This is a genomic window from Dyadobacter pollutisoli, assembly GCF_026625565.1.
Lineage (GTDB): Bacteria > Bacteroidota > Bacteroidia > Cytophagales > Spirosomataceae > Dyadobacter > Dyadobacter pollutisoli.
In genome coordinates this window covers 6,919,357-6,977,027 of the sequence record NZ_CP112998.1, presented here as the reverse complement: position 1 = coordinate 6,977,027, position 57,671 = coordinate 6,919,357, and the positions used below count along the sequence as shown (strand labels likewise).

Genomic DNA, 57,671 nt, shown 5'->3' with positions numbered 1-57,671 from the left:
CGGCGCTGCTAAAAAGGATTCATTTTCTCATTTGTTCTACTTTCCAGAGGGTCAGAAAGTTAAAAAAAGCGATCAGGCTCAGCAGGTAAACCACATTGCGTGAGTCGACCAAACCCTTGCCCAGCGCAACGTATTGCTGGTCCAGCGCGACCCAGGACAGTATTTGCGCCACTATTCCTGTTCCAAACAATGCAGAAACCGAGCTAAAACCGACATACCAAATGAATGCTGTAAACACGCCAATGATGAAGGCCACGATCTGATTCTCGTTCAATGATGACGACCAGATACCCATTGAAACCACCACCCCACTGAAAAGCAAAAGTCCAATGTACGACCCCACCACCGCAGCTGAATCGATACTTCCTTCCGGGTTCCCTAGTTTGTAAACGCTGTAGTAATAGATCGTCGTGGGGAGCAAAGTGATCAGTACCAGCGCCCAGTTGGCGAAGAACTTACCAAGGACTAAATCACTGTTTCGAAGTGGTTTTGTAAGAAGCAATTCAAGCGTTCCCGTCCGTGCTTCCTCAGCGATGGAACGCATGGTAATGGCAGGAATCAGGAAAATCAGAACATAGGGTGCCAGGCTAAAAAACGAGCCCAGATCAGCATAGCCGTAGTCAAGTATATTGGATTCAGGAAATACCCAGACGATCAGTCCAATGGCAGTCAAAAATACGGCCATTACAATATAGGCGATCAGAGAGTTGAAGAAGCTGCCTATTTCTTTCCGGAATATTGTGAACACTGTTTCAGTGGGTTTAAATTTGCTCAGACCTCAGACGGATCATTCAAAAACAGGCTTATCCTTGCGGATAATCGCTGCTACGATCAGGGAAATCACAAAGCCCATGATGATGTACCCGAAAACCCCCATCACAAAAACGATTCCGGGAGACATCACTTTCTGGGAAAGTTCCATCGCCTGGTCTATCTGCGAATCGTCCAACCCTCTCTTTTCCATGTCTTCCCGCACCTTGTCCATTCCCTGGGTAAGCAATGTATTATCAATGAACTGCATATAGAACATCGCAAATGCGGAACTCAGCAAGCCCATCACGGCCGACGCCAATGTGCCCAGGCCAAGCCCTTCACCATACGACATGAAACCCTTGTTCTGTTCCCTGAAATCCTTCATCGCCAACACAATGGCGACTATCATGAAAATGAAGGAAAGTGAGGATAACATTTTGTTCTGAGACATTCCTGCAATGTTAATGATCGTAGAATAAATCATGATCACCACCGAAGCCAGTACTCCGTATTTCAGCGCAACGCGGGCAGTAGATGTTTTTTCTTCCATTCCAAAATGATGTTAAGAGATTGTTGAGAACGTTCCTATGTCACTAATATCATTATTTATTTTGATACAAACCATAATCCTGCTTTCGGAATATGAGCGAAATGACCAGTATCGGGATAATGGCCATCACCGTTTTTTTGCTGACCTCATCCATAATAATTTCAGACCGCTCCATGCTGCCGACCCCATTGTACATTTTAGCAAATTCCGCTTCTCCGATGTTCTTCACCAGTTCAGCCTTGCCTGCCAGCATCAATGTCTTCATTTCACCCAGATAGTTTGTAAACACGGAGGGATCAATGTAAGTCACGAAAAAGTAAATGAGCCAGCCCGCTATCAATGCCCCGATCGTATTGACTACATAACCGATGGTCAATGCTTCCCAAAGATGCAGAAAGCCATTTCCGACCTTCTTGCGATAGTACCAGCATGCGCCGGCTATCAAAATGATATGGATACCAAAGTCCAGGATTTTGTTGTTGCCCAGTGGCACAATGTCCATCAGGTACAGCCCCAGGAAAAATACAAAAACCAGCAAACCTGTCGCCAGGCCAAAAAGCAGGGAAATTTTTAAAATGGGTTTATTAAAATATGCAATAATTGATTTCATGAATACCACTCTTGTTTTCCATTGTTGATCACCCCTCTTACTTTGCCTTTCAGCCTCTTGCCCAAAAATGGCGTATTTTTCGATTTCGAGTAGCTTTTGTTAAAACCCCATTCCGTTTCCGCTTCGAAGAAAGTCAGATTAGCAATGCCTCCCTCTTCAACGCCGATCTCCGCCAGCCGGAGGATATGTCTTGGTGCATTGGTCAGTTTTTCAACAATATCCTCAATGCTCAGCCCACTGTGTTCGAGGGCTGTTGAAAACGTGGTCTCCAAACTTGTCATCCCAAAATCTGCATGATCAAATTCGAGATTCTTGCTCTCCTCGTCATGTGGATTGTGATCCGACACGATGGCGTCGATCGTACCGTCGGCTAATCCCTCTTTCAATGCATTCAGGTCAGATTCTGAACGGAAAGGTGGGTTCACTTTCAAATTGGTATCAAAATCAATCAGATCCTTGTCCAGGAACGCCAGCTGATGTGCCGCAATATCGCAGGTCACCGGCAGGCCTTTTGTCTTCGCCTCGCGGATCAAGCCCACCGCCTGCTTCGTCGATATCAACGAAACGTGTAATGCAGGTGTGGCAGATTTGTACATGCTTTTTTCCAAAGCATATTCAAGCAATTTCAGATCGCGGGTCAGCATCATTTCCTCAGCCAGCGACGGAATGCCTTTCATGCCGATCAATGTGCTTGTGACACCTTCGTGCATTTGCCCGTACAAAGTCAGTTGCCTGTCTTCCGGCCGGTTCATCAGCAATGCATTCAACGGCTGCAGGTACAGTATGGTTTTCAGGAATAAGTCCGCATTTTGCACCGGATGCTCACCATCCGTAAAAGCGATGGCGCCCGCCTCGTGCAGATCGATCATTTCAGTAAAATCCACACCTTCCGCTTTGCGGGTCACCGCCGCGGCCACGTGTAATTTTACCAACCCACCTGCGCCCGACTGGCGAATGTAATTAAGGGTATCTTTACTATGAACCACCGGTTCGGTATTAGGCAACAGTACTATTTCTGTAAACCCGCCACGCGAAGCAGCAATCCTGACTGAATTAAGGTCTTCTTTGTGTTCAAATCCCGGGTCACGCGAGGCTACCCGCATATCGATCCACCCGACGGATACGCTCAAACCGCTTCCTTCCCTAGCCTCGGCCCCATCGGCTTCGAGGCCGTCTCCAATTTTCTTAATTTTTCCGCCTTCAATCAGGATATCCTTCACCTGACCGTTGAACGGGGATTTTTTATCAACAATGCGAACAGAGCGAATTAACAATTTCATATCTTCTTTAAACTAATAGCCGGAATACATCTGGTACTGCCGGTTTCAAAAAAAAAGCTCCAACCGGAGCTTCAACCTAATATCAGGCACCTATAAATTTCTGGTAGTCTTCGGCGGATAACAAGCCATCCACGTCACCAGGATTTGCCAAACTTATTTTTACCATCCAGCCACGGCCGTAAGGATCTGTATTAACGAGTTCGGGCTCAGCGTCCAGTTCTTCATTCACTTCAACCACTGTACCAGCCACTGGAATAAAGAGATCAGAAACCGTCTTCACCGCTTCTACTGAACCAAAAACTTCCCCTTTGTCAAGCGCATCTCCGACAGTGTTGATGTCAACATACACAATATCACCTAATTCGTTCTGAGCATGATCTGTAATTCCAATAATTGCCGTATCTCCTTCAATACGAATCCATTCGTGATCTTCTGTATACTTAAGTTCTGACGGGAAATCCATGATTAAAAAGGTAAGTTGTAAATATCTTTGAACCGCAAATTACAAGATGTAGCGTGTAATTTCCAAATCGAAATATTATTCTGCCAAATTGAATTTCAACTGCACCCCTCCCGAAGTACTTGCCCGGTAAAAGGAATTGGAAACCAGCGGATCATTGAATGTACGATCAAAGTAAAACTGGACGCTTAACCGGTTGTTAACCATATAATTAATGGTTGGCCGCAGCTGGAAGTTGATATTTCCTGCAATAGGAATGTTTTCACCGTCAAATTTACGTTGGATCGATCTCGTATCGCGGAATGTAAGTGCGAGCTGCATCGTCATATCATTCTTCAGTTTCTTCTTTACGCCATTGATCTTGAAGGGCAGCGGTACATTGTTTTTGGTAAACCCAATATTTACCGTCACATCCTGATTGAACAGTTCCGCAACCTGAGAATTGGACAGGTTAAGCGCAATCGTACGGTCACGGTTATACTCTACCCGTGCGGTGACCCTGCTTTGCGTCCTGAACTCCACGCCCACCAGCGGCTGGAACTTCTCAGATAATGTAATGGTACTCATTGCAAACACCGGGATATACTGGCCCAGATCATTTAGTCTTGACGACAGCGGGTAGCCGGTTACAGCCAGGTTCACATATAACGCCTCATAATCCAGCGACGACGTGAAGTTACCCACGCTATAATTGGACATGTATTTATGTTTCAATGTAAATGAGCTGAACAGCTTTTTGAAAGCAGGTAGCTGCGACAAACCATTGTAGCTCAGATCCCAGTTCGGCATCGGGAATTTCAAAAATGGATTGGTACGCACCGTTTTCGGATCTTTTCCGGTATATGCAGCAAAGAATGACGAGATCAGAACGTCCTGCGAAGTTTCATTATACTCTCCTCCACTATTGTTCTCATTGTTCAGCCGTTCCATCAGAATGGCACGATATGCTCTGAATTTGTCGAACACCGGCGAAGAATTATCCTTCCTGATCTTTGCAAAAGCAGTCCTGAAAGACATGAACGACATACTGAACTGACCATTTCTGAGCGGGCTTTGAGATACAAAATCACCATCGGTATTCGGACGGTAAAACTCCTGATAAGCATCCTGCCGGGTTAGCCTGGCCTCAATGATCAGCCTGAAATCCTTGAATGGTTCCAAAGTTGTATTGGCAGAGAAATTCTTGGCAATGGTTTGCTGGAAAGGCATATTCTGCTGCTCGCTCTTGGTGATCCACCCCTTTTCTGCCGCCTTGATCTGGAAATTCCTGTCCTGCTGACCGAGTACGAATGGCAAGCCCGGTGCATTGGTATTGTCTATTCCAAAATATTTCGGGGCGCGGAGATAGCCCGGTAATGCAGTAGTTTCCAGTACCGAATAGCTGACATTAATTCCCCTTACCGTCATCAGGGCGCGTGTTACCGTTTTCAAAATGTCGGTAGTGCGCATATCAATGTCCTCGATATCACCTGGGCTTCTTGCAAAATTCTTCCTGGCAACTGACGGCGTATTTGCAAATTTCAGGTAACGCAGTTTGTTATAAAGCAATACAAAATCCACCTTTCCGGTTATGCCCCGCTCGCGGCTGTTCCTGATAATGTCCCCGAAAGGCAAGCCTGTCGTGTCTTTCAATCCCAATGCATTGGCCTGGTACTGGTAGGTAACGGAATGCTTGTAATCGGCCGTCATCCAGTCTGTCAGCGGTATTTTGTCCAAAGGAAGCCTATATGTGAGATCTATTCTTTGGTCAAAATTCTTGATCCTTCCCAGTTTTTTGAAATTGTTCCATAATGAATCCTTTTTCTCTGCGCTATTGATATCGCCCATCGGCTCGTCAATGATCGAGTTGGCAACGCCTTTGTAGGTCAGCGTCATGTTCCGCGTCAGGTTCCAGCCAAAGTCATAGTAGCGGTTAAACCAGAAATACTTTTCATACAATGGCTGAATTCCATCGGTAGTCAGGTCAGCATTGCGCAGCTGCGTTTTCAGGAAGCGACGATCCACATCGGTACTCACCTGCACCATATTGGGAAGCAGTGTCAGGTTAATGTCTTTGATCAGCTCCGCCCAGCGACTGGTCGCTTTCCAGTTTTTAAATGGCTCCATCGGTTTGGGCTGGCTACTGTACGCATACGTAATTCCCCCGCGGTACATCCGCTGGTTGTACTCCTGCGTGAGAATGTTCCGCCGCTTATCATCACTAAAAGCATAGGTAAAGGAGAAATTCTCGAAGTCAAAAAAGTGGTTTTTCGCCCCGGGTTTCGTCTTGATCTTTCGGACATTGGAGAAATTGATCCCTCGTTTGACAGCATTTTCCTCCACCATTCGCCGGTAACCGTCCCGCTCCTCGTCCGAAAGGAGATTGTCCAATGAGGTATTCAAAGGCGTATCAGGGTCCAGCGGGTCAAAATGTGGCTTGACGTTTCGCCGGTCGTAGCTCACAAACAATGGTATGCTAAAACCCCAGCTGGCAGGAAGCAGCTTGTCCAGAGCAATGTTGGAAGAAACACCATACTCAGTCGTGAAGTTACGCGAACGCTCTCCGATCCGCTGCTGAACACTTCCGAAACCGAATGTTTCCAACCTGCCGGAAGCAGTTAATGTTGCAAAATCCGCCAATTTCGCATTCAATTGAGCGATAGCAGCGATTCCGCCCGTTTCGTCAAAGCCTTCCACATGCATTTCATCCACCCAGATACAGAACGTTTTGGAACGTTCATCCACTGATTTCGGGTTACGCATCCCGATCATCATCACTCTTACCGAACTCAAATCCGGGTTTCCGACAACAGTCAGTTTATATCGCCCGTCGGCCGTCGTAACTGTGTATGGTACGCTCAGGTTTTTGTCCAGTTGCCTGTTTCGCTGCGCCTTGGCGTTGATCAGGTCCGCCAGGGCAATGTTAATCTCGTTGCCTTCGGGCCATACACTTTCCGCCACACTAACATCAGGCCGGGTCGCTTGCAATTTCGAAAGATCGATCTCGTAATAGTTTTGCGTAAGGTCAGTACCAATCCGCATGAATGCACCCACCATTCCGTCTTCATTTTGCTCGTTCTGCATGTGCACATACATCCGAAGTCTTTTGCGGAACAAAAGGTCAAGGTTTACATTTTTGAACACAGCACGGGAATCGCCATCACGCAGATCGGTCACGCAAAGGCTCATCGACTGCTCATTGAGCAACAATGGAGGTCGTTGCGTATTGTCCTGGTCACGTTTCCAACCCGGGGGAATCTGATAAATGTACTTGTTAGCCCCGGCGCTGGCAGAACTGTTTTCTTCCATACTGACAGTTCCAACCGTGAATTTAGCGTCATACGGCTCAGGCACTTCCTGTAATCCCGGCGCATCCAGATTGGAAGTATACTTGCGGTATTGCTGACCAACCATTTGAAGCTGTGCAAAGCGCAATACGACAGGCTGCTGAAAATCAGTCAGGTACATTCGCATAAACCGAATGGATTTAAAACCATTCATACTGCCCACTATTCCTGAAAATTCTTTGATAGGCACACGGAACAAGTACCAGTTCTGGCCGTCTGTCATGGTTTTATCCACAATGTATCCGTTACCAATTGCAAGCTGGTCCGGTTTCAGATCAATTTCGTATTCGTAATAAGACTCATTGTCGTTGATCGTGTTATCCACATTCATGTCCTCAGCGTCGGGGACATTGGTGGATGCGGGCGTTACATTCGCAGATCTTCCCAAACTTTCGGGAGAGTTGTTTTCCATCCCGATGTAGCTTTTGTAACGCTGCAATACTTTCAGATTAGCACTATCCAGCTCCGCTCCCAGAAAAAACTTAAAATCATCACCAGAAGGGTCCGCGATTATTCTTTCCCTCGCGTCAGCAGTCAGGTTTGCTGGCAACCGATCTATATATTGTTTAAAAAACGTTCTTTCCTCCGCATTACTCAGACCGTCCAAACCGACATCCTGCTTTTCACGCGCCCCCGACTCATTGCTGAATGCATTGATCAGATATTGCGATTTGGTGGCATACCCCCAGGCGGTAGAGTCAACGTTAACCCCAACTTGCTTGGGAACGATCGGCAATCCGTTTTCAAAGTTATAACGCTCATCAGGAATAACATCTTCCGAAATATCGCCCAGGTTAAATACTAGTTTTCCGCCGGTCGTATTGTTTTCGCCTTTGAACCCGTCACGGACTTTTCCGTTATCTCCTTTGATAAAAGGGTCCAGCATCCAGAACTCTATACTTTCGATATTCGCATTGTCAAAGTCATTATCCGAAGTAATCGCTCGGCTGATCGCGCCGAAATTCTGGCGCGGAGTTTTCAGCAGACCATCCGGACTCAGGTCAACATTGTAATTGTACATTCCCTTTTCGCTGGGGAAGTAGGCGATATCCAGCACATTTTGCGGATAGGTAACCAATCCTGCAATGGGACGATTTGGGAAAATGTCAGTTGGCAGGTATAATCTTTCGTAAAAATTGGCCCTGTCCGCTTCATCAAGGTTGCTCGGCGGCTGGTACCCTCCTCCAAGGCCTTGTGCTCCCGCAAAAATATTGTCAACTGTATAGGCCGAAATACGCGCACGCTTGTAACCGTAATTAAGCGTCTTCCCATCCAACCCCTCGCGGAATTTCGGAGGAACAGCGGCCAGTCTCCATTTCTGTGGCTGACGCGACAGGTCATAAATTGTACGCGTAGCTTCAAAATCGTCCACCAATGAACGGTTATTCACATCTTTGGAAACGCCGGGAAGCAATTTGGCAAATTCGCCTTTGAACTGAATACTGGACATTTCCTTGGTTTGCAGGAAAGGCAACGCATCGAGCCATTTGGTCAGGAAAGGGACATCCTTGCGGAAATTGATATCAAAACCAAGTATCGTGTTATTCACCGGCTCATTACCAATGGATACACGTGTTAGGAAACCTGCCGGTCTCTCACGGTATTTAATAGCCGTAAATCCAAGGCTCAAATCGCGGTTTACAAGGTAATCAAGTCTTGTTCCCAACAATGACCTGATTTGGTTCTGGAACATATCCGGTCTTTCATATTCGATGACGATCTCTCGCCCTGAGTTCAGTACGCTGCTGTTCAGCAACCTTATCCGGCCAATCTGTGCTTCGACAATATAATCAGAGCCTGGCGAAAGTGGTACACCGCCGGAAGTGACGGTTACCGAAGTTTCCAGCACACCAAATGGCAGCTGCACCTCCGCTCCACCGCTCGACTGGTACGAACCTTTGATAAAGAACTTGTTGCGTTCCGTAATCTGCTGCGCATCGATCATCGTAGTCCGGTACAGCTCACTGAACACATATTTGTTACGGAACTGGTCCTCGCCAGCTCCAAATTTTTTGGATAGGTTGGTACCAAATGGTTCGAGCACCGGGAAAATGATCCGGCCGGATTTGCTATCCATCGTAATGCCGTCAACAAAGTCGAAATTACCGTCGGGTTGCAGATCATTCACCGGATTAAGACGGTCCAGCCCGGCGAGACGGATGAGCGGCACATTGGCGATGCTACTTTCCTGTAAATTGGGGTTATCTATCCCAGTTTGGTCATCCTTATAAATAATTCTTAACTGAAAACCCTGTTTTTCAATTTGGCTGGTTCCCAGGGAGTAAATATTTTTCATCATCAGGTCCCACATCGGAAGCTTCGTATTGTTCCGGATCGTCGATGATTTCAGCAATTTCAATGCGATTACTTCATTGTCCTTTCGGGCCTGGTAATCTTCGGTAAGCTCCCCTACCTTAAATGCTCTTCCGTTCAATGTATATTCGTAAGAAACGGCTAGTACCTCGTCGTTTCTCAATGCATTGGTCAAAGAAATGTAGCCCAGCTGCGGATGAAACGTGTAGTCACGATCCACTATAAGTCGTTTCGCTCCGCGCAATAACTCATAATCCAGCGTCTTTTCGAGTCCCAGGGCGGTAATAGCGCTGTTGGTGTTATCAACCTGCCTGAAAGCGTTGTTATCCGACAGTGTTTTGTATAAACCATTAGCCGCATTGTCAGCCGGAGAAGTGGACCGGATCGGCTGCAAGCTCGGGTTTGCCGATTTGTAAGGCGCAGGTTCACCCAAATCCGCGAAACCGACTACATTCCTTAAAGATTCCGTAGTTGTGGTGCGGTTGGTAACATATACTTCAATCCTCGTTACAGTCACACCCGAAGTAATAGTCGGTGTGTTTTGCAACGCGCTCTCGTAGATGTTCCTGAAATATTGAGATAGAAAAAAGTTACGGTTTTCGTCGTAGGTATCCGCGCGAAGTTCAAAGTCACGGTTCTGGGCACCACCGCGTAACACGATCCGTTCCTTACTCGATTTTTGTTGTGAAGCTACCAATGTCGCCTTCAATCTTCCGAACTGAAGATCAGTTTTTAAACCAAACAAATTCTGAACTCCCGGGATAAGCTGGCTGTTGATCGCCCAGTTGATATTTCCAGCTTCTATTTTGCGAATAAAGCTCTCTTCCGGGTTCTTATAATTCAGCTTGATCGCATTCTCAAAGTTGAAGTTGGCCTTCGTATCGAAATTCGTCTGAAAACCCAGCTGATCGCCCAGTCGCGCATCAAAGTTGATGGCGATCTGCTCATTGAATATGAATTGGGTATTGCGCCGCTGGCGGATAGGGATAGACGGATTGTCCAGAAATTGGTGCATCAGCCCCAAATCCAGCGAAACGAAACCGGTAGGCTTGAAGTTGACAAAATCGTCACCCAGCAATTTCGAAATTCCAGGAGGCAGATCCAGCTTCGGTAAAAGCCCGCGTGCGCCCATCGCACTCTTGCCATCCTGCCTTCCCGCGTACTCACGCAAGAGGCTTTTGAAAGCTCGGTCTTCCTGGATCTTGTCATAAGTTTCCAGGTCCATTCGTTCCGGTGCACGGAAATTAAGATTGCCTGCCGGTGTCTGGATATTTTCAGAAACGGCTATTTTCCCGGCGCTGTCCAGCAATATGGAAGTCGAAATGTTAGACGGGTCGCGAAGATAAAATGGTGATTTGGGGCGAGGTTCCGCGATCCGGTTGGAATAGTAGTCTTTCCACCGCATGATCAGCTGGCTGCCCGTTCTGTCAAGGTTCTTTCTGGTGGTATCCTCGATGATCGTGTCGGCCAGAAGCGCCCATTCCTCAGTCTGGGCTGTATACAGAGTATTCTTATCAACAGAAACATTGGCTAATAGTACCGCTCCTGCTGAAATGCTAACTGCCTTAAACAGAAATGAGTAAATCGTTGATGACAAAGTAATATACTTATTTAGAGAAGGTTGTAACTACACTCAAATCCATCAACACGATTTTACTATCGTAAATTTTTTTGCCAAATATCATTACAGTTCCGATTATCGAAGCGCAAGTTTTATCAGGTTTTCAACAGTGATCGTCTGTCCTTCACGCTTGATAATGGCGTCCAGACTTTTTTCCGCTGTTGCTTTGGGTATTCCCAATGTAACAAGAGCAGCCAACGCTTCACTTCTAATGTTGCCGGAAGACGTACCAACCGATTTTGTACCCGTTGACACTAAATCCTCTTTGCGGATTTTATCTTTTAATTCCAGGATAACTCGTTGAGCAGTTTTGGATCCTATCCCTTTAATGGACTGGATCAGGCGCAGATCTTCATCTATAATTCCTTGCCGGATCTCGGACGAAGAAAGCGAAGAAAGCATTACCAATGCTGTTGAAGGCCCGATTCCAGATATCCCAATGAGATCCAGGAAAAGCCTTTTTTCATCGTTTCCCCAAAAACCGTACAGTATGTGGGCATCCTCCCGTATATTCAGGAACGTTACTAACTTGCAGCGTTCCCCCAGCTCCGGAAGTGAAGTATAGGTTTGTAAAGATATGCGAACTTCGTAGCCAATTCCGGATACATCGATAATGGCATAAGCCGGATCTTTGTAGACTACAGTTCCGTTAACGTAGGCAATCATAAAAATAGTATGTGTGTTTCAGACTCTTGTTCACTAGGTAGAAATGATCAGTTTTTGTCCCGGCTTGATCGCATTGCCCCTTATTTTGTTTCTCTTTTTCAACTGGTCTATTTCAAGCCCGTAACGTTGAGAAATAATCCACAAAGTATCCCCCTTCTGAACCGTATGATAGCGCTTTTTGGTATGCCTGTCGTTTCTCTTAACAGGTTTTTCCGGCTCTTGATACGACGTTGACGCAATTCTTACGGTTGGCTGTTTAACTTTTACTTCTTTGTAAATAACCAGTCGCTGGCCTTTTCTAATGTTGCTTCTGCGGATATGGTTCCATCTTTTCAGTTCCGAAACCGTAACGCGGTACCTTTTCGCAATTGATATCAGGTTTTCTCCGCTGCGAACTGTATGGGACGATCTTTTTGTCCTGCTACGTTCAATGGTTTCCTCAGTATCCTGATCTTCCAGCTCATCGCTCTGCTCCTGACCGGTACTCACCAGCGCATACGGGAAAGCACTAACATTACCGAGCGAGTCCGTAGTAGTACTGTCCACACGGGCAACCATCACACCGGTAGGCAGGTATCTCCTCGTACAGGAATCCATAATGGAGTTTCTGTTGCTCACCAGATAGGTAAACTGCATACTTGGCACTTTCAGTACAAAATCTCTTGTAATATCAGGAAGTGACGTTTTGGTGATCTGGGGGTTCAGCTGTTTAAGCTCTTCGAAATCAATATTGCTTTGTTTGCAAAATGTAAAAAGATCAATGTAGCCGTTGATATGAATGGTGTCATTGGGGATCTGGAACTCTGTGTTCTCAGGAAATATACCGTGGTCATTTCCGTAGTTCATCATGTAGTTCATCGCCACGTACTGAGGCACATACGAACGCGTTTCGCGTGGAAGTACATTGTAAATGGTCCAGAATGTAGTTCCGTGTGAGCGACGCATGGCGCGTTTTACATTGCCTGGTCCTGTATTATAGGAAGCGAGTGCAAGTTCCCAGTCGCCAAAAATCCTGTAAAGTTGTTTCAGATACAGACAGGCAGCTTCAGTAGCCTTCACCGGTTCGAAGCGTTCGTCGATATATTTATCCTGATAAAGACCAAATTCACGGCCGGTTGCAGGCATAAATTGCCACAGGCCACCAGCTCTGGCATGCGAGATCACCGTTGGGTTTAGGCCCGATTCAATCATGGAAAGATATTTGAGCTCAACGGGCAGTCCGTGTTTCTGCAGTGTCTTTTCGAAAAGGGGAAAATATAAGGGCATTTTCTCCATCATCGTTTTGGTGAACTTTGCCTTTTTGTAGATAAAATATTCTACAAATTCATGAGAGGACTTATGATAGGTAAGCGGAATTGATCTTTCCAGTTTTGCGAACCGTGCTCTCAGCAGTTCCTGAGGAATAGCGGGTGTCGCCCCAATTTCTTCTACTTCCGGTAAGTAGGGTAATAAACTTTCTTCTGCCTGAGCAATAGTCTCCAGTGTATCTGGCTCGGCTGCTAACTTCTCCTGTGGAATGACGGCCTCAGCCGGCGAGTTCCAGAATCCAACACACATGGCTCCGAGCCACAATACTTTTTTCGAAATCCTCATCAATAAATGTTTTTTGAAGGTTAATCAATTCCCGGTTTTCAATGGCTAGTACCTGTTGATGAAATTAATACAGATAAAATATCCCTTTTTAGAATTTTCAACGTTCTGAAAATCTGCCTGATGAATTAGAATAATCTCTAACACATTTTACTTTTTGCTCATAAAACCCTGTCAGAACAACCCACGAAACAACTCGTCATTCTGGCATGATTATTTACTTTTAAATCCTCGGGTTTAAATACAACCACTTGTAACCGGCAAGATAAAAAAACAGATTGACTTTCTGCGTCTTACTAGTGATTTGTATTGTATTCAACAGCAACCTTTTTGTTCAGTTCGGTAAGGTAGCTGGCGAAGGCCAGCATTTTTTCCTCACCAAAATAAGGAGCCATTATTTGAATTCCAACTGGCATTCCATGGTCGTCTTTTCCATTGGGAATAGCGATTGCAGGATTTCCAACAACGTTTGCCTGCACTGTGAAAATATCAGCAAGATACATTTGTAAAGGATCTTCTGTCTTTTCACCAATCGTAAAGGCTGTGGTAGGTGTAACCGGGGAAATCAGAAAATCGAACTGCTCAAAGAACCGGTTCGTTTCCTCCCGCACCAATCTTCTAACGCGTTGCGCCTTGGTATAGTATGCGTCATAATAATTTGCGCTCAATACGAAAGTCCCCAACAGGATCCTTCTCCTCACCTCCTCACCGAAAGCTTCGGTACGGGTTTTTTTATACATGCTTTCCAGATCCACGGATTCAGGGCTTCGGTAACCGTAACGCACACCGTCGAACCGTGATAAATTGGAACTTGCTTCTGCAGTTGTAAGAATGTAATACGTAGGCAGCAACGAATCCAGCAAAGGCATTTCAACCGGCGTTACCTCGTGCCCCTCAGCACGTAAACGGTTCAGCACGTCCAGTGTCTGCTGACGAATCTCCGAAGAAATCGCCTCATTATCAATCGTTTCCCGAATATACCCTATTTTCGCCTTACCATTCCATTCCATTTTGGACGAATAGGCAGGCACTTCTTTACTTGAAACCGTGCTGTCGAAATTATCTTGTCCCGACATAATTTCAAGGATCAGGGCAGCATCTTCAACAGATTTTGTAATCGGCCCGATGCAGTCAAATGACGATGCATAAGCGATAAGACCATAGCGGGAAACACGCCCATAAGAAGGCTTGACACCGATTACGCCGCAAAATGCAGCCGGCTGCCGAACCGATCCGCCGGTATCACTACCCAGGGACGCATGGCAAAGCCCGGCCTGAACAGCTACTGCCGATCCGCCTGACGATCCACCCGGAACTTTAGAATTATTGGCCGCGTTTAACACCGGCCCGAAAGAAGAATTTTCATTGGAAGAACCCATCGCGAACTCATCGCAGTTTTGCCTTCCTATCACAATGGCGTCCTCGTCGAGAAGGCGCTGCACTGCCGTGCCTGTGTATGGAGCTTCGTAGGATTGAAGGATTTTACTCCCGGCCTGTAAGCCGTGACCTTTGTAGGAAAGGACATCTTTGAGCCCGATGACCAGCCCGGCCAGCCTTCCGGCTGTTCCGTCTTTTATTTTTTGGTCAACGGTCGCTGCTGCTCCCAGTGCCTCGTCTGCGTACACTTCAACAAAAGCATTGAGATGGGCCGCAGACGTAATATTTTCTAGATAATGATTCACTAACTTGACGCAGGTCAAACCTCCTTCACGCAAATCTTCCTGAATTTCGGCTAGCGTCAGATACTCTTTCAATGTAATTTCTTTGTGGGGTTGTAAATAAAGAATCAGAGCCATTAAGTGGATGCTTAAAGGCTCTGGTTGTACCTCGTATAAGAATGGAAGCGTTATTTGGGGTCTTCCATGCTTTTCTCAATATTCTCCTTAACGTCTTTGGTAGCGTTCTTGAATTCATTGATACCTTGCCCCAAACCGCGCATCAATTCAGGAATTTTCTTCGCACCGAAGAAAAGTAAAACGAACAAGGCAACCAAAAAGATCTCCTGTCCACCTAATCCCATAAATGCCAAAACGGTTACTGATTCCATATCTGTTTTCTTTTTAATGTTTACAAAAATAATTATTCTTTTTTATAAGAACTAAAACTATGGTGGGTTTTATCCTATATTAATCGTTTTTTCATTCTTTTCCCAATCACTGAATTTCCTCACATCATCACTCAATGTTTTGAGGAGCCACACCACCAAAGCAACGTCATCCGTGATGCCTATAACCGGCAAAAAGTCAGGAATAAGGTCAATCGGCGACACAAAATAGATCAGAACGGCAATGATCGAGATCAGGCTTTTCCAGGGTAAACCTTTGTATTCACCAGCGGCGTAAGCCCTCACCATCCGGATCAGCAGCTGCACCCCGTTCTGAAACTCGGACAGGTTGTCCTTGAACCCCACCTTCTGAAGCTTCCCGACGACCTCCTTGGCCAGCTCGAACAAACGTGTGGAATTTTGTGCATAACGGCCAGCTTTTCCTTCGGCATTCTTAAAAAAAATTGATTTTAAAATTCGTGAAATCATGGACTCATCATTCATTATACTAAGCAAGAAAAAGTGGTTTATAATGCCAATATAACTATCAAGATACGTAAAAAATTGCATTTTGGATTACGCCCGCGACTTTTCCGGCAAAAAATCACATTCCGCTTGGTTTAAACAAATTATGTATCCTACTTTTAGGAAAAAATTCAAAAAGCATTAATTTCTATACAATTAACCATATTTCTATATGAAGATTACTGTTGTAGGTGCGGGCGCCGTTGGTGCAACTACTGCCGATAATATTATTCGTCGTGAGCTGGCTGAGGAGGTCGTATTACTTGACATTAAAGAAGGCGTGAGCGAAGGCAAATCGCTGGACATGTACCAGACGGCAGCATTGCTTGGCTTCAATACCAAACCCGTTGGCTCTACCAATGATTACGAAAAGACAAAAGGATCTGATGTAGTGGTTATCACTTCCGGCCTGCCCCGCAAACCGGGTATGACGCGCGAAGAATTGATTGGAATCAATGCAGGAATTGTAAAAGGAGTTACTGAAAATATCCTCAAATACTCTCCCAAAGCGATCATCATCGTGGTTTCCAACCCAATGGACACCATGACTTACCTGGCACTGAAAGAGTCAGGCATCCCTAAGAAACGATTGATCGGAATGGGTGGTGCATTGGACAGCGCGCGTTTCAAAACATACCTGGCACTGGCAATGGATGTTTCACCCCTCGATATTCACGGAATGGTGATCGGTGGCCACGGCGACACGACCATGATCCCACTTACCAGACTGGCTACGTATAATGGTATCCCCGTTAGCCGTTTCCTTTCTTCCGACCAGCTTGAAAAAGTAGCTGCAGATACAATGGTAGGCGGTGCTACATTGACGAAACTGATCGGTACATCGGCATGGTATGCGCCGGGAGCTGCTACCTTATTATTGGTTGAAAGTATTGTCCGTAACCAGAAACGCATCGTCCCTTGCAGCGTTTACCTCAATGGTGAGTACGGCCAGAAGGACATTTGCATGGGCGTTCCGGTAGTACTGGGAAGAAGCGGCTGGGAAAAAATCGTTAACCTGCGTCTGAGCGATGCAGAAAAAGCGGCGTTTGAAAAATCAGCGGAAGCCGTTCGCTCTATGAACGGTGCTTTGAGTTTGTAAGACCATATAAATTAACTAACATACAGGCCGGTCCGGATATTCCGGGCCGGCCTTTGTTTTATACCGGTATTTGGTTTTACCTCTGATTTGGGTTAAATTGTTAGCTAATAATTCAATAAAAAAACAATAAAGTATCATTTTCATCAACTATCCATTAAAACATGCACATTTATGAAAAATCTTTTAATTCTACTTCTGGCCATTCTGGGCCCGCTCACTTCATTTGCACAAGGTATTAAAGGCAAGATCACAGACGAAAAAAATGGCTCGGCGCTACCAGGAGTTTCGATCCTCGTACAATCAACCAACAACGGAACAGTTACAGATGCAGACGGCAATTTCACGATTAACATTAGCGAAGGCTCGTACAACATCGTAGTCTCTTTCATCGGCTATACGCCTCAGATCATCCCGGCCGTGGTGACAGCAGGAGCAACCACAACATTGAATGTATCGATGGCCGAGTCGTCGGAAGTACTGAGCGAAATTGTGGTCACCGGCTCCCGAAGCGGCGGCCGATCCCGCATTGATTCGCCTGTCCCCGTCGACATTATTCCGGTTTCCCAGATCACCAATAATGTCGGCCAGGTGGATATCAACCAGATACTGACTTACATCGCGCCGTCCTTCCAGTCGTCTCGGCAAACCATTTCCGATGGTTCCGACCACATTGACCCGGCACAGCTCAGAGGGTTGGGCCCCGATCAGGTGCTGGTCTTGGTAAATGGCAAAAGAAGGCACCAGTCTTCGCTCGTCAACGTGAATGGAACCGTGAACCGCGGCACAGTCGGAACGGATTTGAATGCTATTCCGGCTACTGCGGTGGATAAAATCGAGATCCTTCGCGACGGCGCTGCAGCCCAGTACGGTTCCGACGCGATTGCGGGTGTGATCAATATTATTCTCAAAACCCGCACCGGCCTGAGCGGCAATGTCTCCTACGGGCAAAACGTAACGAGCTATGACAAAAACTATGTCCTCAACAGCGGCAAGGACGCGTCCGTTAACATTTCGGACGGTGGTACAGCTCAGGTGGGCTTGAATTACGGTTTCAAAATCGGCGAGAAAGGCTTTGTGAATATTACCGGCGAATATGTAAACCGCGAAGCGACCAACAGGACCGGAACTTATACCGGGCAAATTTACCCCGCAGTGGGAGGTAAAATTGTGGATGATGAGCTCTTGAATACCAAAGGGCTGACCCGTAATGACTTTGACATGCGAATTGGAAATTCAAAGGTCAAGGGTGGTGGCGTCGTTTTGAACGCGAGTATTCCGCTTAGTACCCATGTCGATTTCTATGCTTTCGGAGGCTATAACCATAAGAAAGGAAATGCCGCTGGTTTTTATCGCTATCCCAATGGTATTCCGGCGGTAGTAAGAACCAATGTGCTTGCGATTTATCCAAATGGCTTTCTACCTGAAATTAACAGCGACGTGACCGACATTTCGGCGGCGGCGGGCTTTCGCGGTAAACTGGGCGAATGGAAATTTGACCTGAGCAATACGTTTGGCAAAAATGATTTTGATTACGCCATATCCAATTCTGTGAATTACACGCAGGTAAACACAGCAATGAACATTCAAAGAGAATTTAATGCAGGTGGAAATGGGTTTTCCCAAAATACGATCAATCTCGATCTGGGAAGAAAGTTTGATGTGCTATACGGACTCAATGTCGCGCTGGGCGCTGAACAACGTACCGACAAGTACACGATTACAGCCGGCGAAGAGTCGTCCTACAAAAATTATGATGTAGCAGCGGGAGTAGCAGCAGGTGCGCAGGTATTTTCAGGATTCTTCCCTCAAAATGCAGGGTCGCATTCCCGTCACAGCGTCGCAGGCTACCTTGATCTCGAACAGGATATTACCAAAGCCTGGGTACTGAGCGCCGCGCTACGTTTTGAGAACTACTCGGATTTTGGGAACACATTGAACTACAAAGTCGCAACGCGTTACAAGATCACAGACGGTATCGCCCTGAGAGCATCGGCCAGCAGCGGGTTTCGGGCGCCGTCATTGCAGCAACGTTACTATGCCAAAACCAACACATTGTTCGTAACCCAAAACGGCCAGCAGGTGGCGCAGGAAAGCGGGACATTTACCAACGATAGTAAACCGGCCGAAATTCTTGGTATTCCCAAACTGAAACAGGAAACCTCGCAAAGCTTCACCGTCGGAACTACCATTCAGATCAACAATGCTTTCGAACTGACGGTCGACGCTTACCAGATTGACATTGATGACCGCATCGTATTGACTAACAACTTTAATGATGGTGGTAATGCAGCGCTAAAAGCACAGCTCGCCGCAGCCAATGCAACTACCGCCAATTTCTTTTCAAATGCTGTGGATACCCGCTCCCGGGGAATTGAAAGCGTTTTGTCATATAATACCAGATTCGCCGGCAATCAATCCATAAGAGCTGTTTTGGCCGGGACCTTTATCCAGAACAAAGTGAAAAAAGACGCCAGCGGCAAGCCGATCATTCACGCGTCGGACATATTGGTGCAGACCAACCAGGTTAATACTTATTTCAATCGCGAAGACATGAGCCGGTTTGAAATAGCAAGCCCCAAAAACAAGCAAAGTCTGACAATCAATTATAAAGTTGGAAAATTTGGTGTCATGCTGCGTGCAGTACGCTTCGGGGAAGTAAGTTATTGGGACCCGACCATCGATCCTACCAAACCTGAGTCATGGCCTGTGAATACATTAACCGGACAAAAAGAGACGTTAGACCAGACATTTGGCGCAAAAATCGTCACCGATATCGCATTAAATTATGATCTGGTGAAAGGAATCAATCTTTCGATTGGAGCTAATAATTTGTTTGATGTGTACCAGGACAGGCATACACATTCAGGGAATTTCAGTTTGGGACGATTTGTATATTCCCGCCGCGTGCAGCAAATGGGCGTGAACGGACGATACATTTTTGCGAGGGTGAATTTCAACTTTTGATTATGAAAGACTTGGTAAGTCTTGGAGACGGGGTCGCCCAGACTTGCCAAGTCTTTGCACTTCGACATCAAATAGAAATCTGGTATTGCAGCGTCCAGGAGCCTCTTCTTGCGTATTTGTCCAGCTCGTTTGCAACTGTACTGTTACGGTATACCGGCCTGTTTTCGTAGTTCAATGTCATTTTTCCATTGTTGCCTTTAATCAGCCAGTTCACCCCAAGATTGAAAACATTCATTCCGTCCCGCAATCTTTCGTAATCCGCATGTTGCAATGACGCATATGGCATTAATGTGCCCTGGCTTCCCAGCAAACCGTCTTTCAGCTTATAGCCTGCCTGCGCATATACCACACTACCGGTTCCGAACATCGGGTACGCATTACCCTGCGTTCTGCTCACGCCGGCGATTGGCTGCGAAGTACCTGTTGCCGGGTTCATGATACCATTGTAACGCAGGTACCCTTTTCCATAATTGGTGTCAAAATAGCCCAGATATGCTGATACAGCAGTTCCCTTCACTTTGTTTACGGGCATATCCATGTAAGCCGCGACTGACCAAAGTGTCATATTGCCGTAAAGTGTATCAACAGCTTCCTTTCGCCACGTAGCATTCTTTTGAGAAATAATACCCGCCTCAATGTTCAGCACCTTCCGTTTTCCAAGGTAAGTACCTGTCATATAACCAGGTGTGGTGTTGTCTTCCGTGTCAAAAATGTTGTAAATGAACAATGCCTCGAACTGCTTATGATTTTTACGTTGCGAAAACACTGAATTCTGATTGAGCGTCGGCGGAGTGGCCCCATTGGTCTCGATAGGGAATGGGTCGGCAAGCCCAACACGGTAGTTGAATTTGCCGATTTGTCCCCTGCTATAAACGCTGAGCTTTCTTGAAAATTGGTCGGTCTGGTCCACCGTTGCCTGTGCAAATACGGGTACATCCATGGTCATAATGGTTCCGATACTAGGTTGTGAAAAACGGGAAAGACCGTTCACGATCGTTAATCCGCCACCAAAACGAATGAAATTGGTTCCTTTACGCTGAACTTCATATTCGCCTACTGCGTCATGAAAAAACGCAGCGACTTTTCTCTGGCTGGGTGTGCCTGTTGTATTGTAAGATGGAAAAGCACTCGTTTTATTGAAATTGTTCATCCCGTATTGGGTGTAGAAAAAAATACGGTCGGTAATCTGTCCAAATAGCTGAATACGTGTCCGGCGCAGACCAATGTCAAATGTACTAGACTTGGGATCACTCAAAACTGTGGTCCCCGGGTTATTATCATTGAAGCGAAACCAGGCCTGATTCGTAAACGTAACTTTTACATAATGTGAACCGGATTCGTTAAGATTGTACCGAATATCGCTCTTGGTATTGTCATCTGACGGCTTAACCTGCGCTATGGCCATAGACGAGCTAAATAGGATTACGGAAAGTACTTTTTTCATTTACCGACGTAAGTATTATCAAAGACGAATAGCGCATTAAACCCTTTAATGAGAGTTAAAACGATACTAAAAGACTGTTAAAATGATTTTTGACCAGGTAGCAAAACGGTCCACATTTAGATTTTTCACATACCCGACGCACAAATATAAGGCGGACTTGTACGCTGCTATACTGCTTTTTGTCACTTTTATCTCAACTTCTTTTGCTCAGGAGACACCGCCGCTGATCAATTATCCATCCTCAATTTACAAGGCGCACAACCAGAATTGGGCAATCGACCAGGGCTCAGACCAGATCGTTTATTCCGCCAATTCGGACGGGTTACTGGAATTTGACGGTGCCTCGTGGAAGCTCTATCCATTGCCTGACAGACAAATAGTACGGACCGTTTTGTGTGATGACACCGAGATTCCGGCTGTATCGGGAAAAGCAGGTAGCAGGCCAGCCAGCAAGGAACAACGTGTTTATGTCGGAGGCTTTTCTGAATTCGGGTACTGGAAAAAAGAGCGGGACGGGCAGCTGAAATACTATTCATTAAGCAAGAAAGCAAACTTCGCCAGCCTCAAAACCGAGGAAATCTGGCATATCCTGAAAACGCCGCAATACATCTATTTCCAGTCATTCTCCAAAATATACCGGTACGACGGTCAGTCGTTGATTGAAATGAAGGTAAGCGGGAACTTCATGTTTCTCCGCCTCGTTCGGAACAGACTACTGGTTCAAGTGATCGGGAAGGGATTGTATGAAATGAAAGCCGGGAAATTCCAGCCATTGCCCGGAACAGAATCGCTTGCTCCGGCTATCGTCTCGTCCATTCTGCCGTTTTCCCGCAACCGCATTTTAATTACAACTACCAAGCATGGCCTTTTCATTTGGGAGAACGGCGTGCTCACACCCTGGAATATCGGCATTTCGGAAGAGCTGAAAACCAACATTATCAACCGCGCACTGATTCTCACTCAGGACAGCAGTCTTGTTTTCGGGACCATTCAAAAAGGAGTCTACGTGGTTTCAAAAGCAGGGACACTTAAATACCAGTTCAACAAAGAGACGGGACTGCAGAACAACACCGTACTCTCCCTGACAGAAGACAGCAGAAAGCAGCTCTGGATTGGGCTTGACCAGGGCATCGATATGGTCAAAATGTCCTCCCCGGTCATTTCCTACCAGGCGAATGATAATCCGCTCGGTTCGACTTATGCTGCGGCCATTTGGCGAGGCAAGCTGTATGTAGGGTCCAATAAAGGTGTATTTGTAAAAAAATGGCTTTCTCCGGAGCCATTTCGACCGGTACCAGGTCTGGAAGGGCAAACCTGGACTCTGAAAGTATTTAACGATCAGCTGCTATGCGGCCACAATGACGCCACTTATAGGATTGAAGAAAACGGAATTAAAAAAATCTCAGACATTAATGGTGGGTGGGTGCTCCTCCCCTTGCGCAGCGGTACAGACACGCTGCTGCTGCAGGGTGCGTATGTTGGTTTGCATGTGTATAAAAAAGACAGCAAGAATTTCTGGACGTATGCTTACCCTGTTAAAGGCGCGCAACCTATTCCGATCCGCCAGATTGTCCGGGACGACAAAGGGAACTTATGGCTGGGGCATGCCTACAAAGGCCTTTTTCAAACCAAGCTTACCCCTACTCTCGATTCTGCATTGCAATGGAAGGAGTTCAAAGCACCGAAGGATATGCCCAGTGAATTTTCGGTGAAGATCGTTAAATGGAAAAACCGTGTTCACATTCATTCAGGTAATGCTTTTCTGGAACCGGACCAGAATAACAGACTTGAACCCAGTGCCGATTTCTTGCCGGAAGAAGAGCCATTCAAAGTGATTACCGGCATTAATAACGATTGGTTTAAAGTTTTTATGAACCGCGTCACCTATTATTCGCCCGGCAAGGCAATCCGAAACCTGGATCTTACATTGGTCAGGAACAGCGAAACAGTGATACCGATCTCAAAGGACTATTACTTTTTTTGTCTCGACAATGGCTATGCATTGTACAACAGAACAACGGGTGAAAAAAACAATGAGCCACTTTCCGTGCTTGCTATCCGAAAAGTGGCTAACCTCAGAAACCTGGCCGAAACATTCAGCGTTTCCGGAAATCCTACACTCCCATCGGACGTGCGCTCACTACGTATTATGTACGCTATGCCTGTGTACGGGCAAAATATTCAGTATAAATACCGTTTGCGGGGGCTTAATGATCAATGGTCTGAATGGACGGGTCAAAACTTCGTGGAATTTACCAACCTGGAATCCACAGACTACACATTTGAGATCAAAAGCAGTCTGAATGACTCTGTAACTTCCTACCGGTTCAGCGTAAAACCGTACTGGCGGGAGACGCTTTTTGCCCGGATCCTCTTCACCATTCTCGGCGCACTGGCATTTACAGCTTTGCTTGTATTCCAGGAAAAAAGACTCGCACGCCACCGTAGAAAACTGATCGAGGAGCAGGAAGAAACGCTACGCCAGCAGCGCCTTTCCAGCGAGCGGCAGATCATGCGGATCCAGAATGAAAAGCTGCAGAGCGAAATTCAGAATAAAAGTCAGCAGCTCAGCAATGTAGCGATCAATGTGGTCCGCAAAAACGAAATTCTGGAAGAGATACGGGACGAACTTAAACAGGTAAAGGCTGAAATGGGCCAGCAGCTCCCTCACATTCATTACCAGAAATTACTTCACAGTATCGAACGCAATGTAGCAGGCAAAGACGACTGGATACTTTTCGAGCAAAATTTCGATGAAGTACATGAGCAATTTTTCAAAAGACTAAGACAAATCTCCCCTTCCATTTCTCCGTCGGAGCTGCGGCTTGCGGCTTGCCTCCGGATGAATCTTTCTACCAAAGAAATGGCTCCGGTACTGGGTATTTCTATCCGCGGTGTGGAAATTAAGCGCTATCGCCTCAGAAAAAAACTGGATCTGGACGCCGAAGCGAATCTGGTACAGTTTATGATGGACATCTGACGCCATTGCATTAATCCTTCACAAAGCTGCTTAATATTCAACCAAACCTTGCATTATTCTCATTGATGTAGTGGTGATGTAGTGCTTTTTTTGAATATCGCTATTCTTCAAACTTAAATTTGAAGACAATTAATTCTTATAATAATTCAATCACTAATTTATAACTGATGAAAACTATTGTACGGTTACTGTACATGCTGATTTTTCTGTCCGTTGGAAATGTCTCCTTCGCACAGGAAATAAATGTTACAGGAAAAGTCACTTCCAGCGCTGACAACTCTCCCCTTCCAGGAGCCAGCGTACTGATAAAGGGAACCACCACGGGTGTCCCGACCGACGCCGAAGGAAATTTCGCGATCCGCGTTCCGTCTGCTCAATCTGTCCTGGTGTTTTCAATGATCGGGATGACCCCACAGGAAGTTGTTGTGGGTACCCAGACCGTTTTGAATGTGGCAATGCAGGAAGATGCACGGTCATTGGAGGAGTTTGTGGTGGTGGGTTATGGTACCCAACGTAAACTCGATGTTACCGGGTCTGTTGTTCAGATAAAAGGTGAAGATATTTCAAAACAGCCTTCAATGAACGCAGTGAGCGGTTTGCAGGGAAAGGTTGCCGGTGTCCAGATCAACAATTCAGGAAAGCCTGGTGAAGCCCCGCAGATCCGCATTCGCGGCGTGGGAACTGCTTATGGTAGCGCCAACCCATTGTATGTAGTTGACGGTGTCTGGTTTGATGATATATCATTCCTCAATTCCGGCGATATTGAAAGCATGAACATCTTGAAAGATGCTTCCAGCCAGTCTATTTACGGTGTGAGAGCAGCTAATGGTGTGGTTTTGATCACTACTAAGAAAGGTAAATCCGGTAAAGCTGTGGTTGATTACAATGGTTTTGTAGGTTACCAAAAAGTGACCAACCAGATCAAAATGGCCAATGCGAATGAATATGCTACTATGGTCAATGAACTCAGCACGATCAATGGGAAATCCGCCATTCTTGACCCAACACAATATGGTGAAGGAACGGACTGGTACCATCAGATTTTGCGAAATGCAATGGTTACAAATCATCAGCTTTCGATCAGCGGTGGTGGCGAAAAATCCACTTACAGCTTTTCATTGGGTTACCTCAACCAGGATGGTATTGTTGAAAAAAATAATTTTAAAAGATACACAGCGAGGTTACAGAACGATTTTCAGGTATTGAAAAGCCTCAAAATAGGTTATACTGCTACCGGTTCGTTCAGCAAGTCCAAAGATGAAGCAGGCGGGATTTTCAGACAGCTCTACGCTGCCGGTCCGGTGGTACCCGTTTATTATGCCGATGGAACCTATGGTGACCCGACCGATTATAACCTCGGCGACGGTAACAATTTCAACCCGCAGGTAACGATCGATTATTACAATCAAAACACCAAAAAGACGCTTCTGACCGGTAATGCTTACGCTGAGCTTAGTATTTTGAAAGGCTTGACCTTCAAAACGAGCCTCGGCGGCCGCTACTCACAGGATGAAACGCGTTACTACAATCCGGAATACGTTGCCACTTTCAAGCAGCGCAACACCACCAGCTTACTGGAATTTACACGTCCTCAGGCCCGGTACTGGATCTTTGAAAACACATTGACCTACACCAAAGACTTTGGCCAGCACAGCTTCACAGTTCTTGCAGGACAGTCAGCACAGCGTGACCAATCATACAAACTCACCGCCAGCGCATTGAATGTTCCGTATTCCAGCGAAGGCGATTTGTACCTCACCCTTGGAAATACGGATGGACGTAATGTGAAGGATGAAGGCGATTTGGGAACGTATGCTTCTTATTTTGGTAGGGTAAATTACTCCTTCGGCGACCGGTATCTTGTAAATGCTTCTCTTCGCGCCGATGGTTCTTCCAAATTCTTCCAGGGTGGCAATGCCTGGGGTTATTTTCCTTCGGTAGGAGCAGGCTGGGTGATCAGCAATGAATCATTCATGAAAGGCCAGAACATTTTTGACAACCTGAAACTAAGAGGTAGCTGGGGCAAGATCGGTAATGCGTCGGTTCCTTCAAACCTTTCTACGCTTACTGTCGCGACAGGCGGTGGCCTGGCGGCGATTTTTGGCGGAACTGTTAATACCGGCGCTAGCATCAACACCATCATTCCTCCTACTACTTACTGGGAACGGGGCGTTGGTACTGATGCAGGTATTGAAGCATCTTTTCTGAAATCAAGACTGACTGTTGAACTGGATTATTACATTAAGAAAACGGAAAGAGCGATTTTCGATATTCCCGTACTTAGCTCCATTGGTACAGAATCGGGTCGTATCGTAGGTAACCAGGCCAATTTCCAGAACAAAGGGTTTGAATTCGCATTGAACTGGAGAGACGATATCGGCAAAGATCTTTCGTACAGCATTGGTTTCAATGGCGGTATCAATAATAACACAGTACTTTCGGTTTCTTCAGGTGCCAACCCTATTTACGATGGTGGCGTGGGATTGACCAGCGGTGCACTCGCGACACGCACCAAAGTAGGCGATCCTATCGGTTCATTTTACGGCTATGTTGTAGACGGAATCTTCCAAAACCTGGACGAGATCAGTAAGTCTGCCCAACCTAATGCAAAGCCAGGTGATTTCAAATACCGTGACATCAGCGGGACGAACGGAACGCCGGACGGTGCCATTACAGGCCTCGACAGACAAGTGATCGGTAACCCGAACCCCAAGTTTACATACGGTATCAACACTACCTGGAACTACCGCCATATTGACCTGTCTCTGGATTTCCAGGGCGTTGCCAAAGTGGATCTTTACAATGCGAACCTGGGCTGGAGATATGGAAATGAAAACTTCACGAAGGATTTCTATGACAACAGATGGCACGGTGAAGGCACTTCCAACACCTATCCGTCTGCCAACATCGGCGGAGGCTCCAACTATCTGCCTAACACATTCTTTGTGCAAAGCGGCAGCTATTTCCGTGTGAGAAATGCTCAGATTGGTTTCACATTCCCACAGGCGGTCAACGAAAAACTGAAAATCAGAAAGCTAAGACTTTATGCCAATGCGCAGAACGCATTAAATTTCTTCAAATACAAAGGACTTTCTCCTGAGGTGCGTGCGAACGAGAACAAGCCTACGCAGGCAGGTATCGACGCTAATGTATACCCGCTTTCGGCTACTTACAACTTCGGTATCAATGTCACTTTCTAAGACAACAAGCAATATGAAAAATATAGGTTTTAAAAATAATGTAAAGCAGGCTGGCCTGTATCTGGGGCTCTTATCCCTCCTGATCGTGCCTTCCTCATGTGACCAAAGCTTCCTGGACACTGATCCGCAGGGAAAGCAGGCTGGTACTGTTTTTTGGCAAAATGAAGGCGACGCCACCAAGGCTGTTAACGCTATGTACGCCAACCTTCGCGGCTGGAACAACACTGCATTTGCTGCTATCGCGCTCGAAAGTGTAGGTTCCGACGATGCCGAAAAAGGTAGTACACCATCTGATGCGACTTTCTTTAATGACTATGACAACTTCTCGGTAGGCTCTGGTGACGGACAACTCGGCGGGTTCTGGTCAGGACAGTACCAGAATATCAACTATGCCAATCAGGTGCTTGACAACATTCCGGCGATCAGCATGGACGAGACATTGAAAGCGAGGTACCTGGCCGAAGCAAAATTTATACGTGCCTACTCCTATTTCCGGTTGGTAAGAGCATTTGGTGATGTTCCCCTCCGCTTGAAATTGCCGAAAGATGCTACCGAATACAACATTCCACGGACTCCCAAGGCAGAAGTCTATGCAGCGATTGAAAAAGATCTAACGGAAGCAGCAGCTGTTCTACCATTAAGCTACGGCTCATCCGATATCGGACGCGCTACCAAAGGAGCAGCATTGTCCCTGCATGCTAAGGTATCCATGTATCAGCAGAAATGGCAGCAGGTATTTGACCTTACCACACAAGTGATCAGTTCGGGCCAATATTCTTTATTTCCAAATTACGAGGCCCTTTTCCGTGTAGCGAACGAAAATTCCACTGAATCTATTTTTGAGATCCAGAATGAGTTGCTGCCTAATAACAAGGACGTAAGCAACTCTCAATATTCTCAGGTTCAGGGCGTCCGTGGCGTAACCGGCGGCGGATGGGGCTTTAATACCCCTACAACTGCCTTGGCTAATGCTTATGAAGCCGGGCGATCCAAGAAGAGATGCGACCATTATCTTCCGCGGGGAAACTACACCGTCAGGCGATGCTATACCAGCGGTGGGTGACAATCCGATGTATAATCAGAAATCTTATGTGCCTTTTGCACTGTACACCACTGGGTTTAACGAAGGTTCTCAGCAAAATGTACGTGTGCTCCGCTATGCCGAAGTGCTGCTGATGAATGCAGAAGCTGCGAATGAACTGGGTAATAGTGCACAGGCGCTGATTTCGCTGGAACTGGTGAGAGCCAGAGCGAGAGGTACCAGCAAGACTATTCTTCCAAAAGTAACACCCACTGACAAAGCCGCGCTGCGGACCGCGATCTGGAACGAGCGCCACGTAGAACTTGCCATGGAATTTGACCGCTATTTCGATGTCATCCGGCAGGGAAGAGGTGAAGCTGTTTTTGGTTCAAAAGGGTGGAAAGCCGGCAAAAACGAGGTATGGCCCATTCCACAGAATGAGATCGACCTGAGTGCAGGTGTATTGGTTCAAAATCCAGGTTATTAATGTAAACCAAGATCTATAGATGAAAACTTTTAAGAATAAAATAATCTGGGTTGTGAGTGGCTTTATGCTCGTCAGTCTGTCTGCTTGCTACGAAAAATTCGATCCGGAAAGCTATGCGCCGAGCGTTTCCATTGGCGGTTTCACAGCTTCCAATGAAATAGCTGCTGCCAACCTGGTCGCCCATTTTCCATTCGACGGCGACTATGTGGACGCAGTTTCGAAAACAGCTGGTGTTAACACAGGTACCACCTTCGCCAATGGCTTGAAAGGCCAGGCCATGAAAGGTGCAAAAGACGGGTATGTATTATTTGATCCAACCGCTGCTATCCTGGGCCTCAAAAGTTTCACCATGACCTATTGGGTGAACAGTCAGTCGACAACGGCTGCCGGTGGGATTATCGGTTTGGTTGGGCTTTCGAAAAAAGACGGTTTTTGGGGAAATATCGAGACCTTTTTTGAAAATGGCGGCACGGAAACCGATGGGATTTTCAAAGCTCACATTCAAAATGACAGTACCGATACCTGGGTAGCAAAAGAAGGAATTGTAAACCTGTACAATTCCTGGACGCACATTGCATTGTCCTACGACGCTACTGCTTCCACTTTTTCTATTTATGTCAATGGTTCCAAAACCGCAACCAGTACTGTGGCGAAATTTGGCAACCTGAAATGGAAAAACCCTGGGAAAATGGTTTTTGGCACAGTCCAGTTTCAAACCAAACCCAGTCTGACCACAGAGTCAAAAGGCGAACCCTGGGCTAGCTATCTGACCGGTTTGCTGGATGAAGTACGGATTTACAACATTGCCCTGAAAGACAACGAAGTAGATGCCCTGGTTAAACTGGAATCAAGAGGAAAATAATGCCTTTTAAAAATATTGTTTTTGCTGGTTTGCTGTTGTGGCTCGGGGTTTCGTGTAAATCTGAAAAAGATCCCGGGCCATCAACGCCGACCGGCCCTTCCTCTTTCGGATTTAACAGTCTGAAAGTAAATGATGCTTACACCGGATTTGACTACGTGAATGTAGACCTGAAACCAAAGATCAGGTTTACATTTTCCACCGCGCTGAACGGCAATTCCGTCGGCAGCGGGATCACGTTCAGGTCAGCCAGCGGAGAAAATATTGCTTTTTCAAGTGCTTTGGAAAATGGCGACAGCTCTGTAGTAGTTATCCCTTCTGCCGATCTGGATTATCTGAAAGCCTACACCGTTGGCGCCACCAAAGCTCTGAAATCCAAAAGCAATGGGACATTATTGAGCGAAGTCAAAGTTAATTTGACCACTAGACTTGACTCTACTGATAAATTTCCGGTAATCACTGACGACGCATTGCTAACCCTGGTTCAGAAGCAGACATTTAAATATTTCTGGGACTTTGGGCACCCTGTGAGCGGGCTGGCACGTGAAAGAAACTCCTCCGGCGACGTGGTAACCTCAGGAGGAAGTGGCTTCGGGATTATGACCATTCCAATTGCTATCGAAAGGAAATTCATTACCCGGGCCCAGGGACTGGAAAGAATGCAAAAGATCACCAGCTTCCTGAAAGGCAAAACCCAGAAATTTCACGGCGCTTTTCCACACTGGCTCAATGGAGCAACAGGAGCAGTAGTGCCATTCAGTACCAAAGACAATGGTGCGGACCTTGTGGAAACTTCATATTTGATCCAGGGACTACTGACCGCAAGACAGTATTTCAATGATGCCGGAGTGGCTGAAACAGCTTTGAGGAAGGACATTAACGCGATCTGGGAAGCAGTGGAATGGGATTGGTTTCGGAAAAACAATGAGAATGTGCTGTACTGGCATTGGAGTCCCGAATATAATTGGGACATGAACCACCAGATCAAAGGCTGGAATGAGTGTCTGATCACTTATGCGCTGGCTGCGTCTTCGCCAACGCATGCTATTCCAAAAGCAGTGTACGATGCAGGCTGGGCCAGCAATGGAGGATTTGCGAATGGGAAGGAGTATTACGGCATCAAGCTACCACTCGGCGAGCCTTACGGAGGGCCATTGTTTTTCTCACACTATTCGTTTTTAGGACTTAATCCGACGGGCCTGAGCGATTCTTACACCAACTATTTTACACAAAACAAAGCACATACCCTTATCAATTATAATTATTGTAAAGCCAATCCTCAGTCCTTCAACGGTTACAGTGACCAATGCTGGGGATTAACTGCCAGCGACATTCCGGACGGCTACGATGCGAGTTCGCCCACAAATGACAAGGGCGTCATTTCCCCGACAGCGGCGTTGTCGGCTTTTCCCTACTCGCCGGTAGAATCGATGAAAGCATTGAAGTTCTTCTACTACAAGCTGGGGGACAAATTGTGGGGCAATTATGGCTTCCACGACGCCTTTTCACTAGATAAAATATGGTTTGCCGACTCCTATCTCGCCATAGACCAGGGACCGGTTATCATTATGATCGAGAATCATAGGAGCGGCTTACCATGGAATTTATTTATGAGCAGTCCGGAAGTAAAAGCCGGGCTGAAAAAGTTAGGGTTCACCAGCCCCGATTTGAAATAATGCAATCCTGATCATTTTAATTGACTAAATCATGAAGATATCCTTCTATTACCTGCTTGGCCTCTTTCTGCTTTCTACACAGGCAGATATCCAGGCGCAGAAGAAAAAAGCAGTTGCTGCAAAGCCAGCTGCTTTTAATGCCGCCGACAGACCTAAAAACTTGTCCGACACGGCTTTACTGGAACTCGTTCAAAAACAAACTTTCCGTTACTTCTGGGAATTCGGGCATCCCGTAAGCGGAATGTCGCGCGAACGAAGCAATGTAGCTTATGACTATGGCGACGAGGTAGTCACCACTGGCGGAACCGGTTTCGGAATAATGGCGATGATCGTTGCTGCGGAAAGAAAATGGCAGCCAAGAGATTCAGTAGCGGCACGCTTGCTCAAAATGGTCAAGTTTTTGTCCAAAGCAGACCATTATCACGGTATTTTCCCACACTGGCTGAATGGTGCTACGGGCAAGATCATTCCGTTCGGTCGCAAGGATGATGGTGGTGATCTGGTAGAAACCTCTTTTCTTTTTCAAGGTCTTTTAGCTGCCAGACAATATTTTGACCAGAATACAGACGTAGAAAGGGATTTGCGCAACCGTATTCAATGGATTTGGAATGAGGCTGAATGGGACTGGTACACGCAGGGAAATCCGAACCAGCTTTATTGGCATTGGAGTCCAAACAATGGCTGGGCTATGAATTTCGAGTTGCGGGGTTATAATGAGACGCTCATTACTTACATTATGGCAGCCTCCTCGCCAAGGTATCCGATCACAGCACAGGTCTACAATAAATGCTGGGCGCAAAGTGACCATTTCAAAAACGGAAAGGAGTATTATGGAATAAAGCTCCCACTGGGCTTTGAATACGGCGGCCCGCTATTTTTTACACATTACTCCTTTGTGGGCCTCGATCCCCGCAATTTGAAAGATCAGTATGCTAACTATTGGGAACAAAATGTCAACCATTCCCTCATCAACTATAAGCATTGCGTCGCCAATCCGGGAAAATTCAAAGGGTACGGCGAAAACAGCTGGGGATTGACAGCCAGCGATACATATAATGGATACAATGCACATTCTCCGACCAACGATTTCGGTACGATCACTCCAACTGCCGCACTATCCTCATTTCCCTACACACCGGAACAATCTATGAAAGCGCTGCGGCACTTTTACGACGATATGGGTGATAAAATTTGGAGCGAATATGGGTTTACGGATGCATTTAATGAATCTCAAAACTGGTACGCCAAGTCGCATCTGGCCATTGATCAGGGGCCGATCATTGTCATGATAGAGAACTATCGCACAGGGCTTTTGTGGAAGCTGTTCATGAAAGACCCGGATGTTCAGAACGGCTTAAAAAAGCTGGGTTTTGAAAGTCCGGCGATTGAGATCAGCAGCAAAAATTAATGACTTATTGACCAAAATTAACCGAAAGACCAGCTCAGGGCTGGTCTTTCGGTTTTAAGAAATATAATTGTACCTTAATGTCGTTTTTATGAAAAAAAAAGCATTTTTGAAATGCTTTCCCTACCCATTCTAAACGCAACAATTATGAGTTCACTTTGCAAAACCGGCGCATTGCTGATCATATTTAATCTGGCCGCTTTCACGCTTTCAGCACAGATATGGATCGTATCAGAACCGGAAAACCTCCCGGAGAAACGCCATGAAAATGCGATGGCGACCGCTAATGGAAAACTGTACCTTTTGGGTGGCCGCGGGATCAAACCTGTGGATGAATATGACTTCAAAAAAGACTCCTGGACTGGCCTTGCCAAGACGCCCCTCGAAATGAGCCACTTTCAGGCAGTCACTTATAAAAATGAGATCTACGTATTGGGTGCTTTTACCGGCGGATATCCGCATGAGACACCTATACCTGACATTTACATTTTCAATCCTGTTAAAAACGAATGGAGAAAAGGGGCTTCGATCCCTGAAAACCGCCGTCGTGGCGCAGCAGGAGCCTTTGTTTTAAATGACAAGATTTACCTCGTCTGCGGAATTCAGGACGGACATTGGGATGGACAAGTTACCTGGTTCGACGAGTTCGACCCGGCAACTGGCAAATGGGCCACATTAACCGATGCTCCCCGTCCAAGAGATCATGTACAGGTAGCTGTTCTGGACCACAAACTATATGTTGCCGGTGGCCGTCTTTCCACTGCCCGGATCAACCAGGTACTGAATACGGTGATCAAGGAAGTAGATGTTTATGACTTCAAAACGGGCAAATGGTCGACAATGGATGCTTCCAATAACCTTCCCACATTGCGGGCTGGCAATACTGCGGTTGTTTTCAATAACAAAATCCTGATCATTGGCGGTGAAAGTGATGCGCATGTGGAGGCTCATAACGAGGTAGAGGCATTTAACCCGCAAACCCAGAAGTGGGAAAAGTTGCCTTCGATGCACCAGGGAAGACATGGTACACAGGCTGTTTCGCTTAACAAAAAAATCTATGTTGCGGCAGGATCCGCGAATCGTGGCGGAGGGCCGGAATTGAATGATATGGAAATACTTGATAAATAAATAACACCATTACATGCTTCGAATCATTGCTTGTCTATGCTTTGTCGCCGTTTCTCTGAACGGTTTGGCCCAGGCTCAAAAATTTACCCATGCCGACACGCTGCGCGGCTCTATTACCCCACAGCGCGCCTGGTGGGACCTGACTTACTACCACCTAAAAGTGACACCCAATGCCAAAGACAGTACGTTGTCGGGCAGTACCCAGGTAGTTTACAAGGTTGTTAAGCCCTATCAAACCATCCAGATTGACTTGCAGGAACCTCTTCTAATCGGTAAAGTCGTTCAGGATGGCGAGTCACTTACATTCAAGCGGGACGGCAATGCATTTTTTATTGATCTAAAGAAAAAGCAGGAAGCAGGCAAAACCGAAACGATTGAAGTATTTTATTCAGGCAAACCCCGGCTAGCCAAACGTCCTCCGTGGGATGGCGGCGTACAATGGGTACCGGACGGCAAGGGCAGTACGATCATTTCAACATCCTGCCAGGGGTTGGGATCAAGTGTGTGGTGGCCGTGTAAAGACCATATGTACGATGAGCCGGACAGCATGCAGATCAGCATTACGGTGCCCAAAAACCTGATGGATGTATCCAATGGAAATCTGAGATCTGTGGTTGAAAACAATGATGACACCCATACATTCAACTGGTTTGTCAAAAATCCTATCAATAATTATGGGGTGAATATGAATGTGGCGAACTACGTAACCTGGAAGGAAACTTTTAAAGGCGAAAAAGGTGATCTTGCTGTAAGCTACTATGTACTTCCTCAGAATCTTGAAAAGGCCAAAGAGCAGTTTAAACAAGCTCCGCAAATGCTCAAAGCGTTTGAGCACTGGTTCGGCCCTTATCCTTTTTATGAAGACGGCTACAAGCTGGTGGAAGTGCCTTACCTGGGTATGGAACATCAAAGTTCAGTCACTTATGGCAATGGCTACAAAATGGGTTACCTCGGACGAGACCTGTCCAATACCGGCTGGGGCCTGAAATGGGACTTCATTATTATCCACGAAAGCGGTCATGAATGGTTCGCGAACAACATTACCTATAAAGATGTGGCCGATATGTGGGTGCACGAAGGTTTCACCAACTATTCTGAAAACCTGTATACTGAATATTATTTCGGGAAGGAAGCCGGATCAGACTACGTAATCGGCACCAGGGCTTTGATTGCAAATGACGCTCCTATTATCGGTGTGTATGGGGTTAATCAGGAGGGTTCCAAGGACATGTATTATAAAGGAGGAAATTTGCTGCATACCATTCGTCAGATTGTAAATGATGATGAAAAATGGAGGCAGATCCTGAGGGGCCTTAATAAAACATTTTACCACCAAACTGTCGATGGTTCACAAATTGAGGCATATGTGAGCGAACATGCCGGACGGAATCTGTCAAAGGTTTTTGACCAGTATCTTAGGGATGTGAGAATTCCTGTTTTGGAATATTCTTTTGGGAATAAGGGGTTACAGTACCGCTGGACGAATGTTGTGGACGGATTTGATATGCCTGTTAAAGTGAAGATTGGCAGCGGTAAAGAAGAATTTCTATATCCGACGGCTGAATGGAAAACGCTAAAAACGAAAGCTGAAAAGACATTTTCAGTAGATCGCAACTTTTATATAAAATCAAAAGAAATCAAGCAGGCTTCTTTATAGATCCCAGCATTCCATAATTAAAAGATCGCCTTTTTTGGCGGAAACCCTGACCATACCATCTGCCTCGGCTTCATTACTGTTGCCTGTGCGATGTCCCAAGGTCAGGGTTTCATCATTTAAGTTATATTTCAACCCGCTCGTCTCAATTCCTTCGACTACCCCGACAGGAATGAGCGATATGGGCGTTCCAGCCACATACCACTTTTCAAATGTGCCCGAAAGCGGGAAAATTTTGGAATAATCGTCAAACAGAACGAGCCTGATCTGTTCCTTGTACCGTACCAGATTGGTAATGTTAGTGATGGAATGATCTGCGCGGCGGCCGGTCGCCCATACAACGTTAGCGGCGGGAAAACCCCTTTCAATCAAAAAATCAATGGCTTTTTCAAGGTCCGTCTTTTCCTGATCGGGGGTACTTATAATTTCCAATGGATGCTGACGGTCCCGCACACTTTCAAAATCATGCTGCTGATCGAAATCCCCCATCCAGACATCGATTTTAATTCCCAGATCCAGTACCCGGTAAATCGCATGATCGAGTACGACGATGAATGGGCTCCACTCCAACAACTGTCCTAAAAGCTCTTCGCTACATGCTTCGCCATTGGCAATGATCAGAGCCGGCTCCTGTTTTTCCTTTACTATATGATGGGATGACATTTCACTATTTACTTTTAATCAGCATGATCAGCTCATCGAAACGTTGATCCATTTTAGTTTCCATGCGATCAAGTCTTGCATCCATTTGATCAAATCTAACATCCATTTGATCAAGCCTGGTCTCTATTTTGTCCAGCCTGATCTCTATATTATCCAGCCTGGTCTCTATATTATCCAGCCTGGTCTCTACATTGTCGAGTCTAATCTCAATCTTATCAATTTTGACCTCAAGTCTACTAACTCTGACGTCAAGCCTATCAAATTTTGATTCTAAACTACCAACACGTCCGGTCAGGTTACTTATATCATTCCGCACATCGGAAAAGCCTTTTTGAACCTGGGCAGTCAGTGTTGCCAGGCCTGAGGCTATTATTTCGATATGCTTTCCCTGATCCACTGCTAAGTTTTCTAATTGTTCAACGCGCTCTTCCAGATACATTTTCAGGCAAAATTATTTGATGAATAACAGTTTCAAACTGATGCCTATGGACGTAACCCTAATCAATATCGAAAAGAATTCAATGGTTTACAAACGGCATCTTTACTTAGACTGCGCAACTCAAATAAAGTCACATAAAATTTAGATTTTTTTAAGCATTCAATTTTTTCGCCTCATTCCAGTACTCATCCATTTCATCCAAAGTCATTTCCGCCAATGATTTCCCGTCAGCTTTCGACGCTTCTTCCAGGTATTGAAAACGGCGGATAAATTTTTTATTGGTTCTTTCCAAAGCTGTTTCAGGATTGATATCCACAAATCTCGAATAATTGACCAGTGAAAATAACAGGTCACCAAACTCTCCCTCTGCTTCCTTTTGGTCTAATACCTCGCCGGTTTCAATGTTAAAGTTATCCTTGAACTCCGCCAACTCCTCCTCTACTTTACCCCATACCTGCCGTTTATCATCCCAGTCAAATCCTACTCCTCGTGCTTTCTCCTGAATGCGCATTGCCTTCACCAATGCGGGTAATGATGCAGGTACACCTGATAGCACCGATTTATTCCCCTCTTTCAGCTTCAATTTCTCCCAGTTTTGCTTCACCGCCTCTTCCGAATCCGCGACAAAATCTCCGTAGATATGCGGATGCCGGGATACCAGCTTGTCACAGATTCCATCGAGCACATCTTTGATATCAAACTGAAAACCATTGTCTAAACGTGCTTCTGAACCGATTTTGGCATAAAAAACAATATGTAGCAACACGTCACCCAATTCCTTTTTGATCTCGGGCGAGTCATTTTCTATAATTGCATCCGATAATTCATAAGTTTCCTCTATCGTCAAATGCCGCAGGCTGTCCATCGTTTGCTTCCGGTCCCAGGGACATTGCTCCCGAAGTTCGTCCATAATGGTCAGCAGGCGGTCAAAGGCCATCAATTGTTGCTGACGGCTTTCCGATAAATCATTGAATTGTTTTTCCATAAAACAAAGATAAGTGGTAGCCCGGTTAGTCGGCGGAAGGTGCCGGTATTTTCAGGGCTGTTTGAATGAGGTTGCTGGAACATTTGGCTACAATTTTGCCACTGCCATTTGTAATTTGTCCCTCCACATGAATAACACTTTTCCCAGCACGCACTACCTGCGATCTAGCCGTCAGAACATCGCCAACTACTGCCGGGTTTAGAAAATCACAGTTCAGATTTATGGACGTGTAAGCAAATTCCCTTCCCATGGCATACACCATTGTTCCAACAATGTCATCAAGGATCGTTGCTGCTATTCCACCGTGTAAAGTACCCATAGGGTTACACATATCCTCGCGTACGACATATTCTATCTCCATTTCAGAACCGGCAATAGCGATCAGTCTTCCGTTGAGCCACCTGGCGACAGGCGAAAAACTCCCGCTCATATGCTGTCCGATAAATTGCCGTAGAAAAATCAATCTGTGATTTTCTTCGGAAGAAGACATGTTAGTTGATATGGTCATTTCAAATAATTCGGTTTAACCTATTGCCATTGTATATTCTAAAAATAGTAATTATCATAGAACAATATATCCATATGCGGCAATGATATGGATTTTATTGCTACGTATCAAAGGTAATTACTACCTTTGCCGGAGTTTTTGCCAGAGATAAAAGCATACCCATATATGAATTTTACGTTATCGCAAGTCCCTAACCGTACCGAAAAACCCCGGGAGAAGGGGATCACCATGGTGATGGATAAAGGGCTCAGTGTCAGGGAAACCGAAGACATGCTTTCAACCGCAGCGCCTTATATAGATATCGTAAAGCTTGGCTGGGCCACGTCTTTTGTGAGCCCTAATTTGAATGAGAAGCTCGCTGTTTACAAAAACGCCAACATTCCGGTCTATTTTGGAGGTACTTTGTTTGAGGCCTTCGTGGTACGAAATCAATTCGATGACTACCGGAAGCTGCTTGATAAATATGATCTGAAATATGCCGAAGTTTCAGACGGTTCCATTGAAATGGCTCAGGATCTGAAGTGTGAGTATATCCACACTCTTGCCAAGCAAGTAACGGTCTTGTCCGAAGTGGGCTCCAAAGACGAGAACAAGATCATTCCTCCGTATAAGTGGATACAGCTCATTAAGTCAGAGCTGCAGGCTGGTGCATGGAAGGTGATCGGAGAAGCACGCGAATCCGGCAATGTAGGTTTGTTCCGCGCCAGCGGCGAAGTACGACAAGGCCTGGTCGAAGAGATATTAACCGAAATCGCCTTCGAAGATATGCTTTGGGAAGCTCCCCAAAAATCTCAACAGGTTTGGTTTGTAAAACTGTTAGGTGCCAATGTGAACCTTGGAAATATTGCTCCAAGCGAGCTTATTCCATTGGAAACAATCCGGCTGGGCCTGAGAGGTGACACATTCAACCACTTTCTGAATACGAAGACAAAGCAGAAGTGGAAAATTGACTCCAAGTAAATTACTATACATCAAATCTATTTGTCAACTCAAATTTAGCTATGGAATTTTTGACCCAGTTCATTGACTTCTTCCTTCATCTGGACAAGCATTTGTTTAACATTGTTGAAGAATACGGTACGCTCACCTACGTGATCCTCTTCCTGATCGTTTTCACTGAGACCGGACTGGTGATCATGCCGCTGCTCCCGGGAGATTCCCTGTTGTTTGCTGCCGGCGCTATTGCTGCCAATGAAGGTACAGGACTAAATGTCTGGCTGATCATCATTGTTCTGATCATTGCAGCGCTAATGGGCGACAATGTCAATTATTTTATTGGCAAAAAATTCGGTGGCGTAATCAAGAAAAAAGAACGAATACTCTTCCTGAAAAGGGAATATCTCGAAAAAACGGAGGCTTTTTACGAAAAACATGGCGGTAGCACCGTGATCATGGCCCGCTTTATACCGATTGTACGCACAGTAGCGCCGTTCGTGGCTGGTGCAGGAAGCATGAACTATTCCAGGTACATTATCTTCTGTATCGTTGGCGCCATTCTCTGGGTACCATCGCTTACATTGCTGGGCTTTTTCTTCGGAAATATGGATATCGTGAAGAAAAATTTTGAACTGGTAATATTCGGAATTATTGGTTTCTCAATCCTGCCAATGATTTTTCAATATATCAAAAGCCGTTTTGCGAAGCCTTCGGCAGCATAGGGAGCTTTCGGCTGTCAGCTTTCGGCAATCGGCTTTCGGTTTTTTAGATAGATATTAAAAAAATGCCTCGCGAACTTCAAAGTTGCGAGGCATTTCTATTTTTATTCAAAAGCTAAAAGTCGACGGCCGAAAGCCCCTAAGATTTCGACGAATAGTTTGGCGCTTCCTTCTGGATCATTACATCGTGAGGGTGGCTTTCTTTTACTCCAGCAGAGGTTATTTTAACAAACTGCGCTTTTTGCAATGCTGTAATATCGCCAGCTCCGCAGTAGCCCATTCCTGCTTTTAGTCCACCTACCATTTGATATACAATTTCAGAGACCTTGCCTTTGAATGGTACCCGGCCTACAATTCCTTCCGGAACCAGCTTTTTCACATCATCTTCGGCATCCTGAAAATAACGGTCTTTCGAACCATCTTCCATGGCTTCCACTGATCCCATTCCGCGGTAAGCTTTAAATTTCCTTCCTTCGTAAATAACGATCTCACCCGGAGCTTCGTCACTTCCTGCGAGCATAGAGCCGATCATGATCGTACTTGCGCCGCCAGCCAGTGCTTTGGTCATATCTCCTGAGAAACGGATGCCTCCGTCAGCGATTACAGGAACATCTGTGTCTTTCAATGCTTCTGCGGCCCACATTACTGCGGTCAGCTGAGGTACACCGATGCCGGCAATGATACGGGTCGTACAGATACTGCCTGGCCCTACCCCTACTTTCACAGCGTCGGCACCTGCTTCTGCCAGCGCTTTGGCTCCTTCGCCTGTGGCCACATTCCCTGCGATCACATCCAGTTTTGGAAAATGTACCTTAACAGATTTCAATGCTTCAATTACACCGAAAGAATGTCCGTGAGCAGTATCAAGGCTGATGACATCGACACCGGCCTTTACCAACGCTTCTACGCGCTTCAAAAGATCGGCAGTAACACCTACTGCAGCCCCTACTCGCAACCGACCGTACTCGTCCTTACATGCATTCGGGTGCGATTTACGTTTCAGGATATCCTTATACGTAATCAATCCGGTGAGCCTGTACTCTGAGTCTACGATTGGGAGTTTTTCAATTTTGTATTCTTGCAGGATCTTTTCAGCATCGTCCAGAGACAGTCCGTCGGAAGCCGTGATCAGCTTATCCTTCGTCATGATGTCGGTAACGGGTTTTCCCATTTCTCTCTCAAAACGCAGGTCTCTGTTGGTAAGGATACCGATCAGTTTGTGGTCCTTGTCGATAACGGGAATACCTCCGATCTTGAATTCGCGCATGATCTGATGCGCATCACCTAGCGTGGCAGTATCTGAGAGTGTGATCGGATCCAGGATCATTCCGCTTTCAGAACGTTTTACTTTTCTTACTTGCTCAGCCTGCAATTCCAGGCTCATGTTTTTATGGATAATTCCGATACCACCTTCCTGCGCCATAGCAATGGCAAGTTCGTATTCTGTTACAGTATCCATCGCAGCAGAAACAAGTGGAATGTTCAGCTCGATGTTACGTGTCAGCTTGGTTTTTGTTGTTGTATTGCGAGGCAGAATTTCTGAATAACCAGGTATTAGAAGAACGTCGTCGTAAGTGAGTGCCTCAAAGAGGACTTTGGATGGGTCTGTGCTCATAGCAAATAAACTATTGTTATTTGCCGGGCAAAATTAATAATAAGTTTGGAGGAAATAAAATCAATTGCACTTTTTCTTTAGCGTCATCATTTCTCCAAAACCAGGACACGCACTTTTTTGATCCGCTTTTTGTCCGCCGACTGTACTTTAAACGTCACTTCACGGTGTGTAGCAACCTCCCCTGCACGTGGCATCTGAGAGAACAATTCTAGTAACAGCCCCGCCAACGATTCGCTGCTACCTCTTACTTCATCAAAGTAATCCGTCTCTAGGTTCAGTAACCGGCACAAGTCGTTGATCAGTACTTTTCCTTCAAAAACATAAGTATTCTCATCCACCTGGGTGTAGTTAACCTCGTCATCCTCATCGTATTCGTCATTGATATCTCCGAAAATTTCTTCAATGATATCTTCCAAAGTAATCAGTCCGCCAGTCCCGCCGTACTCGTCCACCACGATCGCCATATGCACCCTGCGGTTTTGAAAATCCTTCATCAGATCGTCCAGACGTTTACTTTCCGGGATAAAGTAAACAGGCCGCAAAAGTTTTTGCCAATTGAAATGCTCATCCAGATGAATATGCGGGAGCAAATCTTTCACATTCAGAATTCCCTCAATATGATCCAGATCGTCACGGAAAACCGGTACACGCGAGTATCCCGATTTATTGATCTTGTCCATTAATTCATGGAAATTCAGTTCAATATCAAACGCGGTAATGTGAAGCCGCGCTTGCATCGCTTTTTTCGCATTGGTCTGTCTGAAATTGGCCAGTCCGCGTAAAAGATCTGTTTCTTCTTCGCTTTCAGCCTTTGCTTCCAGCATTTCGGTAGTTATTTCTGCTCCTTCGAGTGTAAGCACTCCAAAGGTATAACCCAGCTTCATAATAGGTTGTGTTAGCGGCCTGCATATTTTGATCAGAAACTGGGTAAGACCCGAAATCTTAGGGATCAGTTCGTTAGCACGCCTTGCACTATTGTACCGTACAATAGCATCCAGCCATATCCAGAAGGCAAGTGCTCCCAGGATAACCCAGGTAACTAATTCGCTTTGGTCAATTTGTAAATGTATCCAGGCTAGTCTCGCTGCCAGCAGCAACGCAAATAATGTGATAGCGCGCTGAACTATTGAAAGCGCAAGTTGCTGTATGCGGCTGGGAAGGTTGTTTTCGGAATCACTTTTTCGCTCCCAGGGGTTTTCCATTGCACCGGATGCCGCATACGCCGCACGTATCCCGGAAAGGAAAAGGGAAATTATAAAAAGAAAAATAATGAGGATTAAGTCGTAGGGAGCTAAGAAATCAATGGGTATGATCACCCCTGCCAAGATAGGTTGCGTACTTCGTTGGGGAAATAAAATCCCCGTACGCGTTCGGGAAAGTGGATCGTCACTATCTTCAGTTTCTTTCACAAAATACTATAAAACGTTCATATTGGACATTCAATAAGATAAATGTAGCGATTCTACCTCAAAAATAAATATTCTTTCAAGGCAGAACCGCTTAAATATTTAGAATGTCTGGTTAAAACGGCAAATCATCGTCATCATTTCCAGCTGCCAGTGATGGCGGAATTGGATCAGAAGATCTTGGGGATTGGTTGCCACGAGGAGCTGACGGTTGAGAATAACCTTGTCCGCTGCTTTCGCCTCCTCCACCTCCGCCAGCAGGGCCGCCAAGTAGCGTCATGCTGTTAGCGCGGATGGTTACGCCAGTTCTTTGCTGCCCTTCCTTGTCCGTCCAGCTGTCGGTACGTATCCGGCCCTCGATGTAAACCTGATTCCCTTTTTTCAGGTACTTCTCAGCCACTTTGGCCAATCCTTCCCAAAGTTCAATCCGGTGCCATTCGGTGTTGTCCACTCTTTCGCCACTTTTATTTGTATACGATTCAGTGGTTGCGATATTAAATTTGGCTACTGCCGATCCGCTTTCCAGGTATCTTACCTCTGGATCGCTGCCCAAATTTCCTATCAGTATTACTTTGTTTACGCTTCCTGCCATGGTTTTTGTTGTGGATGATTTTAAAATGTAACATTAAAGATAACTTGTTTGAAGACTTTTTCAGACATCCTGCTCACTGATTTTCCCTGTTTTTTTGTCTTTCAAAATTAACTTATTGCGGCCATCATGTGTCATTTCCTGTTTGATCAAATAATAGTCTTCGTTATATGAGACGTAATTTGAAGGTTTGGTCACATTTTCTTTTCCACGCCAGACGGGGAGCTCTACTTTTTCCCACAATTTGGTCTTCGCCGATTTATAGGCAGCGTCAATAACCGCATTCACAATGTAGCCGTCATAGAATGTTTCCGCAGGTTCAGTACCTTTTTCTGCTGAGTTGAACATATCCGTAAACATGTGATTGTATCCAAGGTCATTGACCTCATCTCCAACCGGGAAAAGCCAGCCAGTATTGCTTTCAGCCTTTTCTGCTACATAGTCGTCGCCTTTTCCGTCTGGGTTCTGACCGGTGGTAAACATTTCAAATCCTGTCCTCAAAAAGTTGTTGATCCAGATTGTACCCTCTGTGCCCATTACTTCGTCCCGCAAATCCATACCTCCGCGGAATGTCCAGCTCACTTCAAATTGTCCGATCGCGCCATTTTCATATTTTACCAAAGCAATAGCGTGATCCTCGGCATCGATAGGTTTCACCTGCGTATCCGCCCAACACATTACTTCAACGGGCCTGATATCCTTACCGATAAAATTCCGTGAGATTTCAATGCAATGGCAACCCAGGTCCAGAATACATCCGCCACCAGCCTGCTCAATGTCCCAAAACCATTCACTATGCGGGCCAGGGTGGGCCTCACGAGACTTCGCCCAAATAATCCTGCCCAATGATCCGTTTTTCACGCTTTCCAGTGATTTCAAAAATTTCGGTGTATAGCACAGATCTTCCAGATATCCCGCAAAAATTCCGGCCTCTTCAACCGCTTTCATCATACGAAGTGCTTCCTCTCCATTCCTCCCCAGCGGCTTTGTAGAAACAACTGCTTTCTTATGTTTGGCACAAAGCAATACGGCCTGCTCATGAATGTTATTAGGCAGCGCAATGCACACCATGTTCACGTCAGGGTGCGCGATCACTTCCTCCATATCCGACGACCAGAAGTCACAGCCATAGTCAGTCGCGAACTTTTGAGCACTTTCCTCTCTCCTCGCATAAATAGCCACTACCCTATCCCGGCCGCGCTGGCCATGAATGGATTCCGCATAAAAACGTCCGATAAAACCGGAACCAAGCATTGCAATTTTCTGCATATCAGCAATCAATTTAAGATTTTAGGAACTAGTCAGTTTTGGTCACTTATCGTCATTTATGGTCAGGAGTTGTCATTTATTGTTTTTTCCTCTAATGACGACTTCTGACAACACGTGACTATAAATGACCATTCATGACTACAAATGACAGATTAAGACGTTTTCACTTCCCCCTCCCAGCCAGTAGTTTTCAATGCAGGATCATCTTCTTTTCTGAGAAAATCAGCATTACCGAACGAAGTTGCCTCCCATTCCGTCAAAGCATGGTCGGGGACAATGGAAACCGGTACTTTCCAGGATGTGGAAGTTTCGCTGTAAGCTATATTGGATTGAGAGTTGTAGCATGAAATGAGCGACCATCTGGGATGATCAGATAAGTTGGCTTCAGAGCGGTGCATCAGGTTACTATGGAAAAATAATGCGTCCCCTGGCTCGATTTCACAATAAACGAGCTCCATAGTTTTCAGCGCGTGGTTCACCATTTCCATATCCGCCCCTACTTGCTCACCTGCAAAACCATGATTGACCCTGCCCATTTTATGCGAACCTTTAATGACCTGCAAACACCCGTTTTCTTTATTTGCAGGAGTCAGTGCAATCATAACGCTCATTAGCTGGTCTGGAAAAATAAACTGGTTTTTGTACCAATAGCCGTAGTCCTGATGCCATTCCCACGCGCCGCCTACTTTCGGCTCCTTTTGCATCAGTTTGGTATGAAAATGGCAAACCTGACTATCCTGTCCAAGCAGCTGCCACACCGAATTAACCATTCTTTCACTCCTGATCAGGTAGCCAAAAACGTCGTCTCCCGGTGTGAACCACAACGATAGTTTTGTTTTCCTTCCCGACTGGTCATTCAAGTCCATTGCATTTTTTTGCATGACCGAATTTTCCAATGCCGTATGATATAATTTATCAGTTTCCTCTTTTGAAAAAAGACCTTTGACAACGACATAACCGTCCCGGTTGTAGTCATTGATCTGATTGGTACTTAGGTTAAAACTTGCCATAGCTTATTCATTGATACATGTTAAGTACAAAAATATATTACTTAAAACACAATTAAAACCAAGCAAAGAACTTAACCTTGTCAGTTTACCGAAGACATTGCCAATCATCTTAAAGATAATTTTCCTCTTTGAGCAGCGTATCAATCAGGATCGGTTTCGGAAGAATTTCAATTTGCTCTTTTGTATAGAAAGCCATTCCCGGGGGTAAATCTATTGTATCGCCCGGCTGAAAATCAATCCACCAGAAACGTACATTCAACCTTTGGTGGGTGAGAATATGAGTGTACAGTCTGGGGATCTCACTGATCCTGCCTTTTTTGAGCAAAACCCGAAGTATCGGTTCGTCGTCCATGTCATCCGGCGAATTCACGGCAGTTTCAGACTCCAAGAGATAAAAATCGTACAGACCTTTCCATATATCTCTGCCAAGCCGCTCCCGCATCGCCAGTTCATCATTCTTTCTGATCAGAAAATAGTGGAGGGACCGGTGCCGTACTGTGAGCTTCTTGACCTTGACGGGAAGCTGGCTCTGCATTTTGAACTCGTAGGCAAAGCAAATGTCATTGAAAGGGCAAATCTTACAGTCAGGGGAAACCGGAACACATTGTATTGCTCCAAACTCGATCATTGCCTGATTGTAAGTTGCCGGGTCGTCGAGCGAAACCAGCTCCTTTGCCAGAGCCGCAAATTCTTTTTTCCCCTCATTGCTCAACATATCCGACTGGATCCCAAAAATCCGCGACATCACACGATACACATTGCCATCGATGGCCGCTACCGCCTCCCCAAAAGCAAATGATGCGATGGCTGCTGCGGTATAGTGGCCCAACCCTTTCAGCTTCGAAAGCTGTGCGGCCGTTTCAGGGAATTTTCCTTCAAATTCGCCGACGATCTGCCTCGCCGTGAAATGCATATTCCTGGCCCGGGAGTAATATCCAAGCCCCTGCCACAGCCGCAATACGTCACGTTCGTCAGCTTTGGCAAGGTCAAAAACGGTCGGATAGTTCAGCAGGAATTTTTCATAATATGGTGTTCCCTGAGCTACCCTGGTTTGCTGGAGAATAATTTCCGACAACCAGATTTTATACGGGTCATTGGTTTGGCGCCAAAGCAGAGGACGGTGGTTTTTGAGATACCAGGATTTAAGTTTTTTGTTAAAATCAATTACCTGAAAATGATCCGGTACCATATAATTTTCGCTTATGTGCACTGTTTTTTAACCAATTAGAAAAAAAATGAAAACCCCATCCTTTTAAATACTGGTAAAATTACCGTACCTTTGTGTTCCCAAAATTTAGAGGAGTAAGTAAATAAATGAAATAATATCCACTTAAAGTAAACAATCAAAGTGACTAAGGCAGACGTAATCGCACAGATTTCTGAGAAAACAGGCGTAGACAAGGGCGACGTTCAGCAAACGCTAGAATCGTTTTTCACCGTGGTAAAGGACTCACTTTCTGATGGTGAGAACCTTTATGTAAGAGGTTTCGGTAGTTTTATTAATAAAAAACGTGCGCGTAAAGTTGCCCGTAACATTTCGAAGGGAACTTCAATGATTATTGACGAGCACTTTGTACCAAGCTTCAAGCCTGCAAAAGTTTTCGTTGAACAGGTAAAGGAAAGTGACAAACTGAAAGCAGTCGCTGAAAAGTAATTACCTGAAAAGGTTTAGGTTATAATAGTATGAAAAAGTCTATCATTCTTTCTTGCGTTCTTGCAGTTGCTTTGGTTGGAACATTGTTCAGTCTTCCAAAGGTCGTTGTAAATACAAAAGGCAAGGAGGTAGACAAAGAAAGGAGCCAGACGGCGGCAGCTTCTACGGAAACAGCACCTGAAACTCCTTCCAAATCGCATGATGGAGCCACTTTATCTGCTGATCAACAAAAAATTGTAGATCAGTTGAGAAGTGGTTTCATTAAAGCGGAGGAAAAAGAAAAGATAACCGCCGGGTTGAAATTATCAGACAAATTCGCCGAGCTGCAAAAGTTTGACAGTGCGGCTTTTTATGCTGAGAAAGTAACCCTTTTGTCTCCTACCATCAACAATCTGGTGAGAACGGGCGACCGCTACTATGAAGCTTATGGCTTTGCCATAGACGAGCAGAAAGCAAAAAACCTGGGAGCAAAAACCCGCGAATATTATCAAAAAGCAATTGACCAGAATCCTGGATTGTTAGCTGCAAAGGCTAATATGGCAATGACTTACGTGAATACAGAGAACCCGATGCAGGGAATTTTGATGTTGCGTGAGGTAATTGACTCGGATCCTACCAACGAATTGGCTTTGTTCAATTTAGGGATTTTATCCATGAGATCTAACCAATATTCAAAAGCTGCTGACAGGTTCAGACAGATTTTAACCAACAATCCTGCTAACACCAAAGCGAAATTCTATTTGGGATTAACACTGGTGGAGCTCGGAGACAAGGAACAGGCACGTAAGGTTCTGTCGGAGGTTAAGAAAGAGGAAAAAGATCCGGTTATCCAGCAAGCCATCGGCGAACTGGAAGGCCGTCTGAACAATTGATCAGCAGAAAATAAGAAAACCATTTTTTATTTATAAACGACATATTTATGCCTTGCGGAAAAAAAAGAAAGAGACATAAGATCTCCACTCATAAGAGAAAAAAACGCCTTAGAAAAAACAGACATAAGAAGAAATAAATGGTCATGACCGGGTTTTTAATTATTAAGATCCGGTCATGCCTTCTTCCCCTCGTATGTAATGCCCCTTTTATTCTGAAAAGCGGGAGGTTAAGTATCAACATTATATAGCCATTTAGTTGGTTGAACATTGAGTAACGAATTACTAATCAATTCTACTCAAAAGGGAGAACGTATAGCCCTTTTGCAGGATAAACGTCTTTTAGAATACCACGTCGAAACACCGGACCAAAGCTTTACCGTTGGGGATATCTATCTCGGTACTGTAAGGAAGCTGGTAGCCGGGCTTAATGCCGCGTTCGTTGATGTCGGTTTTGAAAAAGATGCGTTCCTGCATTATCTCGATCTGGGGCCTAATATCAACTCTCTCAACAAACTTACCAAGGACGTTATCTCCAAGCGGACCAATTCAGGCAAATTGAATAATTTCAAGATGGAGCCTGAGATTGAGAAGCTGGGAAAAATTGATAAAGTCCTTTCCAAAAATCAGCCTATACTTGTCCAGATTGTTAAGGAGCCTATTTCAACAAAAGGCCCGAGACTCTCCTGTGACATTTCCATTGCCGGTCGTTACATTGTACTGGTTCCTTTTTCTAATTCTGTTAACCTTTCCAAAAAGATAACAGACAAGCAGGAAAGAAACCGTTTGCAGCGGTTGATGTCCTCTATCAAGCCCGCTAACTTTGGCGTAATTATTCGCACCGTTGCCACAGGCAAGGATGTGGATGAGCTGAACAAAGATTTGCAGGATTGCCTTGACAAATGGGAAAATGGCATCAAAGCGCTTCGTGATGCTAAGCCTCGCGACCGTGTCATAGGCGAAATGAACCGTGCGTCTTCCATTATCCGCGACATGCTGAACGAATCATTCGACAGCATTACAGTGGATTCCAAGGAAGTGTATGATGACATTAAAGCTTACATTCACAACATTGCGCCGGACAAGGAGAATATCCTGAAATTGCATAATGGCAAGAACAAGCTTTTCGAACAATTTGGTTTGGAAAAGCAGATCAAGTCATTATTCGGCCGCTCTGTTAGTCTTCCGAATGGTGGTTACCTGATCATTGAGCATACTGAGGCATTGCACGTTATCGACGTAAACAGCGGCAATAAATCCAATTCTGAGGAAGATCAGGAAGCTACCGCATTAAGCGTAAACCTCGAAGCAGCTAAGGAAATTGCCCGTCAGTTGCGCCTTCGTGATATGGGTGGTATCATCGTCGTCGATTTTATCGACATGAAGAAAGCGGAAAACAAACGCGTTCTTTTCGATATGATGCGAGACGAAATGAAAGGAGACCGTTCGAAATATACGGTGTTACCACTTTCAAAATTCGGGTTATTACAAATTACACGCCAACGTGTAAGACCTGAAATGAACATTGTTACCCGCGAAACATGCCCTACTTGCGGCGGAACGGGTACCATTCAAGCGAGTATCCTGGTGTCTGATGTAATCGCCAACAACCTGGATTACATTTTGACCAAACAAAATGAACGTGGAATTACCGTTTCACTCCACCCATTCTTGCATTCTTATTTTACAAAAGGGATCATTTCTGAACAGGTAAAATGGCTTTTCCATTACAAAACCTGGGTTAAACTGATCAAAGACACTTCCCTGGGAGTTGTTGATTTCAAGTTCCATAACCGTTACGGCGAGGAAATTGAGATTGTACCGGGTAACTGAGAATCACTTCCCTGTCCAGTCTGGTTTTCTTTTTTCTTTAAATGCTGAGGTACCTTCTTTGGCGTCGTCCGTTTGCAGAAGCAAGTCAAGCTGCGCTTTCAAAAAACTATGTCTTTGATTTTCCGGAATTTCAGATAAATCCCGAAATGCTTTCATGCCCGTTTGAATAGCTAGCGGCGCATTCTGAAGAATTTGATGTGCTAATGTGATTACTGCGTTGGCAATGTTGTCTTTATCTGAAATTTGGGTTACAAGCCCAACATTATAAGCCTCTTGCGTATCGTAACTTTTAGCAGTAATACACATTTCCAGCACTTTTCTTGCCGGAATAATCTGCATGAGTGAGGCCATTACCTGCATCGGCCATAAACCGCGTTTTACCTCGGGAAGACTGTAAGTTGCAACATTTGTACTCACCACGAAGGTGCACCCACAGATAATCAAAAACCCACCCGCCAGTACCGGCCCTTCTACCTGCGCGATACTTGGTTTCAAAAGCTGGGCAAATGCGTCTCCAAGCTTTACTTCCTCCCGAATAACAGGCAAATCCGGATTTTTAATGTCAGCAGATTGATCATGAAAAGCATTCAAATCCGCCCCAGCGCAAAAAACCGGTCCTGACGCATTAACAATCACACACCAGACCTCCGGATTGAAATGAGCATAAGCCAGCGCAAAAGTGATTTCTTCCGCCATTGTCGGCGTAAAGGCGTTACGCTTTTCCGGACGGTTCAGTGTTATTGTGAAGATATGACTTGACAAAGAAGCTTTGATGTACAAAAATGTAACGCTATCAAATTTTCGTACATCCTCCTTTGTGTAGAATCGCATATGACTAGGATTTGGTTACCACGCCTTCGAGCATTGCAATATATTGAGCAATACCTTCTTCTATTTCACGAAGATAAATAAACTCGTCAGCGCTATGGGATCTTGCTGAATGTCCCGGGCCCATTTTTAACGACGGACAATCCAGAAGTGCCTGATCGGAGGTCGTCGGCGAACCGTAGGCCGTACGCCCTAATTTCAGACCTTCCGCAACAATCGGATGATCCATTGGAATGCTCGACGGCCGTAACCTTATTGAGCGTGCTGCTACCTCAGACTGAATGTTATTCTGAATCTCGTCAATCACTTCCTCCAATGTATACTGATCCGTAACCCGCACATCGATGGTAAAAGTACATGCATCAGGAACCACGTTGTGTTGCGTTCCGGCATTGATGATTGTTACCGACATTTTCACTGGGCCCAATGTTGGCGAAACTTTCGGGAACCTGTATTCCGTAATCCATTTAATGTCGGTCAGCGCTTTGTAGATAGCGTTTTCTCCCTCTTCCCTCGCCGCATGTCCGGACTTACCTTTGGCAATACAATCCAGGACAAGCAGTCCTTTTTCCGCTACCGCCAGGTGCATTTCCGTCGGCTCTCCTACTATTGCAAAAGAGACTTCTGGCAGCTCGGGTACTACAATTTCTAAACCTTCTTTTCCCGAGATTTCCTCCTCGGCGGTGGTAGCGATTGCTATATTGTAGGTAAGATCTTCTCTTTCATAAAAATGGCAGAATGTGGCAATTAACGATACCAGGCATCCACCAGCATCGTTACTACCCAAACCATACAGCTTGTCTTCCTCAACAATGGCTTTGAAAGGATCCAAAGTCCACGATTTATTAGGTTTTACAGTATCATGATGAGAGTTCAGCAAAACAGTAGGCTTCGATTCATCAAAATGAAGGTTGTACGCCCAGATATTGTTTTTCTTGGTATGAAAGGGAATGTTCTTTCTTGTAAAAAAATCAACAATCAACTGCGCTGTATTGGTTTCCTCTTTGCTGAACGAAGGAGTCTCGATCAGGTTTTTCAAAAGCGCAATGGCCTCCTGGGTAAGCGTTTGTATGTTTTCCAATGTATTTACCATCTTACTTGCCCGTCACCTTTAACAATCCATTTTTCTGTAACCAGTTTTTCAAGCGCAAATGGCCCTCTTGCGTGTAATTTCTGAGTTGAAATACCAATTTCAGCGCCTAATGCAAATACGCCGCCATCCGTGAACCGCGTAGATGCATTGGAATAAACCGAAGCTGCATCAACTTCTTTCAGGAATGTTTCAATGGCCTCATCATTCGTTGAAACAATTGCTTCTGAATGTCTGGACGAGTATAATTCTATTTGTTTCAAGGCATCATCCAGTCCGTCCACAATTTTGATCGAGCATTTAAAATCAAGGAATTCTTTTCCAAAATCATCCGGCCCGGCTTTTTGCAAATAGGGATAATCCGCCCTTTGTAAAATGTCATATGACAATTCATCCGCGAAAACTTCCACATTCCATTTGGTAAAACCTTCTCTCAATTTTGGCAAGAATGTTTCTGCAACCGCCCGGTCAACTAATACAGTGTCCAACGCATTGCAAGCTGATGGCTTTGAAACTTTTGCATTAACCACAATTTCCGCTCCTTTATCCAAATCCCCCGATGCTTCAATGTAGGTGTGGCAGACGCCGGCGCCTGTTTCAATGGTAGGTACCAATGAATTTTGCCTCACAAATTTGATCAGTCCTTCCGATCCTCTTGGAATAATGATATCAATGTATTGGGTAGCAGTCAATAATTCTCCCACAAACTCCCTCCCGGTTGGAAGCAATGTTACCGCGGCTTTTGGAACGCCAAACTGTATTAAGATCTCATGAATGAGGCTTACCAGGTAGGTATTTGAAAAATGTGCTTCCTTCCCACCTTTCAACACACATGCATTCGCAGAACGCAGGCAGAGTGACGCCACATCAATGGTGACGTTAGGTCTGGATTCGTAAATTACTCCTACTACTCCCAGCGGAACGGCTATTTTTTTAAGAGACAACCCCTGCTGAATGGTTTTTTCAACAAAAATCTCTCCTGCCGGATCGGGAAGTCCGGCAACGTCAATTAGGCTTTGCGCCAGATCATTGATCCTCTTTTCATTCAGAAGCAAACGGTCCTTTTTGGGATCTGCATCGTCCATGACGATCAGATCTCTCTGATTTTCGGCAATAATATTCTCCGCATTGGCCAAAACCTTTGCGGCAAGTGAAAGCAAAAGATCAGCCCGCTGCCGATCCGACAGCCTGCGAACTGCCGCAGAGGCTTCCCGTGCTTCCTTTAAAAGAGGTATAATAGATTCCATTATAATAGTACTATGTCATTGGCATTAGCCACTTCGAAATTCAATGTTTTTAGATTTTCGCGGATCGCGGATGAGGTTTCCCTGGCCCGCGCCACTGCGATCATTTCTTCTGCCGGCGAGTAAATCTCGATAATTTCCCCGGACTCAAAATCACCGGTTACCTCAGTTACTCCCACGGCGAGCAGGCTTTTTCTTCTTAGCAATGCCTTGGCTGCGCCTTCGTCAATTTGCAGGCTGCCGGATACCAAACCGCCACTTCCAAGCCAGCGATTTCGCGCAGATAATGTGCTTTTACCGGCATGAATGAGTGTTCCCGCATTTCCTTTCAGCGCTTCCAGCAATTCATTGGGTTGGTTCATCCCAAAAATCACAACCCTGATGGCCATTCTGGCCGCCAGTTTTGCAAAAGTAAGCTTGGAAGCCATACCTCCAAGACCAAGAAACGATTTGTCCGTCTTTACAAACTTGAAAACCTCATTGACATTCGATACGTTCCTTAAAATTTTGCCCTCCTCGTCCAGCAAGCCGCCGACAGAAGTACAAAACATCAAACATTCCGCACCAAAACCTACTGCAAGCAAGGTAGCCAGTTCATCATTATCAGAAAACTTCAACTCACGGTCGCTCACGACATCATTCTCGTTCACGATCGGGATAATGTTGTTTCCCCAAAGCTCTTCAAATGTCTCTTTGAGCTGCAAGAACTTGTTCCGGTTCGCAAAATGCTGTCTTTCGCAAAGGCTCTGGGCAATGTAAATTTCGTTCGGGGCAAAAAATTTGGCATACAAGCCTACCAGCAATGGGTTCCCCACGGATGCAGCCGCCTTCCGCTGCGTCATGGTTCCTTTATAATCCTGTATATAGGCCTTCCCCGCCCCTACTGCTCCTGACGAAACAATGATGATTCTGTACCTGGAATGGATTTCTGAGACCTGTCTTGCGATTTCGGAAATGATACTGGTATCAGGCTCGCCGGAGGGAAGTGTGATCGAAGCCGTCCCGAACTTTATTACTAATATTGGTTTTGACACTTTGGAATTCAATAATAGGCACGACCACTTTGACAGATCCGTACGCTGGGTAATCAATTTTGGGTCAAAATTAATTTATTTCAAATGAAATAGAACACAATGTCGAGGCTTACGACAGTTTGTACCATTATAAATCCTTCAATACTCCTCCGTCAAATCTCCTTTTTAGTTTTAATGCTTTCTGCAAAAGGTCCAGATACTCGTCTCTAGGAATTTCAATAGCGCCATAACGGAGCACATTATCATTGATAAACTGAGTGTCCAGCAGCACAAAACGATTTAATTTCAAGAGTTGCATCAAATAGTGAAAAGCTACTTTGGACGCATTGCTCTCCCTCGAAAACATAGATTCACCAAAAAACACACCATTAATAGACACTCCATAAAGTCCGCCTACCAGCTTCCCTTCCCTGTAACTTTCGACACTATGCGCATATCCCAGATGATAGAGCGAGGTATAGGCTTCAATAATAGGCTCCGAAATCCACGTACCCTGCTCATTTGCTCTCGGCCCGGAGCATCCGCGCATGACGCCCTCAAAGTCCGCATCAATTTTTATCTCAAAATATTTTTTGTTCAAAACCGGCCTGAGTGACTTGGAAGGCTTATAAGTATCAATCGGAATGACAGCGCGCGGGTTGGGTGAGTACCAGAAAATTGTCCCGTCCGACTCAGCCATTGGAAATATTCCGTTTATATATCCGTTAAGAATATCGTCGGTATTGATCTCGGTCATGAAAGTCACAATATGTAGGTTGGGTTCTAAAAAGTTTTGTTAATGCAAACGAACCATAAAAATATATCTTCTGTTTCTTTGGAGTGACAATTTTTTTTTCAAAATTTGCACCTTCTTAGACGCATTAGCAAGTCAATGAACAACAACGGCATACATACTGTTCTTCATACTACGCCTTTCCGATTCAGGTCCCCCCGGACCGCATAATTATCTTTTACCTACGTGGTAAAAACTTTTATACCCCTTTTTCTTTCTTATTCTAAACGTCCCATCGTTTTTTATCTGGGTATAGTAATTATCGTTTCGAACATCTTTGTCAGTAAAGTCATCAATGAAAAATACCGAAGTAGTGGGCAGTAAGTTTATAATTCAGACTGCCAATGAAAATCATCTTCATTTCGCCGAAATCATTTGCGCGGAAATGGAAGAGAGCGCCAAAAAGCGTGGTACCGGCATAGCCAAACGTTCTCCTGTATATATAATGGAAAAAATGGTGGAGGGAAAAGCAATTATTGCCACCACCGATACCAACGAATGGGTTGGTTTTTGTTACATCGAAACGTGGGAACACGGGAAGTTTGTGGCTAACTCAGGCCTGATCGTACATCCAGATTTCCGTAACAGCGGAATGGCTAAAGCGATCAAGCAAAAAGCCTTTGAACTGTCCCGGATGAAATATCCTGATGCAAAAATCATTGGTATTACAACCAGCCTTCCGGTAATGAAAATCAATTCCGACCTTGGTTACGAGCCGGTAACATTCAGCGAGCTTCCTGCGGATGATGCGTTCTGGAAAGGTTGTGCCAGCTGCGTGAACTATGACGTACTGACGCGGACGGGTAGAAAGCATTGTCTGTGCACAGGAATGATGTACAATCCGGACGATAAGAAAAAAGAAGAAGTTTCGGCAGCTTCAACAGGTGCCGAGCTTGAAAAACATTCCTGGGATTTCTTAAAAGAATCCAGCTTATATGAACGCTGGATGCGTATCAAGCAACGCATTTTATTGCGAAGGGAAGAACGCGCTAAAAAGAAAAACGCCGGGGCCTTGCTCGTACACTAACGTACTGCATTCATTTACAGATTTTATATATCTTTTAAATACCTCGCCCGGCAGCTATCATAAGCCCGAAGCGAGGTATTTTTTTGTTACTGCATTATTCAACGTAAAGAATCGTCATTAAGCTTTTCCCATTCCGGGAATGCATTCCGTGAAACTTACGTACTTTTGCAGACCAATATGAGAATTTTTACCCGGGCTACATTAAGGGAATTTTGGAATAGAACCCCTGATGCAAGGCCAGCACTTGAATTTTGGTATGATGCGGTGGAAAAAAAAAGCTTTCAGAATCCTAATGAAGTTATTACATTTTTCAAAAAAGCGGACACTGTGGGGAACGGCAGGGTAGTCTTTAACATCGCTCACAACAAGTACCGACTGATTGCAAAATTTGAATATGAGAAACAACTGGTGTTCGTGAGATTTATAGGCACACATCGTCAATACGATCAGATAGACGACATTAAAAACATTTAAGCGCGTTATGAAAGCACTAGCGATCAATTTGGAAGATATCGTGATCAAACCGATCACGAATGAATCCGATTTCCAGGAAGCCGGTAAAGTCATAGATGCGTTGTTGGACGCCGATTTGATTGAAAATCCAGCAGACAGAAAAAGGGCTCTCGATATTCTTGAAGCCATAACTGTCTTAGCAATCGATTATGAAAAAAGGCATTATCCAATCCCAAAACCGGATCCGATAGAGGCTATCAAAGAAAGAATGGAACAGCTTCACCTGACAAGAAAAGATGTTGCTCCATATTTCGGAGGTGAAAACAGGGTTTCAGAGGTTCTAAATAAAAAAAGAAATTTGACGATCAAAATGATCAGAGAACTTAGCAAAAATCTCGGAATACCTGCTGATACTCTCTTGACCGCCTGTTGAAAATTCATCCAATAACTGATTAAGTAAAAGTAAGTATCCATATCATAAGAATAATGTCACAGCCCAAAGTAGTATTAGCGTTCAGTGGAGGATTAGATACCTCTTTTTGTGTAAAATATTTAGCCGAAGACAAAGGTTACGAAGTCCATTCGGTTTTGGTAGATACAGGTGGTTTCTCGGATGAAGAACTGAAAACCATTGAGGCCAATGCATACGCCTTGGGCGTGAAGAAACATGCAACTATTTCAAAAACCAGCGATTACTACAATGATTGTATCAAGTATCTGATTTTTGGAAATATACTTAAAAACAACACATATCCTCTTTCCGTAAGCGCAGAGCGCGTTTTTCAGGCAGTAGCAGTTGCTGAATACGCCAAGGAAATCGGAGCCAGTGCGATCGCTCATGGTAGTACCGGTGCTGGAAATGACCAGGTACGTTTTGATATGGCTTTCAGAATCATTATCCCGGAAGCTGAGATCATTACCCCGATCCGCGATCTGAAACTTTCCCGTGAAGCGGAAATTGAATATCTGACAGCCAAAGGCGTTGGCCGCGAGTGGGCAAAAGCTGCATATAGCATTAATAAAGGCCTTTGGGGAACTTCGGTAGGTGGTAAGGAGACATTGACTTCTAACCA

Annotated in this window: 47 protein-coding genes (1 of these 47 running past the window's edge); 20 read left to right on the top strand and 27 right to left on the bottom strand. The window is 45.3% G+C overall.

What is annotated here, in order from left to right:
- Positions 1-19: 19 nt before the first annotated feature.
- The 11 genes from gldF to ON006_RS28955 all read right to left on the bottom strand — a co-directional run bounded on the left by gldF (position 20) and on the right by ON006_RS28955 (position 15,702).
- Positions 20-748, bottom strand: coding sequence for a gliding motility-associated ABC transporter permease subunit GldF (gene gldF, locus ON006_RS29005; RefSeq protein ID WP_244821673.1), 729 nt, complete (start codon positions 746-748; stop codon positions 20-22).
- Positions 749-787: 39 nt separating this feature from the next.
- Positions 788-1,303, bottom strand: coding sequence for a DUF4199 domain-containing protein (locus tag ON006_RS29000; protein ID WP_244821672.1), 516 nt, complete (start codon positions 1,301-1,303; stop codon positions 788-790).
- Positions 1,304-1,355: 52 nt separating this feature from the next.
- On the bottom strand, positions 1,356-1,913 hold the full coding sequence (locus ON006_RS28995; RefSeq protein WP_244821671.1) for a DUF4199 domain-containing protein: 558 nt from the start codon (positions 1,911-1,913) through the stop codon (positions 1,356-1,358).
- Positions 1,910-3,193, bottom strand: coding sequence for a dihydroorotase (locus ON006_RS28990; protein ID WP_244821670.1), 1,284 nt, complete (start codon positions 3,191-3,193; stop codon positions 1,910-1,912). The genes ON006_RS28995 and ON006_RS28990 overlap by 4 nt, the downstream gene beginning before the upstream one ends.
- Before the next feature lie 82 nt (positions 3,194-3,275).
- Positions 3,276-3,656 carry a glycine cleavage system protein GcvH gene (gene gcvH, locus ON006_RS28985; RefSeq protein WP_244821669.1) on the bottom strand — a complete coding sequence of 127 codons (381 nt, stop codon included), beginning with the start codon at positions 3,654-3,656 and terminating at the stop codon, positions 3,276-3,278.
- 75 nt (positions 3,657-3,731) lie between these two features.
- Positions 3,732-10,889, bottom strand: a complete 7,158-nt coding sequence (gene sov, locus ON006_RS28980; RefSeq protein WP_244821668.1) for a T9SS outer membrane translocon Sov/SprA — start codon at positions 10,887-10,889, stop codon at positions 3,732-3,734.
- 99 nt (positions 10,890-10,988) lie between these two features.
- Positions 10,989-11,579: a Holliday junction branch migration protein RuvA gene (ruvA, locus tag ON006_RS28975; RefSeq protein ID WP_244821667.1), complete on the bottom strand. Its 591-nt coding sequence runs from the start codon at positions 11,577-11,579 to the stop codon at positions 10,989-10,991.
- Between the two features lie 33 nt (positions 11,580-11,612).
- On the bottom strand, positions 11,613-13,172 hold the full coding sequence (locus ON006_RS28970) for a lytic transglycosylase domain-containing protein (RefSeq protein WP_244821666.1): 1,560 nt from the start codon (positions 13,170-13,172) through the stop codon (positions 11,613-11,615).
- A gap of 293 nt (positions 13,173-13,465) precedes the next feature.
- The gene (gene gatA / locus ON006_RS28965; RefSeq protein ID WP_244821782.1) at positions 13,466-14,923 is read right to left on the bottom strand and encodes an Asp-tRNA(Asn)/Glu-tRNA(Gln) amidotransferase subunit GatA; all 1,458 of its coding nucleotides are present in this window, start codon (positions 14,921-14,923) and stop codon (positions 13,466-13,468) included.
- 92 nt (positions 14,924-15,015) lie between these two features.
- The gene (locus tag ON006_RS28960) at positions 15,016-15,216 is read right to left on the bottom strand and encodes a Sec-independent protein translocase subunit TatA/TatB (protein ID WP_026631334.1); all 201 of its coding nucleotides are present in this window, start codon (positions 15,214-15,216) and stop codon (positions 15,016-15,018) included.
- Positions 15,217-15,285: 69 nt separating this feature from the next.
- Positions 15,286-15,702 carry a YkvA family protein gene (locus ON006_RS28955; protein WP_244821665.1) on the bottom strand — a complete coding sequence of 139 codons (417 nt, stop codon included), beginning with the start codon at positions 15,700-15,702 and terminating at the stop codon, positions 15,286-15,288.
- A 208-nt stretch (positions 15,703-15,910) separates the two neighbouring features.
- Here ON006_RS28955 and mdh point away from each other — a divergent pair, with 208 nt between their 5' ends.
- Together mdh and ON006_RS28945 are read left to right on the top strand one after the other, a co-directional pair.
- Positions 15,911-16,837, top strand: a complete 927-nt coding sequence (mdh, locus tag ON006_RS28950) for a malate dehydrogenase (RefSeq protein ID WP_244821664.1) — start codon at positions 15,911-15,913, stop codon at positions 16,835-16,837.
- 171 nt (positions 16,838-17,008) lie between these two features.
- Positions 17,009-19,801 carry a TonB-dependent receptor gene (locus ON006_RS28945; protein ID WP_244821663.1) on the top strand — a complete coding sequence of 931 codons (2,793 nt, stop codon included), beginning with the start codon at positions 17,009-17,011 and terminating at the stop codon, positions 19,799-19,801.
- Between the two features lie 67 nt (positions 19,802-19,868).
- Here ON006_RS28945 and ON006_RS28940 read toward each other — a convergent pair whose 3' ends face one another.
- A complete protein-coding gene (locus ON006_RS28940) occupies positions 19,869-21,245 on the bottom strand; it encodes a hypothetical protein (RefSeq protein ID WP_244821662.1) in 1,377 nt (458 codons plus the stop codon).
- A gap of 82 nt (positions 21,246-21,327) precedes the next feature.
- Here ON006_RS28940 and ON006_RS28935 point away from each other — a divergent pair, with 82 nt between their 5' ends.
- From ON006_RS28935 to ON006_RS28895, 9 genes are all read left to right on the top strand, one after another.
- On the top strand, positions 21,328-24,225 hold the full coding sequence (locus tag ON006_RS28935; protein WP_244821661.1) for a triple tyrosine motif-containing protein: 2,898 nt from the start codon (positions 21,328-21,330) through the stop codon (positions 24,223-24,225).
- A gap of 167 nt (positions 24,226-24,392) precedes the next feature.
- The gene (locus ON006_RS28930) at positions 24,393-27,425 is read left to right on the top strand and encodes a SusC/RagA family TonB-linked outer membrane protein (protein WP_244821660.1); all 3,033 of its coding nucleotides are present in this window, start codon (positions 24,393-24,395) and stop codon (positions 27,423-27,425) included.
- Between the two features lie 13 nt (positions 27,426-27,438).
- On the top strand, positions 27,439-28,488 hold the full coding sequence (locus tag ON006_RS28925; RefSeq protein ID WP_267609923.1) for a RagB/SusD family nutrient uptake outer membrane protein: 1,050 nt from the start codon (positions 27,439-27,441) through the stop codon (positions 28,486-28,488).
- Positions 28,394-28,933, top strand: a complete 540-nt coding sequence (locus ON006_RS28920; protein ID WP_267609922.1) for a RagB/SusD family nutrient uptake outer membrane protein — start codon at positions 28,394-28,396, stop codon at positions 28,931-28,933. Before ON006_RS28925 ends, ON006_RS28920 begins: the two co-directional genes overlap by 95 nt.
- A gap of 19 nt (positions 28,934-28,952) precedes the next feature.
- The gene (locus ON006_RS28915; RefSeq protein ID WP_244821658.1) at positions 28,953-29,795 is read left to right on the top strand and encodes a LamG domain-containing protein; all 843 of its coding nucleotides are present in this window, start codon (positions 28,953-28,955) and stop codon (positions 29,793-29,795) included.
- Positions 29,795-31,468, top strand: coding sequence for a glucoamylase family protein (locus ON006_RS28910; protein WP_244821657.1), 1,674 nt, complete (start codon positions 29,795-29,797; stop codon positions 31,466-31,468). Before ON006_RS28915 ends, ON006_RS28910 begins: the two co-directional genes overlap by 1 nt.
- A gap of 31 nt (positions 31,469-31,499) precedes the next feature.
- Positions 31,500-32,876, top strand: coding sequence for a glucoamylase family protein (locus ON006_RS28905; RefSeq protein WP_244821656.1), 1,377 nt, complete (start codon positions 31,500-31,502; stop codon positions 32,874-32,876).
- Between the two features lie 144 nt (positions 32,877-33,020).
- Positions 33,021-34,001 carry a Kelch repeat-containing protein gene (locus tag ON006_RS28900; protein WP_244821655.1) on the top strand — a complete coding sequence of 327 codons (981 nt, stop codon included), beginning with the start codon at positions 33,021-33,023 and terminating at the stop codon, positions 33,999-34,001.
- Positions 34,002-34,014: 13 nt separating this feature from the next.
- On the top strand, positions 34,015-35,658 hold the full coding sequence (locus ON006_RS28895; protein WP_244821654.1) for a M1 family metallopeptidase: 1,644 nt from the start codon (positions 34,015-34,017) through the stop codon (positions 35,656-35,658).
- Here ON006_RS28895 and ON006_RS28890 read toward each other — a convergent pair.
- From ON006_RS28890 to ON006_RS28875, 4 genes are all read right to left on the bottom strand, one after another.
- On the bottom strand, positions 35,653-36,318 hold the full coding sequence (locus ON006_RS28890) for a thiamine diphosphokinase (RefSeq protein WP_244821653.1): 666 nt from the start codon (positions 36,316-36,318) through the stop codon (positions 35,653-35,655). The two genes, ON006_RS28895 and ON006_RS28890, sit on opposite strands and share 6 nt — an antisense overlap.
- A 4-nt stretch (positions 36,319-36,322) precedes the next feature.
- Positions 36,323-36,757 (bottom strand): coiled-coil domain-containing protein, encoded by a 435-nt coding sequence (locus ON006_RS28885; protein ID WP_244821652.1) that lies wholly within the window; start codon positions 36,755-36,757, stop codon positions 36,323-36,325.
- 151 nt (positions 36,758-36,908) lie between these two features.
- Positions 36,909-37,742 carry a nucleoside triphosphate pyrophosphohydrolase gene (gene mazG, locus ON006_RS28880; protein ID WP_244821651.1) on the bottom strand — a complete coding sequence of 278 codons (834 nt, stop codon included), beginning with the start codon at positions 37,740-37,742 and terminating at the stop codon, positions 36,909-36,911.
- A 25-nt stretch (positions 37,743-37,767) separates the two neighbouring features.
- A complete protein-coding gene (locus ON006_RS28875; protein WP_244821650.1) occupies positions 37,768-38,250 on the bottom strand; it encodes a PaaI family thioesterase in 483 nt (160 codons plus the stop codon).
- A gap of 165 nt (positions 38,251-38,415) precedes the next feature.
- On the opposite strand from ON006_RS28875, the gene ON006_RS28870 reads away from it, so the two are divergent.
- On the top strand, positions 38,416-39,210 hold the full coding sequence (locus ON006_RS28870) for a phosphosulfolactate synthase (RefSeq protein ID WP_244821649.1): 795 nt from the start codon (positions 38,416-38,418) through the stop codon (positions 39,208-39,210).
- 41 nt (positions 39,211-39,251) lie between these two features.
- Positions 39,252-39,908 carry a DedA family protein gene (locus ON006_RS28865; protein ID WP_244821648.1) on the top strand — a complete coding sequence of 219 codons (657 nt, stop codon included), beginning with the start codon at positions 39,252-39,254 and terminating at the stop codon, positions 39,906-39,908.
- Between the two features lie 136 nt (positions 39,909-40,044).
- Here ON006_RS28865 and guaB read toward each other — a convergent pair whose 3' ends face one another.
- The 6 genes from guaB to mutY form a co-directional block, all read right to left on the bottom strand.
- Positions 40,045-41,520, bottom strand: coding sequence for an IMP dehydrogenase (gene guaB, locus ON006_RS28860; RefSeq protein WP_244821647.1), 1,476 nt, complete (start codon positions 41,518-41,520; stop codon positions 40,045-40,047).
- 86 nt (positions 41,521-41,606) lie between these two features.
- Positions 41,607-42,929 carry a transporter associated domain-containing protein gene (locus ON006_RS28855; protein WP_244821646.1) on the bottom strand — a complete coding sequence of 441 codons (1,323 nt, stop codon included), beginning with the start codon at positions 42,927-42,929 and terminating at the stop codon, positions 41,607-41,609.
- Between the two features lie 112 nt (positions 42,930-43,041).
- On the bottom strand, positions 43,042-43,518 hold the full coding sequence (locus ON006_RS28850; protein WP_244821645.1) for a single-stranded DNA-binding protein: 477 nt from the start codon (positions 43,516-43,518) through the stop codon (positions 43,042-43,044).
- A gap of 60 nt (positions 43,519-43,578) precedes the next feature.
- A complete protein-coding gene (locus tag ON006_RS28845) occupies positions 43,579-44,784 on the bottom strand; it encodes a Gfo/Idh/MocA family protein (protein WP_244821644.1) in 1,206 nt (401 codons plus the stop codon).
- Between the two features lie 152 nt (positions 44,785-44,936).
- A complete protein-coding gene (locus tag ON006_RS28840; protein WP_244821643.1) occupies positions 44,937-45,794 on the bottom strand; it encodes a phytanoyl-CoA dioxygenase family protein in 858 nt (285 codons plus the stop codon).
- Positions 45,795-45,903: 109 nt separating this feature from the next.
- On the bottom strand, positions 45,904-47,004 hold the full coding sequence (gene mutY / locus ON006_RS28835) for an A/G-specific adenine glycosylase (RefSeq protein ID WP_244821642.1): 1,101 nt from the start codon (positions 47,002-47,004) through the stop codon (positions 45,904-45,906).
- Between the two features lie 138 nt (positions 47,005-47,142).
- On the opposite strand from mutY, the gene ON006_RS28830 reads away from it, so the two are divergent.
- From ON006_RS28830 to ON006_RS28820, 3 genes are all read left to right on the top strand, one after another.
- Positions 47,143-47,448: an HU family DNA-binding protein gene (locus ON006_RS28830; RefSeq protein WP_015813879.1), complete on the top strand. Its 306-nt coding sequence runs from the start codon at positions 47,143-47,145 to the stop codon at positions 47,446-47,448.
- Between the two features lie 29 nt (positions 47,449-47,477).
- The gene (locus ON006_RS28825; protein ID WP_244821641.1) at positions 47,478-48,320 is read left to right on the top strand and encodes a tetratricopeptide repeat protein; all 843 of its coding nucleotides are present in this window, start codon (positions 47,478-47,480) and stop codon (positions 48,318-48,320) included.
- A 267-nt stretch (positions 48,321-48,587) separates the two neighbouring features.
- Positions 48,588-50,150, top strand: a complete 1,563-nt coding sequence (locus ON006_RS28820) for an Rne/Rng family ribonuclease (protein ID WP_244821640.1) — start codon at positions 48,588-48,590, stop codon at positions 50,148-50,150.
- Positions 50,151-50,153: 3 nt separating this feature from the next.
- On the opposite strand, the gene ON006_RS28815 is transcribed toward ON006_RS28820, so the two are convergent.
- The 5 genes from ON006_RS28815 to aat form a co-directional block, all read right to left on the bottom strand.
- Positions 50,154-50,981 carry an enoyl-CoA hydratase/isomerase family protein gene (locus ON006_RS28815; protein WP_244821639.1) on the bottom strand — a complete coding sequence of 276 codons (828 nt, stop codon included), beginning with the start codon at positions 50,979-50,981 and terminating at the stop codon, positions 50,154-50,156.
- A 4-nt stretch (positions 50,982-50,985) separates the two neighbouring features.
- Positions 50,986-52,071 carry a M20 family metallo-hydrolase gene (locus tag ON006_RS28810; protein WP_244821638.1) on the bottom strand — a complete coding sequence of 362 codons (1,086 nt, stop codon included), beginning with the start codon at positions 52,069-52,071 and terminating at the stop codon, positions 50,986-50,988.
- Positions 52,065-53,315, bottom strand: a complete 1,251-nt coding sequence (locus ON006_RS28805; protein ID WP_244821637.1) for a glutamate-5-semialdehyde dehydrogenase — start codon at positions 53,313-53,315, stop codon at positions 52,065-52,067. Before ON006_RS28805 ends, ON006_RS28810 begins: the two co-directional genes overlap by 7 nt.
- Entirely contained in the window at positions 53,315-54,346 is a 1,032-nt protein-coding gene (proB, locus tag ON006_RS28800; RefSeq protein WP_244821636.1) for a glutamate 5-kinase, read from the bottom strand. Before proB ends, ON006_RS28805 begins: the two co-directional genes overlap by 1 nt.
- 127 nt (positions 54,347-54,473) lie before the next feature.
- A complete protein-coding gene (aat, locus tag ON006_RS28795) occupies positions 54,474-55,082 on the bottom strand; it encodes a leucyl/phenylalanyl-tRNA--protein transferase (RefSeq protein WP_244821635.1) in 609 nt (202 codons plus the stop codon).
- Positions 55,083-55,413: 331 nt separating this feature from the next.
- Here aat and ON006_RS28790 point away from each other — a divergent pair, with 331 nt between their 5' ends.
- From ON006_RS28790 to ON006_RS28775, 4 genes are all read left to right on the top strand, one after another.
- A complete protein-coding gene (locus ON006_RS28790; protein ID WP_244821634.1) occupies positions 55,414-56,145 on the top strand; it encodes a GNAT family N-acetyltransferase in 732 nt (243 codons plus the stop codon).
- A 177-nt stretch (positions 56,146-56,322) separates the two neighbouring features.
- Positions 56,323-56,619 carry a type II toxin-antitoxin system HigB family toxin gene (locus tag ON006_RS28785; RefSeq protein ID WP_244821633.1) on the top strand — a complete coding sequence of 99 codons (297 nt, stop codon included), beginning with the start codon at positions 56,323-56,325 and terminating at the stop codon, positions 56,617-56,619.
- 40 nt (positions 56,620-56,659) lie between these two features.
- The gene (locus tag ON006_RS28780) at positions 56,660-57,031 is read left to right on the top strand and encodes a helix-turn-helix domain-containing protein (protein WP_244821632.1); all 372 of its coding nucleotides are present in this window, start codon (positions 56,660-56,662) and stop codon (positions 57,029-57,031) included.
- Between the two features lie 53 nt (positions 57,032-57,084).
- Positions 57,085-57,671, top strand: partial view of an argininosuccinate synthase gene (locus ON006_RS28775; RefSeq protein WP_244821631.1) — the 5' end (the start) only. It continues 616 nt past the right edge of the window; the window shows 587 of its 1,203 coding nt (coding positions 1-587); it begins with the start codon at positions 57,085-57,087; the stop codon falls past the right edge of the window.

Coding starts and splice junctions, on each gene's coding strand:
- ON006_RS28865 (WP_244821648.1), top strand. CDS start 39,252: ATGGAATTTTTGACCCAGTTCATTGACTTCTTCCTTCATCTGGACAAG.
- ON006_RS28840 (WP_244821643.1), bottom strand. CDS start 45,794: ATGGCAAGTTTTAACCTAAGTACCAATCAGATCAATGACTACAACCGG.
- ON006_RS28850 (WP_244821645.1), bottom strand. CDS start 43,518: ATGGCAGGAAGCGTAAACAAAGTAATACTGATAGGAAATTTGGGCAGC.
- ON006_RS28990 (WP_244821670.1), bottom strand. CDS start 3,193: ATGAAATTGTTAATTCGCTCTGTTCGCATTGTTGATAAAAAATCCCCG.
- ON006_RS28845 (WP_244821644.1), bottom strand. CDS start 44,784: ATGCAGAAAATTGCAATGCTTGGTTCCGGTTTTATCGGACGTTTTTAT.
- mdh (WP_244821664.1), top strand. CDS start 15,911: ATGAAGATTACTGTTGTAGGTGCGGGCGCCGTTGGTGCAACTACTGCC.
- ON006_RS28790 (WP_244821634.1), top strand. CDS start 55,414: ATGAAAAATACCGAAGTAGTGGGCAGTAAGTTTATAATTCAGACTGCC.
- ON006_RS28805 (WP_244821637.1), bottom strand. CDS start 53,315: ATGGAATCTATTATACCTCTTTTAAAGGAAGCACGGGAAGCCTCTGCG.
- ruvA (WP_244821667.1), bottom strand. CDS start 11,579: ATGATTGCCTACGTTAACGGAACTGTAGTCTACAAAGATCCGGCTTAT.
- ON006_RS28815 (WP_244821639.1), bottom strand. CDS start 50,981: ATGCGATTCTACACAAAGGAGGATGTACGAAAATTTGATAGCGTTACA.
- ON006_RS28920 (WP_267609922.1), top strand. CDS start 28,394: ATGCTTATGAAGCCGGGCGATCCAAGAAGAGATGCGACCATTATCTTC.
- ON006_RS28870 (WP_244821649.1), top strand. CDS start 38,416: ATGAATTTTACGTTATCGCAAGTCCCTAACCGTACCGAAAAACCCCGG.
- ON006_RS28960 (WP_026631334.1), bottom strand. CDS start 15,216: ATGGAATCAGTAACCGTTTTGGCATTTATGGGATTAGGTGGACAGGAG.
- gcvH (WP_244821669.1), bottom strand. CDS start 3,656: ATGGATTTCCCGTCAGAACTTAAGTATACAGAAGATCACGAATGGATT.
- guaB (WP_244821647.1), bottom strand. CDS start 41,520: ATGAGCACAGACCCATCCAAAGTCCTCTTTGAGGCACTCACTTACGAC.
- ON006_RS28955 (WP_244821665.1), bottom strand. CDS start 15,702: ATGATTTCACGAATTTTAAAATCAATTTTTTTTAAGAATGCCGAAGGA.
- aat (WP_244821635.1), bottom strand. CDS start 55,082: ATGACCGAGATCAATACCGACGATATTCTTAACGGATATATAAACGGA.
- ON006_RS28875 (WP_244821650.1), bottom strand. CDS start 38,250: ATGACCATATCAACTAACATGTCTTCTTCCGAAGAAAATCACAGATTG.
- ON006_RS28945 (WP_244821663.1), top strand. CDS start 17,009: ATGAAAAATCTTTTAATTCTACTTCTGGCCATTCTGGGCCCGCTCACT.
- mazG (WP_244821651.1), bottom strand. CDS start 37,742: ATGGAAAAACAATTCAATGATTTATCGGAAAGCCGTCAGCAACAATTG.
- ON006_RS28915 (WP_244821658.1), top strand. CDS start 28,953: ATGAAAACTTTTAAGAATAAAATAATCTGGGTTGTGAGTGGCTTTATG.
- ON006_RS28970 (WP_244821666.1), bottom strand. CDS start 13,172: ATGAGGATTTCGAAAAAAGTATTGTGGCTCGGAGCCATGTGTGTTGGA.
- ON006_RS28810 (WP_244821638.1), bottom strand. CDS start 52,071: ATGGTAAATACATTGGAAAACATACAAACGCTTACCCAGGAGGCCATT.
- ON006_RS28885 (WP_244821652.1), bottom strand. CDS start 36,757: ATGTATCTGGAAGAGCGCGTTGAACAATTAGAAAACTTAGCAGTGGAT.
- ON006_RS28890 (WP_244821653.1), bottom strand. CDS start 36,318: ATGTCATCCCATCATATAGTAAAGGAAAAACAGGAGCCGGCTCTGATC.
- ON006_RS28895 (WP_244821654.1), top strand. CDS start 34,015: ATGCTTCGAATCATTGCTTGTCTATGCTTTGTCGCCGTTTCTCTGAAC.
- ON006_RS28905 (WP_244821656.1), top strand. CDS start 31,500: ATGAAGATATCCTTCTATTACCTGCTTGGCCTCTTTCTGCTTTCTACA.
- ON006_RS28935 (WP_244821661.1), top strand. CDS start 21,328: ATGATTTTTGACCAGGTAGCAAAACGGTCCACATTTAGATTTTTCACA.
- ON006_RS28995 (WP_244821671.1), bottom strand. CDS start 1,913: ATGAAATCAATTATTGCATATTTTAATAAACCCATTTTAAAAATTTCC.
- ON006_RS29000 (WP_244821672.1), bottom strand. CDS start 1,303: ATGGAAGAAAAAACATCTACTGCCCGCGTTGCGCTGAAATACGGAGTA.
- ON006_RS28925 (WP_267609923.1), top strand. CDS start 27,439: ATGAAAAATATAGGTTTTAAAAATAATGTAAAGCAGGCTGGCCTGTAT.
- ON006_RS28930 (WP_244821660.1), top strand. CDS start 24,393: ATGAAAACTATTGTACGGTTACTGTACATGCTGATTTTTCTGTCCGTT.
- ON006_RS28910 (WP_244821657.1), top strand. CDS start 29,795: ATGCCTTTTAAAAATATTGTTTTTGCTGGTTTGCTGTTGTGGCTCGGG.
- ON006_RS28825 (WP_244821641.1), top strand. CDS start 47,478: ATGAAAAAGTCTATCATTCTTTCTTGCGTTCTTGCAGTTGCTTTGGTT.
- ON006_RS28785 (WP_244821633.1), top strand. CDS start 56,323: ATGAGAATTTTTACCCGGGCTACATTAAGGGAATTTTGGAATAGAACC.
- ON006_RS28940 (WP_244821662.1), bottom strand. CDS start 21,245: ATGAAAAAAGTACTTTCCGTAATCCTATTTAGCTCGTCTATGGCCATA.
- ON006_RS28900 (WP_244821655.1), top strand. CDS start 33,021: ATGAGTTCACTTTGCAAAACCGGCGCATTGCTGATCATATTTAATCTG.